Origin of the sequence: Campylobacter concisus, assembly GCF_003049065.1 — a bacterium.
In the GTDB taxonomy this organism is placed as follows: Bacteria; Campylobacterota; Campylobacteria; order Campylobacterales; family Campylobacteraceae; genus Campylobacter_A; species Campylobacter_A concisus_BE.
The window spans coordinates 1-56,454 of the sequence record NZ_PISC01000002.1; the positions used below are offsets into that span (position 1 = coordinate 1).

Annotated in this window: 61 protein-coding genes and 1 pseudogene (1 of these 62 only partly in view); 13 read left to right on the forward strand and 49 right to left on the reverse strand. The window is 41.0% G+C overall.

What is annotated here, in order from left to right; genetic code table 11:
- The 11 genes from CVS81_RS01690 to CVS81_RS10105 all read right to left on the reverse strand — a co-directional run.
- Positions 1-1,245 (reverse strand): cache domain-containing protein (locus CVS81_RS01690; RefSeq protein ID WP_199907136.1); only part of this gene is annotated, 1,245 nt, incomplete at its 3' end.
- A 113-nt stretch (positions 1,246-1,358) separates the two neighbouring features.
- On the reverse strand, positions 1,359-1,928 hold the full coding sequence (locus CVS81_RS01695) for a ComF family protein (RefSeq protein WP_087581017.1): 570 nt from the start codon (positions 1,926-1,928) through the stop codon (positions 1,359-1,361).
- Positions 1,928-2,485, reverse strand: coding sequence for a YajG family lipoprotein (locus CVS81_RS01700; protein ID WP_103580763.1), 558 nt, complete (start codon positions 2,483-2,485; stop codon positions 1,928-1,930). The genes CVS81_RS01695 and CVS81_RS01700 overlap by 1 nt, the downstream gene beginning before the upstream one ends.
- Positions 2,486-2,495: 10 nt before the next feature.
- Positions 2,496-3,218, reverse strand: a complete 723-nt coding sequence (locus tag CVS81_RS01705; protein WP_107964889.1) for a hypothetical protein — start codon at positions 3,216-3,218, stop codon at positions 2,496-2,498.
- Positions 3,212-3,442 carry a 2-hydroxymuconate tautomerase family protein gene (locus tag CVS81_RS01710; RefSeq protein WP_107964890.1) on the reverse strand — a complete coding sequence of 77 codons (231 nt, stop codon included), beginning with the start codon at positions 3,440-3,442 and terminating at the stop codon, positions 3,212-3,214. Before CVS81_RS01710 ends, CVS81_RS01705 begins: the two co-directional genes overlap by 7 nt.
- Before the next feature lie 37 nt (positions 3,443-3,479).
- Positions 3,480-3,608, reverse strand: coding sequence for a hypothetical protein (locus tag CVS81_RS10095; RefSeq protein WP_265094464.1), 129 nt, complete (start codon positions 3,606-3,608; stop codon positions 3,480-3,482).
- A gap of 49 nt (positions 3,609-3,657) precedes the next feature.
- On the reverse strand, positions 3,658-5,448 hold the full coding sequence (lepA, locus tag CVS81_RS01715; RefSeq protein ID WP_107964891.1) for a translation elongation factor 4: 1,791 nt from the start codon (positions 5,446-5,448) through the stop codon (positions 3,658-3,660).
- Positions 5,449-5,537: 89 nt separating this feature from the next.
- Positions 5,538-5,927, reverse strand: a complete 390-nt coding sequence (locus tag CVS81_RS01720; protein WP_107964892.1) for a transporter — start codon at positions 5,925-5,927, stop codon at positions 5,538-5,540.
- A 26-nt stretch (positions 5,928-5,953) separates the two neighbouring features.
- On the reverse strand, positions 5,954-6,874 hold the full coding sequence (locus tag CVS81_RS01725; protein ID WP_107964893.1) for a cation diffusion facilitator family transporter: 921 nt from the start codon (positions 6,872-6,874) through the stop codon (positions 5,954-5,956).
- Complete coding sequence (locus tag CVS81_RS10100; protein ID WP_265094465.1) at positions 6,852-7,271, reverse strand: ABC transporter six-transmembrane domain-containing protein; 420 nt, start codon at positions 7,269-7,271, stop codon at positions 6,852-6,854. The genes CVS81_RS01725 and CVS81_RS10100 overlap by 23 nt, the downstream gene beginning before the upstream one ends.
- Before the next feature lie 2 nt (positions 7,272-7,273).
- Entirely contained in the window at positions 7,274-7,735 is a 462-nt protein-coding gene (locus CVS81_RS10105) for an ABC transporter six-transmembrane domain-containing protein (protein ID WP_265094466.1), read from the reverse strand.
- A 153-nt stretch (positions 7,736-7,888) separates the two neighbouring features.
- Here CVS81_RS10105 and CVS81_RS01735 point away from each other — a divergent pair, with 153 nt between their 5' ends.
- From CVS81_RS01735 to CVS81_RS01745, 3 genes are all read left to right on the forward strand, one after another.
- The gene (locus CVS81_RS01735; RefSeq protein WP_107964894.1) at positions 7,889-8,263 is read left to right on the forward strand and encodes a cupin domain-containing protein; all 375 of its coding nucleotides are present in this window, start codon (positions 7,889-7,891) and stop codon (positions 8,261-8,263) included.
- A 236-nt stretch (positions 8,264-8,499) separates the two neighbouring features.
- Positions 8,500-8,898, forward strand: a complete 399-nt coding sequence (locus tag CVS81_RS01740; RefSeq protein WP_107964895.1) for an NAD(P)-dependent oxidoreductase — start codon at positions 8,500-8,502, stop codon at positions 8,896-8,898.
- Between the two features lie 100 nt (positions 8,899-8,998).
- Entirely contained in the window at positions 8,999-9,412 is a 414-nt protein-coding gene (locus tag CVS81_RS01745; protein WP_107964896.1) for an Rrf2 family transcriptional regulator, read from the forward strand.
- Between the two features lie 47 nt (positions 9,413-9,459).
- Here the strand turns inward: CVS81_RS01745 and CVS81_RS01750 are convergent, their stop codons facing one another.
- The 15 genes and pseudogenes from CVS81_RS01750 to CVS81_RS09820 all read right to left on the reverse strand — a co-directional run.
- Positions 9,460-10,485, reverse strand: a complete 1,026-nt coding sequence (locus CVS81_RS01750; protein WP_107856076.1) for an aspartate-semialdehyde dehydrogenase — start codon at positions 10,483-10,485, stop codon at positions 9,460-9,462.
- Positions 10,486-10,555: 70 nt separating this feature from the next.
- Entirely contained in the window at positions 10,556-11,710 is a 1,155-nt protein-coding gene (locus tag CVS81_RS01755) for a sigma-54-dependent transcriptional regulator (RefSeq protein WP_107964897.1), read from the reverse strand.
- Positions 11,711-11,722: 12 nt separating this feature from the next.
- Positions 11,723-12,115, reverse strand: coding sequence for a hypothetical protein (locus CVS81_RS01760; RefSeq protein WP_103575248.1), 393 nt, complete (start codon positions 12,113-12,115; stop codon positions 11,723-11,725).
- Positions 12,091-12,591 (reverse strand): LPP20 family lipoprotein, encoded by a 501-nt coding sequence (locus CVS81_RS01765; RefSeq protein WP_107964898.1) that lies wholly within the window; start codon positions 12,589-12,591, stop codon positions 12,091-12,093. Before CVS81_RS01765 ends, CVS81_RS01760 begins: the two co-directional genes overlap by 25 nt.
- A 44-nt stretch (positions 12,592-12,635) precedes the next feature.
- Complete coding sequence (gene gyrA, locus CVS81_RS01770) at positions 12,636-15,257, reverse strand: DNA gyrase subunit A (protein WP_107964899.1); 2,622 nt, start codon at positions 15,255-15,257, stop codon at positions 12,636-12,638.
- A gap of 88 nt (positions 15,258-15,345) precedes the next feature.
- Positions 15,346-16,170 carry a CheR family methyltransferase gene (locus CVS81_RS01775; RefSeq protein WP_107964900.1) on the reverse strand — a complete coding sequence of 275 codons (825 nt, stop codon included), beginning with the start codon at positions 16,168-16,170 and terminating at the stop codon, positions 15,346-15,348.
- On the reverse strand, positions 16,160-16,726 hold the full coding sequence (locus CVS81_RS01780) for a CheB methylesterase domain-containing protein (protein WP_107964901.1): 567 nt from the start codon (positions 16,724-16,726) through the stop codon (positions 16,160-16,162). The genes CVS81_RS01775 and CVS81_RS01780 overlap by 11 nt, the downstream gene beginning before the upstream one ends.
- A 34-nt stretch (positions 16,727-16,760) precedes the next feature.
- Entirely contained in the window at positions 16,761-18,461 is a 1,701-nt protein-coding gene (locus tag CVS81_RS01785) for a methyl-accepting chemotaxis protein (RefSeq protein ID WP_107964902.1), read from the reverse strand.
- 67 nt (positions 18,462-18,528) lie between these two features.
- Positions 18,529-18,795 (reverse strand): FlhB-like flagellar biosynthesis protein, encoded by a 267-nt coding sequence (locus tag CVS81_RS01790; RefSeq protein ID WP_223227339.1) that lies wholly within the window; start codon positions 18,793-18,795, stop codon positions 18,529-18,531.
- Positions 18,792-20,447: a flagellar hook-length control protein FliK gene (locus tag CVS81_RS01795; protein WP_107964903.1), complete on the reverse strand. Its 1,656-nt coding sequence runs from the start codon at positions 20,445-20,447 to the stop codon at positions 18,792-18,794. Before CVS81_RS01795 ends, CVS81_RS01790 begins: the two co-directional genes overlap by 4 nt.
- A 3-nt stretch (positions 20,448-20,450) precedes the next feature.
- Entirely contained in the window at positions 20,451-21,695 is a 1,245-nt protein-coding gene (locus tag CVS81_RS01800) for an MFS transporter (protein WP_107964904.1), read from the reverse strand.
- Complete coding sequence (locus CVS81_RS01805) at positions 21,685-22,239, reverse strand: hypothetical protein (protein WP_234399504.1); 555 nt, start codon at positions 22,237-22,239, stop codon at positions 21,685-21,687. Before CVS81_RS01805 ends, CVS81_RS01800 begins: the two co-directional genes overlap by 11 nt.
- Entirely contained in the window at positions 22,187-22,468 is a 282-nt protein-coding gene (locus tag CVS81_RS01810) for an AtpZ/AtpI family protein (protein WP_012001455.1), read from the reverse strand. The genes CVS81_RS01805 and CVS81_RS01810 overlap by 53 nt, the downstream gene beginning before the upstream one ends.
- On the reverse strand, positions 22,468-23,751 hold the full coding sequence (gene hemL / locus CVS81_RS01815; protein ID WP_107964906.1) for a glutamate-1-semialdehyde 2,1-aminomutase: 1,284 nt from the start codon (positions 23,749-23,751) through the stop codon (positions 22,468-22,470). Before hemL ends, CVS81_RS01810 begins: the two co-directional genes overlap by 1 nt.
- A 275-nt stretch (positions 23,752-24,026) precedes the next feature.
- Positions 24,027-24,362: pseudogene (locus tag CVS81_RS09820) on the reverse strand (c-type cytochrome); the annotation flags it as partial.
- An 83-nt stretch (positions 24,363-24,445) separates the two neighbouring features.
- On the opposite strand from CVS81_RS09820, the gene folD reads away from it, so the two are divergent.
- The 3 genes from folD to CVS81_RS01835 are packed head-to-tail and all read left to right on the forward strand — an operon-like array spanning position 24,446 to position 26,857.
- Entirely contained in the window at positions 24,446-25,297 is an 852-nt protein-coding gene (gene folD / locus CVS81_RS01825) for a bifunctional methylenetetrahydrofolate dehydrogenase/methenyltetrahydrofolate cyclohydrolase FolD (protein WP_107964908.1), read from the forward strand.
- 11 nt (positions 25,298-25,308) lie between these two features.
- The gene (lepB, locus tag CVS81_RS01830) at positions 25,309-26,214 is read left to right on the forward strand and encodes a signal peptidase I (protein ID WP_107964909.1); all 906 of its coding nucleotides are present in this window, start codon (positions 25,309-25,311) and stop codon (positions 26,212-26,214) included.
- Positions 26,201-26,857: a site-2 protease family protein gene (locus CVS81_RS01835; protein ID WP_107964910.1), complete on the forward strand. Its 657-nt coding sequence runs from the start codon at positions 26,201-26,203 to the stop codon at positions 26,855-26,857. The genes lepB and CVS81_RS01835 overlap by 14 nt, the downstream gene beginning before the upstream one ends.
- An 18-nt stretch (positions 26,858-26,875) precedes the next feature.
- Here CVS81_RS01835 and CVS81_RS01840 read toward each other — a convergent pair whose 3' ends face one another.
- Complete coding sequence (locus tag CVS81_RS01840; protein WP_107964911.1) at positions 26,876-28,261, reverse strand: DUF4139 domain-containing protein; 1,386 nt, start codon at positions 28,259-28,261, stop codon at positions 26,876-26,878.
- A 109-nt stretch (positions 28,262-28,370) separates the two neighbouring features.
- Between CVS81_RS01840 and rpiB the strand changes: the two genes are divergently transcribed.
- The 6 genes from rpiB to ychF are packed head-to-tail and all read left to right on the forward strand — an operon-like array spanning position 28,371 to position 32,854.
- Complete coding sequence (gene rpiB / locus CVS81_RS01845) at positions 28,371-28,814, forward strand: ribose 5-phosphate isomerase B (RefSeq protein ID WP_021086444.1); 444 nt, start codon at positions 28,371-28,373, stop codon at positions 28,812-28,814.
- The gene (locus CVS81_RS01850; RefSeq protein ID WP_002939538.1) at positions 28,811-29,143 is read left to right on the forward strand and encodes a hypothetical protein; all 333 of its coding nucleotides are present in this window, start codon (positions 28,811-28,813) and stop codon (positions 29,141-29,143) included. The genes rpiB and CVS81_RS01850 overlap by 4 nt, the downstream gene beginning before the upstream one ends.
- 20 nt (positions 29,144-29,163) lie before the next feature.
- Entirely contained in the window at positions 29,164-29,712 is a 549-nt protein-coding gene (gene apt, locus CVS81_RS01855) for an adenine phosphoribosyltransferase (protein WP_107964912.1), read from the forward strand.
- A gap of 1 nt (position 29,713) precedes the next feature.
- Positions 29,714-30,319, forward strand: coding sequence for a DedA family protein (locus tag CVS81_RS01860; RefSeq protein ID WP_107964913.1), 606 nt, complete (start codon positions 29,714-29,716; stop codon positions 30,317-30,319).
- Complete coding sequence (locus CVS81_RS01865) at positions 30,300-31,751, forward strand: leucyl aminopeptidase (RefSeq protein WP_107964914.1); 1,452 nt, start codon at positions 30,300-30,302, stop codon at positions 31,749-31,751. The genes CVS81_RS01860 and CVS81_RS01865 overlap by 20 nt, the downstream gene beginning before the upstream one ends.
- A complete protein-coding gene (gene ychF / locus CVS81_RS01870) occupies positions 31,751-32,854 on the forward strand; it encodes a redox-regulated ATPase YchF (RefSeq protein WP_107964915.1) in 1,104 nt (367 codons plus the stop codon). Before CVS81_RS01865 ends, ychF begins: the two co-directional genes overlap by 1 nt.
- A 336-nt stretch (positions 32,855-33,190) precedes the next feature.
- On the opposite strand, the gene CVS81_RS01875 is transcribed toward ychF, so the two are convergent.
- Positions 33,191-33,433 carry a phosphatidylserine decarboxylase gene (locus CVS81_RS01875; RefSeq protein ID WP_413784304.1) on the reverse strand — a complete coding sequence of 81 codons (243 nt, stop codon included), beginning with the start codon at positions 33,431-33,433 and terminating at the stop codon, positions 33,191-33,193.
- Positions 33,434-33,685: 252 nt separating this feature from the next.
- Positions 33,686-34,957, reverse strand: coding sequence for an anthranilate synthase component I family protein (locus tag CVS81_RS01880; RefSeq protein WP_107964916.1), 1,272 nt, complete (start codon positions 34,955-34,957; stop codon positions 33,686-33,688).
- Between the two features lie 144 nt (positions 34,958-35,101).
- On the opposite strand from CVS81_RS01880, the gene CVS81_RS01885 reads away from it, so the two are divergent.
- A complete protein-coding gene (locus tag CVS81_RS01885; protein WP_021083601.1) occupies positions 35,102-35,842 on the forward strand; it encodes a sulfite exporter TauE/SafE family protein in 741 nt (246 codons plus the stop codon).
- 27 nt (positions 35,843-35,869) lie between these two features.
- Here CVS81_RS01885 and CVS81_RS01890 read toward each other — a convergent pair whose 3' ends face one another.
- The 20 genes from CVS81_RS01890 to CVS81_RS01985 all read right to left on the reverse strand — a co-directional run.
- The gene (locus CVS81_RS01890; protein ID WP_107964917.1) at positions 35,870-37,330 is read right to left on the reverse strand and encodes a class I SAM-dependent methyltransferase; all 1,461 of its coding nucleotides are present in this window, start codon (positions 37,328-37,330) and stop codon (positions 35,870-35,872) included.
- The gene (serC, locus tag CVS81_RS01895; RefSeq protein WP_103581985.1) at positions 37,330-38,409 is read right to left on the reverse strand and encodes a phosphoserine transaminase; all 1,080 of its coding nucleotides are present in this window, start codon (positions 38,407-38,409) and stop codon (positions 37,330-37,332) included. The genes CVS81_RS01890 and serC overlap by 1 nt, the downstream gene beginning before the upstream one ends.
- A 2-nt stretch (positions 38,410-38,411) precedes the next feature.
- The gene (gene xseA / locus CVS81_RS01900; protein ID WP_107964918.1) at positions 38,412-39,578 is read right to left on the reverse strand and encodes an exodeoxyribonuclease VII large subunit; all 1,167 of its coding nucleotides are present in this window, start codon (positions 39,576-39,578) and stop codon (positions 38,412-38,414) included.
- A complete protein-coding gene (gene ubiE, locus CVS81_RS01905; protein WP_107964919.1) occupies positions 39,571-40,293 on the reverse strand; it encodes a bifunctional demethylmenaquinone methyltransferase/2-methoxy-6-polyprenyl-1,4-benzoquinol methylase UbiE in 723 nt (240 codons plus the stop codon). The genes xseA and ubiE overlap by 8 nt, the downstream gene beginning before the upstream one ends.
- A gap of 13 nt (positions 40,294-40,306) precedes the next feature.
- A complete protein-coding gene (locus CVS81_RS01910; protein ID WP_234399505.1) occupies positions 40,307-41,713 on the reverse strand; it encodes a CHAD domain-containing protein in 1,407 nt (468 codons plus the stop codon).
- A gap of 138 nt (positions 41,714-41,851) precedes the next feature.
- A complete protein-coding gene (locus CVS81_RS01915; protein ID WP_009294652.1) occupies positions 41,852-42,262 on the reverse strand; it encodes a Fur family transcriptional regulator in 411 nt (136 codons plus the stop codon).
- Positions 42,263-42,333: 71 nt separating this feature from the next.
- Positions 42,334-44,160 (reverse strand): 1-deoxy-D-xylulose-5-phosphate synthase, encoded by a 1,827-nt coding sequence (dxs, locus tag CVS81_RS01920; RefSeq protein ID WP_107964920.1) that lies wholly within the window; start codon positions 44,158-44,160, stop codon positions 42,334-42,336.
- A complete protein-coding gene (fliH, locus tag CVS81_RS01925; RefSeq protein ID WP_107964921.1) occupies positions 44,153-45,025 on the reverse strand; it encodes a flagellar assembly protein FliH in 873 nt (290 codons plus the stop codon). The genes dxs and fliH overlap by 8 nt, the downstream gene beginning before the upstream one ends.
- Positions 45,022-46,053: a flagellar motor switch protein FliG gene (gene fliG / locus CVS81_RS01930; protein WP_012001435.1), complete on the reverse strand. Its 1,032-nt coding sequence runs from the start codon at positions 46,051-46,053 to the stop codon at positions 45,022-45,024. The genes fliH and fliG overlap by 4 nt, the downstream gene beginning before the upstream one ends.
- Positions 46,053-47,750, reverse strand: a complete 1,698-nt coding sequence (gene fliF / locus CVS81_RS01935) for a flagellar basal-body MS-ring/collar protein FliF (RefSeq protein WP_103597392.1) — start codon at positions 47,748-47,750, stop codon at positions 46,053-46,055. Before fliF ends, fliG begins: the two co-directional genes overlap by 1 nt.
- A gap of 4 nt (positions 47,751-47,754) precedes the next feature.
- Complete coding sequence (gene hisC, locus CVS81_RS01940; protein WP_107964922.1) at positions 47,755-48,852, reverse strand: histidinol-phosphate transaminase; 1,098 nt, start codon at positions 48,850-48,852, stop codon at positions 47,755-47,757.
- Positions 48,852-49,931 (reverse strand): prephenate dehydratase, encoded by a 1,080-nt coding sequence (gene pheA / locus CVS81_RS01945; protein ID WP_107964923.1) that lies wholly within the window; start codon positions 49,929-49,931, stop codon positions 48,852-48,854. Before pheA ends, hisC begins: the two co-directional genes overlap by 1 nt.
- Positions 49,915-51,138: a diaminopimelate decarboxylase gene (lysA, locus tag CVS81_RS01950; protein ID WP_107964924.1), complete on the reverse strand. Its 1,224-nt coding sequence runs from the start codon at positions 51,136-51,138 to the stop codon at positions 49,915-49,917. The genes pheA and lysA overlap by 17 nt, the downstream gene beginning before the upstream one ends.
- Before the next feature lie 55 nt (positions 51,139-51,193).
- On the reverse strand, positions 51,194-52,258 hold the full coding sequence (locus CVS81_RS01955; protein ID WP_107964925.1) for an LptF/LptG family permease: 1,065 nt from the start codon (positions 52,256-52,258) through the stop codon (positions 51,194-51,196).
- Positions 52,255-52,803 (reverse strand): aminoacyl-tRNA hydrolase, encoded by a 549-nt coding sequence (gene pth / locus CVS81_RS01960; RefSeq protein WP_107964926.1) that lies wholly within the window; start codon positions 52,801-52,803, stop codon positions 52,255-52,257. Before pth ends, CVS81_RS01955 begins: the two co-directional genes overlap by 4 nt.
- 11 nt (positions 52,804-52,814) lie before the next feature.
- Positions 52,815-53,351 carry a 50S ribosomal protein L25/general stress protein Ctc gene (locus CVS81_RS01965; protein WP_002939542.1) on the reverse strand — a complete coding sequence of 179 codons (537 nt, stop codon included), beginning with the start codon at positions 53,349-53,351 and terminating at the stop codon, positions 52,815-52,817.
- Between the two features lie 67 nt (positions 53,352-53,418).
- The gene (locus CVS81_RS01970) at positions 53,419-54,579 is read right to left on the reverse strand and encodes a type IV pilus twitching motility protein PilT (RefSeq protein WP_021087845.1); all 1,161 of its coding nucleotides are present in this window, start codon (positions 54,577-54,579) and stop codon (positions 53,419-53,421) included.
- Positions 54,579-55,571 carry a transaldolase gene (locus CVS81_RS01975; protein ID WP_107964927.1) on the reverse strand — a complete coding sequence of 331 codons (993 nt, stop codon included), beginning with the start codon at positions 55,569-55,571 and terminating at the stop codon, positions 54,579-54,581. Before CVS81_RS01975 ends, CVS81_RS01970 begins: the two co-directional genes overlap by 1 nt.
- Positions 55,572-55,575: 4 nt before the next feature.
- Positions 55,576-56,202: a phosphoserine phosphatase SerB gene (serB, locus tag CVS81_RS01980; protein ID WP_107964928.1), complete on the reverse strand. Its 627-nt coding sequence runs from the start codon at positions 56,200-56,202 to the stop codon at positions 55,576-55,578.
- An 8-nt stretch (positions 56,203-56,210) separates the two neighbouring features.
- Positions 56,211-56,454, reverse strand: partial view of a chemotaxis protein CheW gene (locus CVS81_RS01985; RefSeq protein ID WP_021087872.1) — the 3' portion only. 254 nt of this gene lie beyond the right edge of the window; 244 of the gene's 498 nt are visible here — the last part of the coding sequence; its start codon lies off the right edge, out of view — the gene reads right to left on this strand; its stop codon occupies positions 56,211-56,213.

Consider the following 56,454-nt stretch of genomic DNA (forward strand, 5'->3'; position numbering starts at 1 on the left):
AAGTTGTAGATCTTTAAATGTGCTTTTTAGTTGATTTAGAGCTGGGTTATTAGTATCTGCTTCTAAGCTTGCTTCATAGTTGCCATCTTTTATCTCATTTACAAAGGTGTTGGCTTTTTGGATGAAGGTGTTCTCTTTTTCTTTAGATGTTTGGATCTTTTGGATGTTTTCATTTATAAGAGAAGACATAACGCCAAATTCATCTTTAGAAACGATATTTGACTTAACTGGCTCTTTGATCTCGTAATTTAGAAATTTAAAGAACGAAATAAGCGAATCAGATATCTTTGAGAGTGGCTTAAGCGATCTGCTAACGATAAATATAAGAAGCGCTACGATGACTACTATAAATATAACTGAAGAGATGACTTGTGAGACAAGTGTTTTGCTAAGGCTTCCGTCATAATCGCTCCAAGAGTTTGCAGAACATACAAGCCAGTTTGCTTGATCGTAAAGCTCGCAAGCAAGAAGCCTCTCTGTGCCTCTAAGATTATAAGTAAATGTTTTATCTCCATTTTTCTTATACTCGTTTGAGTAGTCGTCAATTATCTTCATAGCTTCACTAGCATCAGATAAAACAAGATCCTTATGAACAAAATGAATTATCTTTTTATGCTCAAGATCCATCAAAGCTATCGCGCTACTTGGAGTTGGTTTTATCTTATTAAGCTCATTATCAAGCTTATCTATGCCCATATCCACGCCAAAGACACCAACAACCTTGCCATCAACAACTATCTTTTTAGCGATAGTTAAATTTAAGCCACCAGCTGAGCTTGTGTATGGAGCTGAAAAGATAATGCCCTCTTTTGCGATAGCGTCCTTGTACCAGCCTTTAACCCTCGCATCATAGTTTTTTCTCTGATCAAAAACCATAAATTTACGCTCTTTGCCATCAAGCACAGCGTTATAAACAGCACCATCAGTTGCATAGCCAAAGTAAAACTCAGAAAAATCAGTAACCTGCGCTGCGTTCATCAGCACTTTTTCTAAAGCCTCTTTGTCATCTAAAATTTGCGGATGCGCCTCGATGTAACTAGAAAAATTTTGAACGGCTGCAAGCTTATCTTCAAAAAATGCATTCATATAAAACTGCAAAATTTTTGAAGCTGAAGTCTTAGACTCCTTTGCTAGATCATAAATCCTCTCCTTGGTATTTGTGTAATTCACCGTTGAAAACACGCCAAGCGAGACAACTAAAAGCACCACGATAATGAGTGCTATCTTGTTTGCTGCTTTTTTCATAAACAAAATCCCTTTGTGTAAATTTTATGTTTATATCGGCAAAAATTTTTTATGGTTAATAGCTATTTACAATTATTTAGGTGTGAAATTTCAAGTAAAATTTCACATAAATTTTAGTTTCTAGCATCTGCTAAAACAAGCGCAAAAAGCACATCAACGCCTGCTTTTTGAAGCGTATCTCTAGCTTCTAGTATCGTTGTGCCAGTCGTTACTATATCATCAACCAAGATAACTGGCGCGGTGATCTTTTTTAAAATTTTAAAATTTCTTGGATTGTTTTGTCTAAATTTAAGATCCTTGCCGCTGTAACTGACACTGCTTGTCGCATGCAGGGCGTGAAAGATCGGTTTAAGGTTTTTAGCACGAAGTTCATTTGCCAAAATAGCCGTGTGCGAGTAGCCATGATGCACTCTATCATCTATCGGCAGGGCGTAAATTTGCTCTGGGAAGCTAAAGCTTTTAGCAAATTTCTTAAATGCAAATTTGGCTAAATTTTTATAGATAAAAAGTCCGTGCATTTGGTGCTTTGAGTGGATGAGCTCTTTGATCTCAGAGTAGCCGTAGAAGCTATAAATTTTAAAGCCCTCTAGCTCTCTTACCAAAGGGCTTGGCTCGCTTAAAATTTGCGAGCAGGTTTTACAAAATGTCTTTAGCGTAAAGCTCTTGCAAAACGCACAAAACATTAGCTATTTAAGATAGCGATCGCAGAGCGCTTAACGGCGTCATTAATGATGTCTGTTAAGAATGGCTTAAATGCTCCGCCAGTGCGAACTAGCTCAAATTTGGTTTGGTTGTTTGAGATATTTTTGATGATGCTTTGATCGCCTTTTTGGATTTTAAGAGTGATCTTTATCTTGCCCCTTGTGTTGTCGCTGCCATATCCGCTCATATTTGCTTCAAATTCGTTTATGAAAACTTCAACAACGACACCACCCATGCCATTTACATTTGCGCCACGTGCTGCAAGCTCTCTTTTAAGGGAGTCGCTAAAGTAAGTCGCAAGATCGTTTTGAAGCACGACATACTCTTTTACAGTGCCTCTACCATCGGTTATAGTGGCAATAGTACTTTTGTTTTTGCGACTATCATGCACCGCGCTTATATAGACTTCAAGACCGTTAGCTTGCTGACTTGCAGCAGTTTTGTAAGGATCAAACGCAACTACTGTCTGAGTAGGCGCACAACCGCTCAAAAATAGGACAAAAAGTCCAAAGATAGCTAGAAATTTAAATTTACTCATATTTTTCCTTTCAAAGTTTAGTGATCTCATCAGCCACTTTTATGGCAGCTTGCTTAACTAAAAGCGCGATAAAGAAGTCAAACTGACCGCTTCTTGATGCCTCAAGCTCCTCCACGTGGTGTCTAGTCGAGATAGGAATTCGTTTTTTGAAATTTATATCTGAAAGCACAAGCTCGCCGTATAGATGTCCATTTAAAATTTCTGAGCTTCTTGAGTAAGTGCCTCTAAGCTCGTCAAATCTAAAATCAAGCCTATATGTATAAGGCGATGTTTGCGTATCCACGACCACGATGCCACGCGAATTTAGCTCACGTTTTAAAAACATATAAAAGAGCACTTCAAGGCGTGGGTTTGAGTTAAAGACTACGCCGCTACCATCTTCTCTTGTGTAATAAATCGACCTTGCGCTGCTTCTAGCATCCACGATCCTATGAAAATATACCTTTTTTAGCCCAACATTTATGTCGATCATATTTTTTTCTAAGCAGCAGTTTATCGCCACGTCGCTTCTATACTTGACGCCATTTATAAAGACGCCATCGCCCCTGCCTTTGCAAGCACTGCAGTCAGCTGGGATCCTCATAACCTCTTCAAAATAGGTCTTATCTTCGCTACTTATGCTTGCACTTTGCACGCCGTCTATGCCCTCGCACGATAGACAAAGGCTAGCTTTTGCCACGCAGCCAGTTAGAAAGACGGCTGCAAAAACTGCTAATAATGTCGCTCTTAGCATTTCACTTCCTTTTGCTCCTTTTGTTTTTTGCGGATATTTTTCACGCTCTCGCCTGCGATGCCGTAGTTGTTCGTATCGATCTCATCGATAATGACAACGGTATTTTGAGCGCTTCTACCTAAAATTTCGCTTATTAGCTTTGTAACTCCGCTTATCATATTCTCTTTTTGCTCCACGCTTGGGCTATCACCCTCTTTTGTAACGCAAATTTTCACAAACGGCATAGCACTCCTTTTTGTAAATTTAGCACTTAAATTTTAATCAAAACCTATCCACCAAACGAGCTCCCAAATGCGGCAGTATCGCCACCTCAAAAGAAGGCGAGATATTTTGTGATGATTTTGAAAGCTGTGACGTGAAATTTTGGTGCGGATAGAACATATAGTTCATCAAGCCAAAATTTCACTAACTCTTTCAAAAGGGCACAAAAGATAAGCCGCTAGTCTATTTTTAGGACGGATAAAAACGCCTCCTGCGGCAAATTCACCTTGCCAATGGCCTTCATCCTCTTCTTACCCTCTTTTTGCTTTTCAAGCAACTTCCTCTTACGAGTGATGTCGCCGCCGTAGCACTTGGCTGTGACGTTTTTGCCCATTGATTTTACGGTTTCTCGGGCGATTATTTTATTGCCGATGCTAGCTTGTATCGCCACTTCAAAGAGCTGACGCGGCACGATCTCTTTCATCGCCTTTACGAAGTCTCTGCCCTTTGTCTGCGCCTTGCTCTCAGGCACGATGATAGAGAGCGCATCGACCGTCTCGCCGGCCACTTTGACATCAAGCTTCACTAGATCGCCCACGCGGTAGTCGCTAGGCTCGTAGTCAAAGCTCGCGTAGCCTTTGGTGCTTGACTTTAGCTTATCGTAAAAGTCCATCACGATCTCGTTCATCGGTATGTCATACTCTAGTAAAACGCGGTCAGTTGTGATGTAGTCCATCTTTGTTTGTATGCCGCGGCGGTTGTTTAAAAGTGTAATGATATTGCCTAAAAACTCGCTTGGCGTGATGATAGTAGCCTTTACGTATGGCTCAAGGATCGAGTCTATTTTATTTACAGGCGGCAACTGGCTTGGGTTTTGTATCTTTAAATTTAACCCGTCAGTTTGGATGACTTCATAAGTCACAGTTGGCGCTGTGGCGATGAGATCAAGGTCAAACTCACGCTCCAGCCTCTCTTTGACGACCTCCATATGAAGAAGACCTAAAAAGCCAACCCTAAAGCCAAATCCAAGTGCGACCGAGGTCTCTGGTTCGTAGCTAATGGAGCTGTCATTTAGCTTTAGCTTATCTAGCGCGTCACGCAGATCTTCAAATTTATCAGTTTCTATTGGATAAAGTCCCGCAAAAACAAACGGCTTAGCCCTCTCAAAGCCGCCAACTGGCTCTTTTAGCGGGTTTCTAGCCTGCGTCATCGTATCGCCCACCTGCACGTCACTAACGTTTTTAAGCCCCAAAACCACGATGCCAACCTCACCAGCGCTAAGCGTTTTGGTTTTGATCGGTGCTATAGGATTTGGATACATGAGGTCTAGCACGATATGTTTTTTGCCCGTGCCCATGACCAAAATTTCATCATTTTTTGAAATTTCACCATCATAAACACGCACAAGAGCAAGCGCACCAAGGTAGTTGTCAAACCAGCTATCGTAGATTAGCGCCTTTGTAGGCTTGCTTGCGTCGCCATTTGGCGCAGGGATCCTCGTGATGATCGCTTCTAGAAGCTCTTTTATGCCAACGCCTGTTTTTGCGCTCACTTCGATCGCTCCTGAGCAGTCAAGTCCGATGATGTGCTCGATCTCGTCTTTTGCCCTAGCAGGGTCAGCCGCTGGTAGGTCGATCTTGTTGATGACTGGGATGATCTCTAGGTTGTTTTCAAGCGCGATATAGACGTTTGCGATGGTTTGCGCCTCCACGCCCTGGCTAGCATCCACGACAAGCAGCGCACCCTCGCAACTAGCCAAAGAGCGGCTCACCTCGTAGCTAAAATCTACGTGTCCTGGGGTGTCTATCAAATTTAGAACAAAATTTTGCCCATTTAGTGCGTAGTTTAGGCGGACAGACTGGGCTTTGATCGTGATGCCACGCTCTTTTTCGATGTCCATCGTGTCCATGATTTGCGAGCTCATCTCACGGTCGCTTACGGCGCCACACTCCTGAATGAGACGATCAGCAAGCGTGCTTTTGCCGTGGTCGATGTGAGCGATGATGCTAAAGTTTCTAATGTTTTTCATGAAATCCCTAGTTAAATTTTAGGCGATTTTATAAAAAAAATCGTTAAAGTTGAGTAAAAATGAGTTTGTTAGGCTAGCAAGGCTTAAATTTAAAGCTCAAATTTAGCTCTTAAACTTTTACGCAAAGCGCAGAGCACAACGCAAAGTGAATATAAAAAATAAAGATAAGCAAGAAGTGGCAAAAAAGCTAAAAAAGCTGAAGCATAAACTAAAGCACTAAGCCCGTATGTCGCATTTGCCAATGCTGGCACGTAATAAGTCCAAAGCTCTGGCTGTTCGAATGGAGCATCTATGGCATTAAAATATAGAGCAAAATTTAACCCTAGCAACAAAATAAATATATAGCCCTTTTTCATACAAAATAGAGCGCAGATCAAGGCTACTACAAAATTTACTGCGATAAGATGGGTTATATCAATAAAAACACAAAGCAACCCCATAGCCACGACTACTAGATATTCATTTTTTATGAGAAACATTAAATTTAAGCCTTTTGCGTCAAATTTTAGTGATGATGCCCAAAGTGCTCGTCTTTATGCGCGCTTTTTAGCTCGCAGATGAGATCATCTTTATGTCCAAGGCTCTCGCTCTCAAACTGAAGTGTGACATGGCCGATGCCAACGTGAGAAAGCTCATGCTCGATGCGCTTTATCATCTTTGAAATTTCAGCCACGCTTAGCGCATCATCCACCACCACGTGGGCTATGAGCGCGTTTGTGCCAGCATTTATCGCCCAGATATGCAGGTCATGCACGATTTTAACGCCATCTACGCCCTTTATAACGCCTAAAATTTCATCCGTATCAAGCTTAAGCGGCACGGCTTCGATCAGGATATTAAAGCTATCTTTTAGCAAGCTAGCGCCGCTTTTTATGATGAGTAGCGAGACAAAGATACTTGCGATACTATCGGCCTGCGTGAAGTTAAATTTCATCACAAGAAGCGCCGCAATGATGGCGCCAACTGAGCCAAGCGTATCGCCAAGCACGTGCAAATAAGCACCTTTCATGTTTAAATTCTCTTTTGTATCAGCACTTTTATGCATATAAATAGCCACGACCAAATTTACCACAAGCCCCAAAATACTAACAAAAAGCATCGTTTCAGCCTCTATCTCTGGCTCGTTAAAAAGCCTGATGATAGCTTCAACTACGACAAAAATGGCGAGTGCGATAAGAGCGATGGCGTTTATGAAAGCAGCGATGATCTCGACCCTTTTGTAGCCAAAGGTCTTTTGTAAATTTGCCCTTTTTTCTGAAATTTTAAACGCCATTAGTGACAAAAATAGCGCGGCAGCGTCTGAGAACATGTGAAATGCGTCGCTAATAAGCGCAAGCGAGTTTGAAACGAAGCCAAAAACGGCCTCAACTATCATAAACGTGAAAATTAGAAAAAATGAATTTCTAAGAACACTCTTGTTGTGCATCATTATCCTTCTTTTGGGCGTCGATCCTCTTGCCTATATCTTTTAAATTTGAAAATTCCTCGATTAGCTTTGGCGAGTCGTCAAGGCTGATGACGAAATTCCATATATAGGTCATCACAGAGTAGATGTGGCCGGCATTTGTCTGCTGCGAGCTTAACACTATTATCGCCACCAAAAAGAGCAGCGAAGCGCTAATGCCGATGATAAAATAGCTCATCGCTTCCCTATTTGAGATCGCTATACGAAATTTAGAAACGACATCGTAGTGCCTATTTAGCGTGCTTTTATTAAAAACACCTATAACTTTTGCCTCTTTTTCTAAGCGGTCATTTAAGCGAAGATAAAGATCGTCATTTTTCTTGATATATCTTGGCAAAAATATAAGAAAAAAGGTCATCACTACAAAGCACGCCACAGCGACCTTTGGCCGGGCAAAATGAGCATAAACGCTGAGCCGATGATCGAAATGACCGATGTAAAAAACATAGGAAAATGCGTCTCAAAGAAATTTACAAACTCTCGCGAGAGCGCTACTCTGGCGATGATGGCAGAGTCGTCTTTGGCATTTTGTTTTTCATTCATGATAACATTTACAGCAAGCTTTGCATAGATATTTGCAAAGACTTGCGTATCCACGCGGCGTCTAATGGCTCCTACAAGCCACGCTACGAGCACAAAAAGTGCGTAAATGAGGGCATTTAACGTATTTCCTTGTATGATTGCGTTGATCGCAAAGCCTGCAAATATCGGATAAGCTAGAAAAAGTCCGTTCTCTGCTAGCACAAAAGCAAAGGTTAAAATGAGCTTTTTGTTATGCTCGGCCGCTATTCCTTTTAGCGTTTTAAATGCGTTATTTTGCAAATTTACTCCTAAAAATTTTGCGAATTTTAGCTCAAATTTATAAATTTTGAAAAATTTTTTGTTGTAACTCTTGACATTACAACAAAAATTTACTATACTTCGCTCATCTGTTGTAAATAAAAAGATTACAACACAAAAAACAAGGAGAACAAAATGAAAAATTATCAGGTTGCAAAGATCACAAACGAGCCAAGAGTTGAGCTAAAAGAGGCTTTAAATTTAACTGGCTGTGAGGTATCTATAAACGAGCTTCCAGCAAACACAAGCGTGCCATTTGTCCATGCGCACAAGCAAAACGAGGAGCTTTACATCATCACTGAGGGCGATGGCGAACTTTTTATCGACGGTGAAGTGATAAAAGTAAGCAAAGGCGACGCGGTGCGCATAGATCCAGAGGGTAAGAGGTGCTTTAGGGCTGGCAAAAACGGCATCAAAATGATCTGCATCCAAACAAAACGCGGTAGCCTAGAGCAATACACAATGAGCGACGGCGTGATAGTTGATGACGTAAAGCCAAGCTGGCTGTAAATTTAAAAAGCAAAATTTAAATAGCAATCTTAGGCACAAACGGCAAAAGCGGCGTAAATTTATCTAAAAATGGCTTTAAAACTCGGCGATCGTTAGAAACAAAGAGTAAAACGACGACGTAAAAGTCATCTATAAAAGATATTTTTGAGCCTACAAAAGCTGATATAACAGGCTTTGGTGCGGTTATCAGCGCATTTGCCGTTTGGTCGTTATAAACCTTCTTTTCTCACAAAAAAGTGGTCGCTCACCTAGTAAATTTACTAGAAGGCACCAATACAAGGCTCATCGTAGCTCTTGGCGCTGGCACGTTATTTGTTGATAGCAAAGGCACTATGGTCATGGATACGCCAGACTTCCCAGCGGCATATATGGGCGTGGCAAAGGCTACGGCGGAGTCTTATTTTGAGCTAAAAGGTAGCGCAAATGTGCTTTGGACATACGTAAGTCCAGCAGGCGACTACGACGCAAACGGCGCTCGCACTGGCAAATACGTGCTTGGCGGAGATGATCTCATACTAAACTCAAAAAATGAGAGCTACATAAGCTACGCAGGCCTTGCGCTTGCGATCATTGACGAGCTAAAAAACAAGAAATTTATCCAAAAGCGCTTTACCGCCGTCAGCGAGAGAGCGTGAGTTTATAAATTTGAGAGCTGCAAAGGCTCGTAAGTCAAATTTAGCTGGCTGTCTTTGGTAGAAAATTTAAGTATAATCACGAAAAAATTTAAGGGAGCTTATGCAAGTTGGCATTAAATTTTCAACTGCGATACACGCACTTTTGTGTGCTAAATTTTTTGAAAACGAGAAGGTTACAAGCGAATTTATAGCAGGTAGCATAAATACAAACCCAGTTATCGTTAGGCGTCTGCTTGGCACTCTAAAGGCTGCAGGGCTCGTAAATGTCGCAGCTGGAGTTGGCGGGGTGAACCTTGCAAAAGAGCCAAAAGATATAAATTTGCTTGAAATTTTTAACGCAGTAAATGATAAAGAAAAACTTTTTAAAATTCACTCTGACTCACCAAAAGCCTGCCCAGTTGGCGGTAGGATAGAAAAGCTTTTGTCTGGGCACTTTTTAAGAGCACAAACTGCCCTAGAAAACGAGCTAAAAAGCGTTACTTTGCAAGATTTATTAGACGAGCTTGCAAGATAAATTTAGGCTAGAGCTTGATCCTTTCTAGCCTAAAATAAATTTACAAACTACTCCTGCATCGCTATCCATTTTTGTGCGATCCTAACGGCATTTGTCGCAGCTCCCACGCGGATCTGATCGGCACTGCACCAAAGGTGAAGCACATTTGATCTAAAGTTATCAACCCTGATCCTGCCAACGTAAGTCTCGTTTGTATCGCTTGAGATAGTAGGCATCGGATACTCTTTTTTAGCTGGATTATCAACTACGACGACGCTTGGAGCTTTGCTTAAAACCTCTCTTGCCGCATCTGCGCTCACGTCTTTGTCAAAGTGGATGGTGATCGCCTCAGAGTGGCTTCTAAGCACTGGCACACGCACGCAAGTAGCGCTCACTTCGATATCTTTGTGAAGAATTTTTTGCGTTTCATTGACCATTTTCATCTCTTCTTTTGTGTAGTCGTTGTCCAAAAAGACGTCGATGTGTGGGATCACGTTTAGCGCTAGGCGGTGCGCAAAGACCTTTGGCTCGCACTCATCAAGCTTAAATTCAAAAAACTTTTGCATCTGAACGACAAGCTCTTCCATGCCCTCTTTGCCAGCGCCACTTGCTGCTTGATAGGTAGAAACATCAACCCTGTTGATGCCAAAAGCGTCGTTTAGGGGCTTTAAAATTTGCACCATTTGGATGGTTGAGCAGTTTGGATTTGCGATGATGCCGCGGTTTTTCCATTGCGCTATATCGCTTGGGTTACACTCTGGAACGACTAGTGGGATATCTTTATCCATCCTAAAATGGCTGGTATTGTCGATAACTACCGCGCCGCTGTCGGCTGCAAATTTGGCAAATTTCTCTGAAACTGAGCCACCTGCGCTAAAAAATGCGATATCGATCTCGTGCTCGCTAAAAACTTTCTCGGTTAGCTCTTTTACTTTGTAGTGTTTGCCCTTAAATTCGATCTCCATGCCAACGCTCTTTGCGCTTGCAAGTGGTAAAAGCTCACCAACTGGGAAATCAACCTCCTCCATAACTCTAAAAAGCTCTTCGCCGACCGCTCCAGTAGCACCAACGACCGCTACGTTAAATTTTCTCATCTGCTCTCCTTGGTTTCTTTTAATTTTCTTAATTTGCATAATTTTACTAGCCAAAAACTTAAATTTTTACCTATTTTTTACTTCTTGCTTGCAAAAATAGATCTTTTGGCAAAATTTCATCGCCCTCGCTTAGTATCGCTGCACGCTGCACGACTGAGATGAGCTCTCTTATGTTGCCTGGGTAGTCGTAGCCCAAAAGCTCCTCTTTGGCTGCTTTTGAGAAATTTTTAGCCTCAAAGCCATACTCTTTGCAGCATTTGTCCAAAGCATCCTGCGCGATAGGCAAAATTTCATCCTTTCGCTCGCGAAGTGGCGGGATGAAAAGCGGGATCGTGTTTAGGCGGTAGAAAAGGTCCTCTCTAAACTTGCCCTCTTTCATAGCAAGCTCTAAATTTGCATTTGTAGCGCAGATGATGCGAACGTCTATCTTTTCGCTCTTTGTAGCGCCAAGCCTTGTTATCTCGCGCTCTTGTAAGGCACGAAGCAATTTTGGCTGTAAATTTATAGGCATCTCGCCGATCTCATCTAAAAATAGCGTTCCGCCATTTGCCAGCTCAAACTGCCCTTTTTTTGTGGTCGCTGCGTCAGTAAAAGCGCCTTTTTCAAAGCCAAAAAGCTCACTTTCTATCAAATTTTCAGGGATCGCAGCCATATTTAAAGCGACAAACGCAGCATCTTTTCTAGGTGAGTTTGCGTGGATAAATTTAGCAAAGACCTCCTTGCCAACGCCGCTTTCGCCACTAAGCATGACTGAGGCGTCAGTTCTTGCAGCTTTTAGCGCGATATTTAGCGTGGCTTCTAGCGCTTTTGAACTGGCTAAAAAGCCGTTATTTTCACTTTTGGTTTCAACTTTTTTTATGCTTTTTGGAGTTTTTTGTTTTAGCGCCTCTACCCTTTTTATCGCTTCATATAGCGTTGAGACGTCAAATGGCTTGGTTAAAAAGTCCTTCACGCCGAGCCTAACGCTTTCGATCGCCTTGTTAAGTGTGGCGTTTCCAGTCATTATGATGACGTCAAATTTGCCGTTTAGCTCCTTAATGAACTCAAGTCCGTCCATCTTTGGCATGTTTATGTCGGTGATGATTAGATCAGTGTCGTCGCTTAGCTTTTTTAGAGCCTCAACTGCGCTCTTGTAACTCTTGATGTTTAGCTCTTCATACTCGCCAAGTGCGATCTCAAGCGACTTTCGCATATTGATGTCATCTTCTACTATGACGATATTCATTTGATCTCTTTTTTATTGAAGTGTGCCGATGATAGCGGATTTTGGCTTAAATTCCACCATAAATCTAACTGGCAAAATTTTCAAATTTGAAGCGTTTGTGACCTGTGAGTTTTTGACATTTAGCTCATTTTTTATCATCACTTTTTTTAAAGCAAAGCAGTCAAAAATTTCATCTTTGTGTAAATTTAAAAAGCCAAGAGTTGTGGTATTTTCATCTTTAAAAGCATCTATCTGACAAAGAAATTTTGGTTTTGGATTGGGTGTTAGGGTCATCGCCTTTGAAAATGAAATTTCCTCAAAGGCAACTATTTGATTTTTCGTATCGACCTTTGCCCAGAAGATAAACTCCTCCAGGCAAAAGGCAAAATTTAAAAGTATCGTTAGTAAGAAAAGACTTCTCGCCACTTGTCTTCGTCTATCTTAAGCTCCATATTTACCTTATAAAGCCCGTCTTTGAAATTTTCATTCACGATCCTTGCATTTTTGACAAGACCTTGAACCTTTGAAGTGATAGATGAGTCATTTAGCATCGCATCTCTTACGGTGTCTTCAGCGTTGATCTTTACGCCATAAAGCTTGCCAGCAAGCTGCGAATAAGCATCAGCCATCGCTGCTCTTTTTGCAAGAGTGACTGACTGAGCGTATGAGAGCGAATTTAGCGGAGCTATGCCCTCGCCTGTGGCTCTAAAAGTGGTCTCTCTTGGAGCGCTATCATATATCATCTTCTCTTTTTTCATCACCTCTCTAAGATCGTCTTTATCGACCTTTTGGATGACTACGTTGCGGTTTGATGTGCTAGTTGGCTCGCCCATAAAGCCGTTAAATGAGCAGCCGCTAAAAATAGCGATCATCAAAGCAAAAGATAAAATTTTAACCTTCATAAACAACCTTTTTTATGCTTTTATTTAAAATTTAATAGCAAAATTTATTCCAAAAGCCCCATATCTTCGCTTGGTGCTTCATCCTCATCTTCGCCATCATCTGCTTTAGGGCATCTTGCGATACTTACAACATCGTCGCCATCGACATTTACGACGATAACGCCGCTTGTGTTACGTCCTGCTTTGCGGATGCTTTGCATATCAACTCTTATCATCTTGCCGCTTGATGTTAGAGCCATTAGATCTTGCTCTTCATCAACCATCACAACGCCTACTAGATCGCCTGTTCTGCTTGTTAGCTTCATGCAGATAACGCCTTTGCCGCCGCGGTTTGTCAAGCGGTACTCATCAGCTGTTGTGCGCTTACCGATACCTTTTTGAGATATGCTTAAAATTTCTTGATCATTGCTTTCAATGACTGCTGCGCCTACGACCTCATCGCCTGACTCTTTAAATTTGATACCAGTTACGCCGCGTGCAGTTCTTCCCATTTGGCGAACCTTGCTGATCTTAAATTTAAGGCACATGCCTTTTTTAGTAACGACAAATAACATTGTCTCATCGCCTGAGTTTGCGTCCTCTTCGGCATTTACATTATCTTCGTCGATCTCATTTTGAAGCTCTTCAACTTCAAGCACCTCTGTCTCTACGCTTAGCTCGTTTTCAGGATCGGTGACTGGCATATCATCATATGTTTGAGCGATGAGCGCAGTTACTAGCTCGTCGTTCTCATCAAGACTGATCGCTCTTACGCCAACTGAGCGGATGTTTTTAAACTCGCTTAAATTTGTGCGTTTTACGATGCCGTTTTTAGTGAAGAATGCTAGCGATTTGCTCTCGTCAAAGTCGGTCGTTGGGATGATCGCTTTGATCTTCTCATCAGGCTGCAACTGGATCAAATTTACAACTGCTTTGCCTTTTGCTGTGCGGCTTCCCTCTGGGATCTTATAGACTTTTAGCCAATAAAGCTGTCCGCGATCAGTCACAAACATAAGTGTGTCGTGAGTATTTGAAGTAAAGAAGCTCTCTATAAAGTCATCATCGTATGTCGTGACCGCTACTTTGCCCTTGCCACCGCGTTTTTGCTTCTCATACTGCTTGCTTGGCACACGCTTGATGTAGCCGCGGTGAGTTATGGTTACGACCATATTTTCATTTGGTATGAGGTCCTCAATGTCGATATCATCGTAGTCATCAACGATCTCAGTAACTCTTGGTACTTTAAATTTATTTTTGATCTCAAGAAGCTCTTCTTTGATCAAATTTTCAAGCAATGTCTCGCTCTTTAAAATTTCATCAAGTCTTGCGATCTCAGTCATAAGCTCGGCTAGCTCGGCCTCTAGTTTTTCTCTCTCTAGGCCTGTAAGCTTGCTTAGACGCATATCAAGGATAGCGTTTGCTTGAAGCTCTGAGAGGTTAAATTTACTCATCAAGCCTTCTCTAGCAACGGCTGTATCGGCACTATTTCTAATAAGCTCAATAACCTCGTCGATGTTATCAAGAGCGATCTTTAGACCCTCTAAGATGTGGGCTCTTGCGCGCGCTTTTTCAAGCTCAAATATCGTCCTTCTAATAATAACAGTTTTTCTGTGATTTAAAAATAGCTTAAGTAGCTCGATAAGGTTAAATACCTTTGGCTCTTTGTTATTAATAGCAAGCATAATAACGCCAAAAGTGCTCTCCATCGTGGTTGATTTAAAGAGATTATTTAGCACGATGTCGCTCATAGCGTCGCGTTTTAGCTCGATAACTACACGGATGCCGTCCTTGTCAGACTCATCTCTAACCTCACTGATGCCCTCTATCTGCTTATCTTTTACAAGCTCAGCGATCTGCTCGATAAGTCTAGCTTTGTTTGTTTGATATGGTAGCTCGTCGATAACGATGACATCTTTGTTTGGCTTTTTTTCTATGTGAGTTTTAGCTCTTAGTTTGACCCTGCCACGACCTGTGCGGTAGGCCTCTATGATGCCCTTTTTACCAAAGATGATACCGCCAGTTGGGAAGTCTGGACCTTTGATAAATTCCATAACCTCTTCAAGTGTCGCCTCTTTGTTTTCAAGAAGTAGCAAAAGACCGTCTATTAGCTCATCAAGGCTATGTGGCGGGATATTTGTCGCCATACCGACCGCAATACCGCTTGAGCCGTTTAATAATAAATTTGGCACACGGCTAGGCAAAACATCTGGCTCAACCTCTCTATCGTCGTAGTTTGGTACAAAATCAACCGTATCTTTGTCGATATCTTTTAAAAGCTCTTCAGTAAGCATGGTCATTCTAGCTTCGGTATAACGCATCGCAGCTGCGCTGTCGCCATCAATCGAGCCAAAGTTTCCTTGTCCATCAACGACTGGATAACGCATAGAAAATTTCTGAGCCATACGAACAAGTGCGTCATAAACCGCTATGTCGCCGTGTGGGTGGTACTTACCGATGACTTCACCGACGATACGAGCTGACTTCATATAGGCACTTCTGCTGCCAACGCCGAGGTTATCCATAGCGTATAAAATTCTTCTATGAACTGGCTTTAGTCCGTCTCTAGCATCAGGCAAAGCACGTCCGACGATGACGCTCATAGAGTAGTCAAGATAGCTATTTTTTATAGAATCTTCGATATCAACTGAAGCGATATCTTGAGTTAATTCAAGTAGATTGTCTTTCATTTTTATCCTTAAATTTAGCTTGTGGGATTTTAGCTAAAAATTGATAAAAACTTTCTAAGGGCAAAGCGGCCTGGGTTAAATTTAACCCTTAAGCACGCTCGTAATATGTAGCTCCGTTTGAAAAACGTTTTGTATAAAGTGGTGTGTATGGCACAAGATCAGCGTGTCCTGCGTAGAGCCTGCCCTCTGGTTTAAGTAGCTTGTGCAGCCTTTCTACACACTTTAGCCTAAATGTATCGTCAAAATATATCATCATATTTCGAGATAAAACGATGTCAAATTTACCAAGATTGAACATCGCATCGTCAAAAACGTTTAAAATTTTAAACTCACACCTTGGCAAAATTTCTTTTTTGATGAAAAATTTGTCATCTTTTTTTGTAAAAAATCTCTCTTTTTGAAACTCACTTAGTCTGTGCAAGCTCCTCTCGCCGTAGCATCCAACGCTACAAGCTTGTATGGCTTCTGAGTTTATGTCGATGCCAGTTAGCTGGATATCACTTTGTTTAAGGCCAAATTCATAAGCAAGCATAGCAAGCGAATAGGCCTCATCGCCAGTTGAGCAAGGCGCACATAAAATTCTAGCCTCTCCAAGCTCTTTTGCGTAGTAGATCACGTCTTTTAGCTGTGCTAGCTCTCTATAAAAATATGTCTCATTTACGGTGACTAAATTTAAAAGATCTTGCCTAAGAAGCGTGTCAAATCTTATCATCGAAACTAGATCTTTAAAGCTTTTTATCTGGCGATTTTTAGCAAATATACTAACTCTTTGCAGCGTGATGTCCCTCTTTGGCTCTAGATCGACCCCGCAAAGCGTCTTTATAGTGCTCATAAATTCGTTAAATCCATCCATGTCGCTTGGTGCTTTTGCCTCTAAAACTTCGCTTTGTTTATCCACTTTGTTAAAAAGCATTTAAAAACTCCTCAAGCTCTTTTCTTATCATCATTAAATTTAACGATTTTAAATTTTGATTTAGCTCCTTAGCACGCTTTGGCATGCCATAAACTATCGCGCTCTCTTCGTTTTCAGCTATGCATTTTGCGCCTGCTTTATAGAGCTTATCAAGCCCAGCTGCACCATCATCGCCGATGCCAGTTAGCAAGATCGCAAGTAAATTTACATTTTTGGCGATCTGCGTGCCTGAGTTAAAAAGCACATCAACATTTGGCGTGTATATCGTTTTTATCTCGGGTTGTGGCTTTGCGCTAACTGGCAAAGTCGCTGAAATTTCAAAATTTTGATCACAGATATAGACGATATTTTCTCTTAAATTTGTCTTTTCGCTTAGAATTTCAACATTTATGTTGCACTCCCTGCCCATTTGCGTGACAAATGAGTTTATAAACATCTTGTTCATATGCTGAGCGATGATGACCATCGCACCATTTAAATTTATATCTTTTAATAGTTTTTTTATATGACCTGGACCTCCTGTTGAAGCCCCTATTAAGACCAGTTTTTGAGCCACTAATTGCCTTTAAATTTAAAATTTACCACACAAATCAAGTTCTAAATTCGCCAAGTTTTGCATTTAGCGTATCTGTCATCTTGTTTAGATGCTCAGCAGCTGAAGCTATCTCTTCTACGCTTCTTGTGCTTTGAGATGAAATTTGACTTATGCCCTCCATGCTTTTTACTATATCGTCAATATCCTTGCCAGTCTTTATATAGTCCTCGATAGTTTTATCAGATAGTCCTATGGCTGATCTCATGATATCACTCATATCTCGTATGGTGTTTTGCGCGTTGTTTGCTACGCCTGTTAGCTCGCTTATTTGCTTAGAGTTGATGCTCATTTGCTCGCTGCTTTCATTTATCGCTTGAACGATGACATTGATAGTTGCGTTTATCTCTGTTAGGCTCTTTTGAGTGCGCTCAGCTAGCTTTCTAACCTCATCAGCAACGACTGCAAAGCCACGTCCGTGTTCTCCTGCACGTGCTGCTTCAATGGCTGCGTTAAGAGCTAGTAAATTTGTCTGATCAGCAATGTCATTTATAACCACGAGGACTGATTTTACCTGCTCAGCGTCACGGCTAAGCTGCTCGATCTTGCCAGCCATTTGGTTCTCAATATCTGATGTCTGAGCGATCTCTGAAGATAAATTTGAGATGGTATTTAAGGTCTCATCAACGTAGGTTAGCGCCTTTTGAAGATCATCTTTGCCACCTTTTGCAACTTCGATTGAATCTTTCATATATGATTGTATCTCAGCGCAATCCTTCCCAGCGCCCTCAACTATCTTGCTTGAGTTTTCTACCCCGCGACCAGTTTGGACGGAGGTTGAGCTAAGCTCGTTTGCTATTGAGCTGTTTTCATTTGAGATATCTTTTGCCTCGGCGATTAAAACCCTTACTTTTTCTATAAATTTATTTATAGCCTCGCTGGCTTTAGCTATCTCATCTTTGCCAACGACTTCTAGTTTTCTTGTTAGATCGCCATCGCCACTTGAGAGATTTGTAGCCCGCATGATTAGCTCATTTAGCGGTTTTGTGATAGAAAATTTAGAGTAAAGCATAGCAACTATTAGTGAGATGATTAAAACCACGACAGCTATAACAATGAAATTTGTAGTGTTTGCATTGGCATCATTTTGCATAGTGGCTGAAATTTTATCTATCTCTTTATACATGCCCTCAAGATCAACAACAGACATCAAAAGCACATCCTCATGAAATAAATTTAGCTTTTGTCCACGTGCTATCTTTCTTATAGTATTGCCATCCTTTGACTTCGCAACAAAATTTACAAAGTCTCCATTACTATTTTGCTTAGCCTTTTCGATAAGCTCTTTTACATATTTATAGCCATTTGCGTCAGTTGCGTCAAGCCTATTTTGTCCATTAAATTCAGGTATACCAGGGTTTGCAATAACCACGCCATCTATTGTTGAGAGACTAAAGTAACCAAGCTTGCCATCGCCAAATCTAGCCCTTGAGAGATAGTCGATAATATCTTCTTTTTGATCTTCTATGGTCTCGTTTGCGTCGTCATAGACCTCTTGAATTTTTAGCAAAATGCTTGAGACGATATCCATCTCTTCACTTAAAGCTGCCCTTTTGTCGGCTAAAACCGTTTCAGTTAGCTGTTTGGTAGAAAATTCTATCGCTTTGTTTTGCTCGTAAATGTTTAGAAAGACTAAGATGGCTCCAAGCACCAGTAGGGACGAGACGATCATCATCGTCACTTTTGATGAAATTTTCATAACACCTCCTTTTTTAATGTTTAAATTTCCTTAATTTTGAGATTATAGCACTATTAAAGTGCAATATTTACTTTTTATTTGTGATCTTATATAAAAAGCTAAATATCTCAGCCACCGCTTTATATAAATTTGGCGGTATCTCTTGATCAACCTCGACCTTGCTTAAAATTTCAATGAGATCAGGATCCTCTTTGATCGGTATGTCATGCTCTTTTGCTAGGCTTATTATCTTATTTGCTATCTCGCCAGCACCGCTTGCAAGCACCTTTGGAGCGTTATCTTGCGATCTGTTATAGCCAAGAGCGACGGCTTTTTTCTTATTTACTTGCATCAAATTTTCTTATCAAAGCCCACATCAAGGCCGCCAAAATTTTTAAATCTATCGTTTAGCTTCACCTTTGGCAAGGTTTTGATGTTAAAATTTGAAACGATTAGTCCAAGCTTTGAGATAGCCTGTTTTAGCTCGCTTGAATTTCCTAAGATAAGCTCTTTAAACTCATTTGTCTGCGTTGCCACCGATAGATCGATATAGCGTTTATCCACAAGTCCAACCATCACATTTATCTGGCCAAATTTTTTAAAATTTAGATCGATCTGGGCATAAAATTTATCCTTTTTGCCCTGTTTAAACGCGACATTTCCGCCCTCCACGCCGTCCCAGATATAAGGCATATAAGTTTGTATGCCTCCTTGCAAGCTTGAGACCATCTGGTGCATCTCGATTTGTGAGATCATCTTGTTTGCAGCATTTACGCTCTGGGCGTTTTGGCTCTTTTCACTGATATTTAAAAGAGTGCTTTTTACATCTTGATTTAGCACCTTTGAAATTTCACTGCCGCTCTTTGTCGTGATGTTATTTATGTCGCTTGTGGCTAGTTTTAGCTGCTTTAAAAGCGCCTTACTCTCAAATAGATCGCTTTTAGCTGTACTTGCTTCACTATCAGCCAAGCTTAGGCTGTGAGCTAGGCGTCTTGCCGCACTTTGGAGCTTATCTTGCAAGCTACCCTCTTTTGAGACGTCGCTAAGCTCATTAAACGCCTTTACAAGCCCCGCTTCATCGCCTATGTTATTTAGCATTTTTAGATCATTTTTTAGATTTTCAAGGATAGTTTTTAGCTCTTTGTGATTTGAGCTAAAAGCCGCACTTTGATTTAGCTTTTCGCTTGCTAAATTTGCTACCTTCTCGCTTAAATTTGAGATGAAATTCTCCATCTTGACTATCTGGCTTTTAACCGCGTCTGCGCTTTGCTCTTTTGAGAAGTTTTTATCTAGAAATTTAGCCACATTATCAAGCTTATCCACATCTTTTAAAAGCGTTTTTATGCTTGAGTTATCAAGGATGTTTTTAGCATCACCGCTCGCTTTTTCAAGCATCGAAGTAAGCTTCATAAACGAGTTTTGATTGTCCAAGCTCTCATCATTTAGAGTTAAAATTTGACTAAGAAAATTTTGATTTGAGAGATTTTTTATATCGCTTAGTAGCTTTTGTATCGAGCTTGGCAGCTTCTCTGGAGTAAGTGCATCTTTTAAATTTGCTTCAAGCATGACGCCTGAGTTTTTGATCTGATCATTTAGCGAGCCAGCTTTGAGACCTGCTATTGGTTTTAGAAATTCTTTTAGTTTTAGTGCAAGGCTCTTTATCTCAGGGCTTTCATTTTGCGCAGCTTCTACCTCTAGGCTTTTTGCAAGGTCTGAGAGCTCGCTAGCTAAATTTGGAGCGATCTTAGTATCTTTTGCCTGAGATAAAATTTGCTCAGCTTTACTAAGGCTTGAAGCGCTTTTTAAATCATCAAGCACCCTTGCAACTAGCTTGCCAACGTTATCAAGGGCGTTTGAGACGGTCTGCTCGCTTGGCGTCCCAGCTGGCTGAGCTGGCTGATTTTTAAAAAGCGAACCCTCGTTTTTACGGACAGGCGCGTTTTGGGCGGCGTTTTGCCCAGTTTGAACCGAGGTGTTTGAGATATTTAGAGAATTTGCTACGTCCATTTTCTACTTTTTATTTTCTCTATCGGCAAAATTGCCATTTTGCTTAATAGTAGCTATACCAGCCGTCCTTGCGACAAGCCTGTCGTTGTAGTCTTTTCTCATGTGCTGCGGTATGGTCTTTTGCGTTAGCGCAAATAAAATGAGCCCAACATAAAGCACCAAATAGACATAGATAAAGCCAAATGCACCAAAAATTTTCATCGCGTAGCTCATAAGAAGTGGCGAGAAAAGCGAGGCAAAAGAGTAGCTAAAAAGCAGCGCGCGTGCCACTTGGACGCTCTTTGTCTTGTCTGTGATCTCGTCATTTGCTCTAGCAAGCGAAAGTCCGTATGTGCAAAAAATGCCGCCGCCAAAGAAAAACGAAAGTATGTATTGAACGATCAAATTTGAGCCATTTAGCAAAAATAAAACCGCACTGATTAAAGATACAACGCTACAAAGCAAGAGCGCTGGGCGTCTGCCATATTTATCTGAAAAGCCTCCGATAAACGTTTGAGCCAAAAAGCCCCCAGCCATCGCTATAGTCATAAAAAATGACGCCTCTTTTGCGCTATATCCTTGAAGCAAGACAAAGAGGCTTGCCATAGAAAAAAAGCCATTTATCGCAAGTCCTGCAACGAGCGCTCCCACGAGTGCTAGCGGGACAATACCAAAAATTTTTGGGATGTTTATGGGTTGGCGCTGCGGGATTTGAGGCTGGTTGATGCGGATTAAATTTAAAGGTATGCTTGAGAGCATGATAAAAGCTGCGCTGATGATAAAAATTTCAAATGCGCTAAGATCAAGTGCTAAGATCAAAATTCCAAGTCCAAAGCTCGTGTAGAAAACGCACTCGTAAAAGGCGATGACGCGCGATCTTATCTTGTTTGGGATTTTAGCGTTTAGCCAGCTTTCTATAACCATCAAAAGTGCGTAGTAGCAATATCCCAAAAAGGCTCGCAAAATCGCCCAAAAGATCAAATTTTCACTTATGGCGTGAAGCATGGCTGAGACTGCAAAGATAGCTGAAAAGATAGCAAAAGCTCTGATATGGCCGGTGGTTGAGATGACCCTGTGCGCTGTGATCGTGCTAATTAACGCTCCTATGAAAAATCCAGTGTTAATTAGTCCAATCGCAAGCTCGCCTACGCCATTTTGCTTAAGAAGCGCACTACAAGATGCGATGACTAGGCCATTGCCTATAAAAAGTAGGCTCATGCCTAAAAATAGCGGCCCCATCGAGCGAATGATCCTAAAGCTACTTGCCATCTGCGTCCTTTCTTAAATCATTTTGCATTATCCCAAAGATAAAAGCTCCAATGGGCATCGGAGCAAGCCCCACCAAAAAGCCAGGCACATTTAGTAAATTTTCATTTTTTAAAAATATAAATCCAAAAAAAAGCATCGCATACGCAACCAAGCGATAAGGCATAAATGCCGCTACAAAGCTTTTATCTTTAAATGAAAATTTCTGTTTTTTTAGCCTTGCTTTTTCATCTTTTAGGCTAAACTCTTTTGCCTCATTTTGGGGCAAAATTTCATCATCCTCTTCGTCCTCTTCTTCTATCTTGGCTAAAATTTCCTCTCTTGCATTTTCTAGCCTTGAGTTTATGCGATTTTTATAGGCAAAAAAGCTAGCCGTTAGGATGATAAGCGAGGCAAAAAATGAAATTTGCGAGCTTATAAAAAATTGATTTGATATAAATTTGCCAACCACGCTAAGGGCTAGCCAAAGCGCAAAGTAGCAAATAAAAAGCCTGCTAATCGTCCTCGTCATCATCGTCTTTTGTGTAGCCTTTATATCTAGTCTCATCCTTTAGCTCATCTAGGCTTTTAACCTGCGCTTTATAGGCTTTATAGACATTTAAAATGGCAGCTGCGATGCCAATAGCAAAGCCTATCCAAAGTGCTGGCGTGAAATTTGTAGCCTTTTTTACAAGATATCCTAGCCCAGTGCCAAGCAAGATCGCAACTACGATTGAAACGCCAAGGCTTAGCTGCTCAGCCCCTGCAACGATATCTTTTATCTTAAATTTTGCCATTAAGCTTTTATCTCCAAAAATGCCTCTTTAGCTGCATTTACCGCTAGATCGATATCCGCTTCACTCATCGCATCGCAGATAAATCCAGTCTCAAACTGGCTAGGTGCAAGATAAATTCCACGCTTAAGCATCGCTTGGTGAAATTTAGCAAAGAGTTTTGTGTCGCTCTTTAGCGCATCGTCGTAGTTTTTTACGGCATGCTCTGTAAAAAAGTAGCCAAACATAGAGCCACGAACATCGGTTTGTATAGCGATGCCAGCGCTTTTTGCTGCCTCTTTAAAGCCCTCCATTAGTTTTTTAGCTAGTTTTTCAAGTCTAGCGTATAAATTTGCGTCACTATTTATCTTTGAAATTGCCGCTATACCAGCGCTCATCGCCACTGGGTTGCCACTTAGCGTACCTGCTTGATAGACAGCGCCTTCTGGACTTAAGCAGTCCATGATTTCAGCTTTGCCACCAAATGCAGCAACGTTCATACCTCCGCCTATAACCTTGCCAAATGTGACAAGATCAGCATCTACTTCGTGAAATGGATATGAGCCGAGGCGAGAAGCCCTAAAGCCGCTCATAACCTCATCAAGAATGAGCACAGCGCCAAATTTATCGCAAAGCTCTCTAAGCTCACGTAAAAATTTCTTATCAGCTGGCACAAGCCCCATATTTCCAGCAATTGGCTCGATTATGACGACGCCTATTTTGTCTTTATTGTTCTCAAAAATGGCCTTTACGCTCTGGATGTCGTTATAAACTGCTAGGTATGTGTTTTTCACAACATCTTGTGGCACGCCGCCGCTTGAAGCGTTGCCGTATGTCGTAGCGCCACTTCCTGCTTTAATAAGAAGTGCGTCGCTATGTCCGTGATAGCAGCCTTCAAATTTGATAAGTCCGTCTTTTTTAGCATATCCTCTAGCCACTCTGATAGCACTCATGGTAGCCTCAGTGCCAGAGCTAACGAAGCGAATTTTATCTATTTGTTTAAACTCGTCACATATTAGCTTTGCTAGAGCGGTCTCTTTTGGTGATGGAGCGCCGTAAGAAACGCCTTGTTTTACAGCAGAGATGATCGCTTCTTCTATATCTTTGTCGCAGTGACCAAAGATGAGCGGACCCCAGCTTTGGATGAAGTCAAGGTACTTTTTACCCTCGACATCGTATAGATAAGCCCCCTTGGCATGATCTATCATCACAGGCTCGCCTCCAACGCTGCCAAATGCACGAACAGGTGAATTTACGCCGCCTGGGATATATTTTTTAGCTTCGCTAAATGCCTCTTTATTTGTCATTTTTTATCCTTTTGATTTTGTGTTTTTAAATTTGTCTTTTGATTATCTTTTTGATTTATTGCTGGTTTTACTGGCGGTTTTGGTGCCTGCGTAGTGGCTGGCTTTGCGGGCTCAGCTGGTTTTACTGGGGCCTTTTGTGCCTGAGTAGTGGCTGGCTCTACTGCTTTTGCGCTTGAGGCGGCTTTAGCGGGTTCAGGCTGTTTTTGCGTAGCAGCAGGCGTGGCAGGCTTGGTTAAATTTTGTGTTTTGGCCGATTTTGTGGGAGTTTTCATCTTATTTGTGATGTACTCATAAAGTATAGTCGTCTCCTCGTCTGTCAAAAAGTAGCTTGGCATGACGCCTTTTGGCTTTGTAAGAGCTGCTTTAAAGCTCTCAAAGTCTATATCATTTATCTTTGGCGCTCTAAGCTCATCATCGACCGTTTTGTTTGCTTTTTTGTCAAAGTGCTTGTATTTAGAGATTAGGCTGCCCTCGCCCTTTGCGCCGTGACATTTATCACAGCCTATGCCACGTGGATTTAGGTAGAGCATCTTGGCGTACTCGGTCTTTGTGATAAAATCAGCTCCAAAAATCGCCACGCAAAAAAGCAAAATCAAAAAAACAGACCTCATAAACCTCTCTTTTAAAAATTTAATTTATTTTTAGGTATGATACCACCCTTGTGATTAAAAAAGCTTTTAAGTAAGGATCGAATATGAAAATTTTAGACGGAAAAGCCGTATCTTTAAAGGTCAAAGAAAGCGTAAAAATAAGAGCTGATGAGCTAAAGAAATTTGGTGTCGAGCCAACCTTAGCCGTCGTCTTAGTCGGTGAAGATAAGGCATCTCAAACATACGTTAGAGCAAAAGAGAAAGCCTGCAACGAATACGGCATAAAAAGCGTGGCTCACCGTCTAAGCGAAAATACAACCCAAAACGAGCTTCTAGCACTTATAAACGTGCTAAATTTAGACGATAGTATCCATGGCATCTTGGTTCAATTGCCACTGCCAAAGCACATCGACACAAACGTCGTGCTCGCAGCGATCGATCCACGAAAAGACGTAGATGGCTTTCACGCTGTAAATGTTGGCAAACTTGTTAGCGGACTTGAAGGCTTCGTGCCTTGTACCCCGCTTGGCGTGATGGAAATTTTAAAAGAGTATGGCATAGAAGTGGCTGGGCTAAATGCAGTGGTGATCGGAAGAAGCAACATCGTTGGCAAACCTATGGCAAATTTACTTCTAAACGCCTCTGCAACGGTTACTGTGACGCACAGCAAGACTAAAAATTTAAAAGAAATTTGCAAAAATGCCGACCTCATCGTTGCAGCCATTGGCAAGCCATTTTTCTTAAAGGCTGACATGGTAAAAGATGGCGCAGTAGTCGTTGATGTAGGTATAAACAGACTTGATGATGGCAGGCTTGTGGGCGATGTGGATTTTGACGAGGTCGCACCAAAATGCTCATATATCACGCCTGTTCCTGGCGGCGTTGGCCCGATGACCATAGCCATGCTTTTAAACAACACAATCCTTGCTGCACAAGCAAAGATAGCTAAAAATTAAAGAGTGAGATAATGAAGAGAGCTTTTACTAAATTTTATGACTTTTGCTCGAGCTGGACAGGCACGGTCATCATCGTGCTTTTTGTTATATTTTTCATAGCTCAAGCCTTTGTGATCCCATCTGGTTCGATGAAAAACACGCTTTTAGTTTGGGATTTTTTATTTGCTAAAAAATATGTTTATGGTGTACCCACGCCAACCATACCTTTTGTTAATCTAAAAGTTTTTCCAGACATAAACAACAATGGTCATATTATCACTGGACAAGGTCCAGCAAGAGGCGATATTGTTGTTTTTTTATATCCCAAAGACAAAAAAACTCACTATGTAAAGCGCTGCTTTGCAACTGGCGAAGATGAGGTAGTTTTTACTGGAAAAACATTTTATCTACGCCCAAAAGAAGGAGATAGCTTTATAAAGGCAAACTGCCGAGAGAATTTAAACGGCAAAAAGAGCAAATTTGGCTACTCATGCAGCGATGTCGTAGATCTTGACGGCAAGCTCTTTATAAAAGAGCCATATAAATTTAGTGGCATCCACTATGATGAGAAGGAAAATTTATTTGAGCATATGGCTTTTAGTCTAAATATTGATAAATCAAGCGTTTTTATGAAGCCAGCGCTCATTAGCTCGCTATCTCAAAATCCAAATTTTAAATTTAATGCATTTTACGTAAAAGTGCCAAAAGATGAGTACTTTATGATAGGCGACAACCGCGACCACTCACAAGATAGCCGTTTTTGGGGAAGCGTGGCATATAAATACATAGTTGGACAACCATGGTTCATATACATGAGCTTTGATAGTAATTTTCAAATACGCTGGGAGCGTGTCGGACGCTTTGTAGATACTATAGAAAACGATGAGTTTTTCACAAAACAAGCTCTAAAAGAGGGAGAAGTTGATGGACTTCACTAATTTTGACCCCATAAAAGTCGCCACTATCGTCATCTCTTTAATAATCGCCATCGTCGGTCACGAGATCGCTCACGGATATGTCGCTTATAAATTTGGCGACAACACCGCAAAAAATCTTGGCAGACTTAGCATAAATCCTATAAAACACATCGATCTTGTTGGCACTATCATCGTGCCACTGGTGCTTTATCTAAGCACTGGTATGATGTTTGGCTGGGCAAAACCAGTGCCTGTAAATACCTACACAGTCGTGCGAAATGGCGGCTACAAGGCAGCTATCTACGTAAGTCTAGCTGGCATTTGCTACAACGTCATCTTAGGCATCTTGTCGCTTTTTGTGCTAAAGGCTTTATTAAATATAGAAATCTTTGAAATTTTACTTCAGTTTTTATTTACGCTTGCGCTTTTAAATTTGATGTTAGCCATCTTTAATCTCTATCCGATCCCGCCACTTGATGGTTTTCACGCAGTCCAGTACGCGCTTAGAAATTTTGGCTTTCACGCACTAGCTGAAAAGCTTGAGGGCATCTCAAGATATGGCTTTGTCATCCTTATCGTCATCCTCGTCTCGCCTTTAAAAGATACTATCTTTTATCCGACAAGATACGTTTTAGATATCGCAAGTGCATTTATAAATGGCTAAATTTAGAGCAAATTTGCTCTAAATTTTTGACTTTGTGATCTTATAAGAGTACTCTTTTTTAAATTCCTCTTTTGGTGCAAGGCTAAATTTAAGCTCCACCTTGCCATCCTTGCTGATATCTTTTTTATCAAAGCCCTTTATCTCGACCTTTACCGCCTCGTCGGCAGATACTGGCACGCGATCGACCAAGGTGACATCGACACTTTTACTTGAGTTATTTTTGACGCTTATCTCATAGCCCTCTTCGCTTATGCGGTCTTTGCCAAGAAGCGAGCTCTTTTTAAATTTATTTAATCGCTCTTTTTTAAGCTCGATTAGCTCGTTTTGTCCCAAAAATAGCTGAGTGGGCTCATCTTTAGCTTTCATCTCAAACTCGCTTGGACTGCCAACACTAACACCATTAACATAAAACTGCGTTTTGGCTGGCGTTAGATCATCATTTAGCTTAAAGCTAGCTACGTTATATGCCTTTAGCGAGCCGTAAAAATCAGCAAAAACGCTAAAATTTGCATCCATTTTTTGCGTATCATAAGTTATATATTTGCTCTCGCCTTTTGCTAAATTTATCCCATCTATCTTCCAAATTTTGGCAAACTCATTCTCATCTCTTTGCACACGCATATCAGCGACCTCAGCGGCGACTTTAGCAGCTCTTAGCATATTTTTTGAAGCGCCGTAACCATCAGCTTCAGCCTCGCTCTCCTCGTACCAAGGGTAAAATTTGCTTGGAACAAGCGCTTTTTGATATCTGGTCGGATAGATGGCGAGCTTTAAATTTTTAACATCGCTGGCAAATGGGTTGGTGAGTAAAATTTCTTGTTTTATCAAGATATTTTTGTTTTTTGTGTCTGCATAAATTTCATTTAGCGTCTTTGGGGCCTCATCATCCATGTATGAAAGCGTCGCCTCTTTTGGGTCGCAAGCAAATTTCATATCAAGCTGCAAAAATCCAGCCATCTCGCTCTTTGGCTCATTTTCTTTAAGCGCTTCAAGCTCACTTTTAGCAGCTGAAATTTTCTCGATATTATCTAGGCTAAATTTATAAAACTCATCAGCTCTTTTTGTCACATCGTTACTTTTGTTTTCTTCTACCAAAGCTTGCTCTATAAATCTACCTCTTGCATCTAGCGCCTCAATCTTGCTACTTAAATTTGCGACTTCTTGCTTCCATTTTATGTAACTTGGGCTATTTTCTTCGCTGATCTTTTTTAGATAAGCATTCGCGTCACAATCCCCATTTATAGTGATGTTCTCACTCTGCACACCCTCTGGCACAAAGGCGCTAAAAGAGCTATTTGCGTCACTAAATTTTTGAGTGATGATGGTTTGATCTGTGTAGATCTCTATCAAATTTTCATTTGCAAAGGCTAGCGTAGAAGCCACTAAAAAGAGTGCTTTTTTCATATTTTCTCCTTTAAATTTTTGGTAAATTATAGCTTCATTTTGGCTGAGAGTAAAATTTTATTTTAATGCAACTTTGACTATAATCAACAAAAAATTTAACGGACTTTTCATGAAGATAGACAAAGTTTTCTTAGCTAGCGATCACGCTGGTTTTGAGCTAAAAAACGAGCTTAAAGAGGCTATTAAAGGGCTTGGATACGAAGTAGTTGATCTTGGCACAAACGATAAAAATAGCGTTGATTACCCTGATTATGCGCATTTGCTAGCGAGCAAGCTTGAGCCTAACTGCTACGGCGTGCTAGTTTGTGGCACAGGCATAGGCATATCAATAGCTGCAAATAGGCACGAAAACGTAAGGTGCGCCCTTTGTCACGACGAATTTACCGCTAGACTTGCAAGAGAGCACAACGACGCAAACGTAATCGCTTTTGGCGCAAGGGTTATTGGCGCAGGCGTGGCTATCTCGGCGGTTGAAGCCTTTTTAAAGACTGAGTTTGCAGGCGGCAGACACGAAAGAAGAGTCAAAAAAATAGAGCTTGAGGCAGGCAAATGATAGGCGAGTGGATCGTTTTTACCGCTCTTGTTTGTGCTGCGATCTACCTAACCGTCATGGTTTTTTACTTCAAAACGCTTCTAAAAAAAGAGCGTGCGACAAAAGATTTTATGAAAAATAACCTCCAAGATACCGAGGTCGTCATAAGAAAATTTCAGATCCAGCTCCAACGAAGTCTAGGCAACATCGACATCTTGACAGACGAGCTAAACAAAACTAAAAACGACGTAACATCACTTCGCACAAGAAATTCCCAGTACCGCTTAGAAAACGACAAGCTAAGACAGCGTATTCGTGAGCTTGAAGGCAAGATCGAAGCGCTACTATAAGATCAAATTTAAGGAAATTTATGAAAGTTTTAGATCAAAAAGGCAAAGAATTTTTACTAAACTCTATTCGCTGCATAAACGACTTTCCAAAGCCTGGCATAGTCTTTCGTGACATTACGACACTACTAAACAACAAAGAGGCGTTTAACTTTTTGATAGACCATTTGGTAGCTAGATACGAGGACGCAAAGATTGATTACATCGCTGGCATCGAGTCACGTGGCTTCATCTTTGGTGCGGCGCTTGCAGCAAGACTAAGGCTGCCTTTTGTGCCTATTCGCAAGCCAAAAAAACTGCCTTTTATCACACTTTCTCAAAAGTATAGCCTAGAATACGGCGTCGATGAAGTGCAAATTCACATCGATGCTTTTGGAGAAAAAGCGGGCGCTAGAGTGCTTTTGATGGACGATCTCATAGCCACTGGAGGCACTGCAAAAGCTTCAGTTGAGCTTATCAATCAAACTAACGCAACCTGCGTAGAAGCGTGCTTTCTCATAGATCTAGTCGATCTAAAAGGTAGCGAAAAGCTAAAGTCGCTTACTAAAATTTACAGCGTTTTAGAGGTTTAGAATGGAAGAGTTTTTTATAGAACTGCTTAAAGAGTACGGCTACATCATACTTTTTGTCTGGTGTATCATGGAGGGCGAGATGGCCTTAATAATGGCTGGAATTCTCGCTCACACCACGCACATGCACATCGCGCTTGCTATCTTTGTGGCTGGACTTGGAGGCTTTGTGGGTGATCAAATTTACTTCTACCTTGGCCGTTACAATAAAAAATACATCGCAAAAAGGCTTCACACGCAGCGGAGAAAATTTGCAGTGGCGCACATAATGCTGAAAAAATATGGCTGGCCGATCATCTTTTTGCAACGCTATATGTATGGCTTTCGTGTCATCATACCGCTTTGCATAGGACTTACTGGCTATGACGCTAAAAAATACGCCTTTATAAATTTAATCAGCGCTTGGTGCTGGGCGGCGATCACCACCATACCTGCTTGGATACTTGGCGAGCATATATTAGTGCTGCTTCAAAAAGCAAAAGAGCACTGGTATGTCGCTATCCCAATGGTTGCCATATTTATGGGGCTTTTGATCTACACATTTAAGCGCATCGAAAATAAAATTTTAAACGAAAGGAGAGACAGAAGACATGCAGTTTCAAATAGTTGATAAAAAATTAAAAGATATAAAAGCTGATATTGAACTAATTTTCGTAGTAGATAAGGAGTTAAAACATAAATTTATAGGCGATAAAGAGGCTATTAAATTTAACAATTACAAGGGCGATAACGTCCTCATCCTAAGCGAAGCAAAAAGGGCTTACGTGCCACTTTCTAAGCTTGATCTTGATGAGCTTAGGGTTGCAGCCGCGAAAGCTTATAACGCACTAAAGTCACTAAACATCAAGAGCATAAAGCTAGCTTCTTACGTAGCGGAGTGCCAAAAACTAAGCTTTGAAGCACTAGCTGAGGGCTTTTTGCTTGGGAGCTATGAATTTAACAAATATAAAGAGAAAAAAGAGAAATACACCCTAAAAGAGGTCATCTTTTCAACTGAAGAATTTGCTGGCAAAAAGGTCGATCTAAAGGCAGCAAACGAGGGCTTTAAAGAGGCAGAGATAATAGCAAGTGCTACAAATTTCACAAAAGATATCGTAAATGAAATCCCAGAAATTTACACACCGCAAAAGATGGCCGAGGATGCGCAAAATTTAGCCAAAAACATCGCAAGCATAAAGTGCGAGGTCTATGACGAGAAATTTCTAGCAAAAGAGAATATGAACGCATTTTTAGCGGTAAATCGCGCAAGCGTGCATAAACCAAGGCTCATCCACCTAACCTATAAGCCTAAAAAGTCTAAAAAACGCATCATCTTTGTTGGCAAAGGGCTAACATACGATAGTGGCGGACTTAGCTTGAAGCCGGCTGATTATATGCTCACTATGAAGTCAGACAAAAGCGGTGCAGCAGCAGCACTTGGCATCATAAAAGGCGCAGCAGAGCTAAATTTACCATTTGAAATTCACGCCATTTTAGGCGCCACTGAAAATATGATCGGCGGCAACGCTTATAAGCCAGACGACGTGCTTATTTCAAGAAGTGGCGTTAGCATAGAGGTTAGAAACACCGACGCGGAGGGACGTTTGGTGCTGGCTGACTGCCTAAGCTACGCGCAAGACTTTAAGCCAGACATCCTAATCGACATGGCAACCCTAACTGGCGCTTGCGTCGTGGGACTTGGCGAATACACGACAGGCATCATGGGCAACAGCGAGAGCCTAAAAAGCGAGTTTAAAAACAAGATAAAAGATAGCGGCGAGCTAGCGACTACGCTTGATTTTAACCCTTATCTTAGCGAGCTTATCAAAAGCCAGATCGCAGACGTTAGCAACTGCGCCTCAAGCAGATATGGCGGCGCGATCACAGCTGGCATGTTTTTAGCCAAATTTATCAAAGATGAGTATAAAGATAAGTGGCTACACCTTGATATCGCAGGTCCAGCATACCGCGAAAAGGCTTGGGGATATAACCAAGCAGGTGCGAGTGGAGCAGGAGTTAGGATGAATTTATACTTTTTACAAGCACTTAGCAAGGAGAATTGATGGGACTTTCAGTTGGAATAGTAGGCCTGCCAAATGTGGGCAAATCAACGACATTTAATGCACTTACAAAGGCGCAAAACGCCGAGAGTGCGAACTATCCGTTTTGCACTATCGAGCCAAACAAAGCCATCGTGCCAGTGCCTGATAAGCGCCTAAATGAGCTTGCAAAGATAGTTAGTCCTAATAAAATTCAATATTCAACCATCGAATTCGTAGATATCGCAGGCCTTGTAAAAGGGGCTAGCTCTGGCGAGGGTCTTGGCAATAAATTTTTATCAAACATCAGAGAGACAGAGCTTATTTTGCATATCGTTCGCTGCTTTGAGGATGAGAACATCACTCACGTCGAGGGTAGCGTCGATCCAGTAAGAGACATCGAGATCATCCAAACCGAGCTGATACTAGCTGACATCGAGCAGCTAAACAAAAAGATAGAAAAGCTCACAAGAGAGGCAAAAGCAAATGCAAAAGGTGCTAAAGAGGCGCTTGAGATAGCAAATTTGCTTTTGGCTCACCTAAACGATGGCAAAAGTGCGAGCAGCTTTGAGCAAAGAGATAGCGAGGCATTTTTGGCGCTTAACAAAGAGCTAAGACTTCTAAGCGCAAAAGAGGTAGTTTATGGCGCAAATGTCGATGAAGAGGGACTTAGCGAAGATAATAAATTTGTAAAAGCGCTAAAAGAGTATGCTAAGGCCTCAGACCACGAGGTGATCAAGCTTTGCGCCAAGGTCGAAGAGGAGCTAATAGGCCTAAGCGATGAGGAGGCTCACGAGTTTTTGGCATCTCTTGGCACGAGTGAGAGCGGCCTTGAAAAGATCATCAAAACGTCTTTTGCGAAGCTAAATTTGATAAGCTATTTCACCGCTGGCGTCGTTGAAGTAAGGGCTTGGACGATCACAAATGGCTGGAAAGCGCCAAAAGCAGCAAGTGTCATCCACAATGACTTTGAGAGGGGCTTTATCAGAGCTGAAGTGATAAGCTATGATGACTACATCGCACATGGCGGCGAAAATGGAGCCAAAGAGGCTGGCAAGATGAGACTTGAAGGCAAAGAGTACATCGTGCAAGATGGCGACGTGATGCACTTTAGGTTTAATGTCTAAATTTAGCCCTTTTTGGGCTAAATAGCTAAAATTTTTTATAACAATATTTAAGCCTTGGGTTGCAAGGCAAATTTAAATTTTTTATAACAAGTTTAAAAAATACGATAAGTCATAATCTTATATCTTATTAATATATTTAAATGATATAAAAGCTATCGACTTAGTAAAACAAATACCAGCTTACAGATGAGCCTATCAAATCTTAATCCTAGAGAAATTTTGGTAGATAAAATAATGTGCTCATCATCTTTTACAAGCCTTCATACATATAATATTTTGAAGACTATAACTCATATTATAATGGATATATAAAATTTTACTTATATGCTTAACGTATTATTTTATAAGCCTGATCGCTTCAGCAAATTTTAGCTCTTTGTTTTCAAAGAGCTTAAATTTGGTCGCATCTTTTTCGCTAAGTATGACGATGGTTGAGCCAAGCTCGAAATTTCCAAGACGCTCGCCCTTTTTGATGTGTAAATTTTCATACTCATAAATTTGCGTAAAATTTGCCACCACATTTGTTTGGATGCGCTCATCAAAACAAAATTTCATCTTGCTAGCGTTTAGCGCACCCACAAAAATAGGGTCGTTAGATAGGATAAATTTATCTTGACATTAGTTGCTCTTTTAAAAAATATAGCCAAACAACGCAAATTTACTCTTGCAGGTTGATTTGCCACCTTGCAAATTTAATAAATTTTATCTCGCTTTATTTTGCAAATTCTTTTTATTATCCCTATACGCCATAAAACACGCACATATAAAAACAAAAATCGTTATGACTAGGATCAAATTTTGTCCTGACATAAAAGCTCCTGATTTGCAAGTCTAAACCTCTTTTGCACTGTTTTTAAAGACATTTACCACGCTGGCTCGTTTGTGGCAAATTTCAGCATACTCTTTCTCGCTCTTTGAGTCATAGACTATGCCAGCTCCAGCTCCGACAAAGACGTCGCTAAAGCCGTTTTTGGCTGGCACAAAGATAGCTGAGCGGATGAGGATCGCAACCTGAGCGTCGCCATTAAAATGCAAAAATCCAATGCCCCCGCCATAGATATTTCGCTCAAAAATTTCAAGCTCATTAATTATCTGCATCGCTCTGATCTTTGGCGCACCGCTTAGCGTGCCAGCTGGGAAGATGCTAGCTAGCACGTCAAAAAGGTTAAGCTCCATAGCACACTTGCCATAGACGTCGCTAACGATATGCATCACTTTTTCAAATTTCTGGATATGCATCGCATTTTTCACGACCACGCTCTTTGGCTCTGAGACCCTGCCGATGTCATTTCTGGCAAGATCGATTAGCATCTTATGTTCAGCCAGCTCCTTTTCGTCGCTTAGTAGCTCATTTTCAAGCGCCACATCAGCGTTTGCATCGCCGCCTCTTGGTCTTGTGCCAGCGATCGGTGCTACAAAAATTTGCTCGCTTTTCATCTCAAAAACAAGCTCAGGCGACGAGCCGACCACATCGCCATAAGGCGTAGGAAAATGAAACATATATGGGCTAGGATTTGCGTTAGCTAGCTTTTTGTAAAAGTCTAGACTACTCATATTTGTCGAAATTTCAAGCAGCTCCCCAAGCACCACCTGAAAGACGTCGCCGCTTCTTATGTATTCTTTTGCTACTTCAACCATATCTTCAAAGTGTTTCTTTTCGCTACTAAGATCAGTTTTTATACTAAATTCGCACTCTTTTTCAGTGCCATTGCCTGCCTTTAAATTTAGCAAAAAGTCATAATATCTCTCTTTATCTCCATAAAAAGTGTAAATTTTACTCATCTTATCAAAGTGCAGATATGCTTTTGCGTCGGCGTAGATAAATTTTGGAAATTCATACTTTTTAGCCTTCTCTTCACCGATATACTCAAAGTATCTCACGCCGTCATATGCAAAAACGCCAAAAAGCCCGGCAAAAGGTGCGAGCGATCTGTTACGATTAGTATCAAAGTAGCTTCTAAGTCCGTAAAAGTCCATATCCTTTTCATCAATATATTCGCAGTCTATGCCGATTATCGTTTGCGTCTTGTCTTCAGCAAGGTAGCTATTTTTAAATTTCTCTCTGATCGCTTCATAATAAAAAAGTGGTTGTTCTAAGAGCATCTTTTTCCTTTTAAATTTTTATTGATTATAAAAAATTTTCGCTTTTACTTTTTAGAATTTTGGCTAAATTTTTAAATTTACCCCTTTTTTACTATTTTTTTAAGAGCCCCTTGGCTAAAATTCGCACCAGTCGAGGGAGAAAAAATGCTTTTTGTAGAACTATTTATAATCGGTATCGGCGTTGGTTACATCGCCGGGTTTTTTGGCATCGGTGGCGGCACGGTCGTCGTTCCTATAATGGTCGCCTTTGGTTACGACGTGAAAACAGCCATTGGCATAAGCGTCATGCAGATGATCTTTAGTGCGACATTTGGCTCGTATCTAAACTACAAGGCTGGGCTTTTAAAGCTAAATCGCGGCGTCTTTTTGGGGCTTGGAGGCTTGGTTGGAGCCAGCTTTAGTGGCATCATCGTATCGCACGCGCCAGCACTTTTGCTTGAGTCTATGCTACTTGCGACATTTGTCTTTTCGCTTATAAAACTATACTTTTCACCAAATAGTGACGGCTCAAATGCGAATAATTCGCTCTTTTTGCTATTTTTAGTTGGCGTTTTTGTTGGCGTTTTTGCCATTAGCATCGGCATCGGCGGAGGCGTCTTTATCGCTCCTATCTTGGTTGGCTTTTTGCGTTATGAGCTGAAAAAAGCCGTTTCTATGGGCGTATTTTTCGTTATGTTTGCAGCCATTGCCGGCTTCATCTCACTCTCACTAAATGGTCACATCTCATACGCTGAGGGCACATTTTTAGGTCTTGGCTCGCTAATAGGCGCATACTTTGGCACCAAAAAGACGCAAAATACCGACAAAAAAACACTTAAAAAATGGTTTTTACTCTTTTACATAGCGATGATATGTTTGATATTAAAAGATATGTTTTTTGAGTAAGAGCATGGCTAAATTGCCACGCTCTTTTTAAATTTCTTCAAAAAAGTAAGCTTCACTTAGTTTAAAAGCAAGCTCTTTTAGCTCATCTTCGCTTAAATTTACGCCCTTTGCGATCTCTTTAAGGCTGGCTTTGCCGTCAAATTTCAATGCAGCTCTGATCTCTTCAACGCTTAAGTTTAGCTTGCCATTTAGCTCATTTGCTAAAGATATGACTGGCGAGCTAGCCTCCAAAAAATACCCAAGATAGGCTGCAGCTCTAGGTTTTAGCCTAGTTTTTTTAGGCTCATAAGCAAGTGCAGCAAGCTTTGAAGATGAAATTTTAGTGTTTTGATCATTTAAAATTTCAAGTAGCCCCATAAATGCTTCGCCCTCGCTCTCGCCAAGTGCAGCCTTTACTTCACTTAAATTTAGACTTTGCGGATAGGCTTTGCTTAAAATTTCTTGCGTTTTTGTCCTTGGCTGCTCGCTAAAATATACAAAATAAACCCTATCAAGCTCGCTCTCTCCAAGCACCGCGTCAAAGTCATCAGCGCCACCAAGCCTTTCTTTGTGCGCGATGAGGCTCTTTCTAAAGGATCTATTAAACAAAAAGTCATTTAGCTGCTCTTTTTTGATGCGAGTGTTGTAGCTTTGCTCGATGTGCGCGTCAAAGCGGTAGATCCCAGTCGAGCTTGCAAAGATATCGTTTAGCGAGGCGTCTATGACGTAGCAAAGTCCGTGTTTATCGATGTGCTTGGCAAATTTATGAAAGTATGTTGGCTCGTTGCTAGCCTCCAAGAAATCGTGCAAAATGTAATAATCACTCCCCTTTGCGATGATGCCTTGTAAGAAATTTAGCTGCGTTAAAAGTAGCTTCATGCTATCTTTATAGACAACGTCGCTTTGGTTTTGCAGGCTAAATTTCAAATAATCCTGCAAGAAATTTAGCTCCTCTTTGACGTGAGGTAGCGACTCTTTATCGCCCCTATTTGCGCTCGCAAAGAGCATGAAGTCCCTTAAGATATCAAGGCTCTTCCAACCTGGGTAGGTGTTATAAGAGACGTAGGCGATGCCATCTTTGCTAAGTAGCGCCTTTATCGTTGCAAGTAGCGCGTCTCTTACGTTTGGGCTCACCCAGCTATAAACGCCGTGAGCGATGATGTAGTCAAACTCGCCAAGCTCTTTGATATCGTGCTCATTCATGTGCAAAAAGTCACGCTCAAGAAGGGTAAAATTTTCTAATTTCATCTTCTTTGCGATCTTGTTGCCCTCTTCTACTTGGTGGCTTGAGATGTCGATGCCAACTACCTTTGCCTCTTTGTGAGAAGCTGCAAATGGCAAGATATTGCCACCGTATGACGAGCCAAGCTCTAGCACTCTGGCATCTTTTAAATTTGCCGCCTTTAAGCCCAGAAATTTAGCAACCGCCTCTATCCTAACAGGCGAGCAGTCGCTAAATGCAGCTGAGAAATAAGGAATTTCGTCGTAAGCTTTTTTTGCCTTGTTCATCAGCCGTGCTTTCTGGCAAATTCTCTCATGAACTCGCCAAGTTTCTCAACGTCGCTTTGGCTAACGGCGTTGTAAATAGAGGCTCTTATGCCGCCAAGATGTCTGTGACCTTTTAGCCCTAGCATGCCCTCTTTTAGCGCTTCTTCGACGAAAACCGGCTCAAGCGCATGATCTTTTGGTATCGTAAAGCTCACGTTCATATCTGACCTACTTGATTTTTTAGCGTGCCCCACGTAAAAGCCATTTGAGCTGTCTATGATGCTATAAAGCGTGCTTGCTTTTTTGGCGTTTATCTTCTCAACCTCAGCAAGTCCGCCAAGATCTAGCAGGTGCTGCATGGTTAAATTTAAAAGATAAATTCCAAAAGTTGGCGGTGTGTTGTAAAGTGAGTTTGCCTCTACGTGCGTTTTGTAGCGCAAAAACATAGGGACGTTTTGGCTGCTCACGCGATCAACTAGGTCTTTTCTTAAAATGACGATAGTCACGCCGCTTGGGCCTGCATTTTTCTGAGCGCCGCCGTAAAGCAAACCGATACTGCTAAAATCAAGCGGTCTAGCGAAAAAGTCGCTCGAAGCATCGACAACAAGGGGCGATTTGGTCTTTGGCATAGCCTTATACTGCGTGCCATAAATCGTGTTGTTTGAGCAGATGTAGGCATAGTCGGCGTCATCGCTAAATTTAAACTCAGGGATGTAAGAGAAATTTTCATCCTCGCTGCTTGCTACGACATCCACATTTACGCCAAGTACTTTTGCCTCTTTGATCGCTTTGTTTGTCCAAACACCGGTGTTTGCATATTCAGCCCTGCCACCTTGATATAAATTCATCGGTATCATGCTAAATTGCAAGTGTGCGCCGCCTTGCAAAAATAAAATTTCATACTCATCGCCGATGCCGTAAAGCTTTCTTATCTTCTCCATCGCGCCAAAATGGATCTCCTCAAAGGTCTTGCTTCTGTGGCTGATCTCCATGATCGAGTAGCCCTCGCCTCTGTAGTCAGTAAATTCGGCCTTTGCGTGCTCTAAAACGTCTAATGGTATCGCGCTTGGGCCTGCGCTAAAGTTGATTTTTCTACTCATTTTTACTCCTTGATAATTGCTTTTTTATGTGTATTTTGCGAGATAAGCTCGATCTCATCATTCAAATTTAAATCCCTAAGATCGGCTCTCTTGCCATCTTTTCTAACCTCGATAAGCCCTTTTGTGCTCTCAAAAAAGAGCTCTCTCATCTCATAAGCCTTCTCAAGCGAGCCAAGAGCTGAGCCAAGAAGCAAGAGCTTTCTTTGCACGGCGTTTGTTAGGGCGTTTTGCTTGTTTGCCACCTCGCTAAATTTTAGCTCGATCCTAGCTTTTAGAGCGTTTGATGAAAATTTAGAAAGTAGTAAATTTAATAAATTTTGCTTCTTTGTGATCTTTAAATTTAATGCGCTATCAAGATCGTCGCTGAGCCTATCAAGATACTGGAAAAACGCCTCTTCATCAGGCAAAAGATCAAGCATGGCTGCACTTGGCGTAAGCGATCTGCGGTCTGCCACAAAGTCACTTATAACGTAGTCGATCTCGTGTCCGATAGCGCTTATGACTGGCGTTTTTGTAGCGTAAATTTCACGCGCTAGGCCCTCGTCGTTAAAGCACCAAAGATCCTCTTTGCTGCCACCTCCACGAGCCAAAACGATCACATCGACGCCGTATTTATCGGCTCTGCGTAAGGCTTTTATAAGCGAGCTTGGAGCACTTTCGCCCTGAGTTAGCGCGTCAAATATATAAATTTCACTTAGCCTCCAGCGGCTTCTTACCACCTTTAGCATATCTTGAAGTGCAGCTGAAGTGGCGCTTGTGACAAGGGCTATTTTCTTAGGTAAATTTGGTATCTCTTTTTTTGCGCCGATGTCAAAAAGCCCCTCGTTTTCGAGCTTTTCTTTAAGCTGCCTAAACGCAAGCTCAAGCTCGCCCTCACCATCAGGCAGCATCGCACTAGCTACTAGCTGATACGACCCACTTGGCGAATAAATGGTCACTTTGCCATAAATTTTGACCTTCAAACCCTCTTTTGGCAAGAATTTCACCTTTTGGTTATTCATGCGGTACATCACAGCTGAGATGCTTGACTTTTCGTCCTTTAGCGTGAAGTACCAGTGCCCAGAGGCATGCTTAGTAAGGCGCGAAATTTCCCCACTTACCTCGACGTAGTCAAGTGTCGCTTCAAGCAGCGCCTTTGCTTTTTCGTTTAGCTCAGATACGCTAAGCATCGATCTCTTTGACCTTTTTAGCGATAAATAGCGTCGAGATGTCCATGCTAAAGCCCTTGCAAAGCTCTATCTCAAAGCCAGCATCAACTAGCTCATCACAAAAGCTCTTTGCGTCCAAGAAATTTTCGATCGAGCTTGGCAGATACTCGTACGCCTCTTTGTTTTTTGAGATAAAGCCGCCGATACTTGGCAAAATCTTACTTAGGTAAAAATCTCTTAGCGCAGTTATAAAGCCCTTTTTTTGGCGCTTTGTAAACTCTAACACGACGACGTAGCCGCCATCAGCCAAGACCCTGTTAAACTCCCTAAGCGCAGCCTTTCGCTCGACCACATTTCTGATGCCGTAGCTTATGCTTAAAATTTGAGCCTCACCGCTTGCAAGCGTAGTGTTGTCAGCGTAGGCTTCTATAAATTTAAAATTTGGAAATTTCGCCCTCGCCTCTTTTAGCATGCCGCTTGATGGGTCGATGCCAGTTAGGCTTTTCACCTCTACGCCAAATTCTTTTGAAATTTCGCTCCAAAGCCCCATCATATCGCCAGTGCCGCAAGCCACATCCACGATATTTATGCTTTTATTTTTAAAAATTTCTAGCATATATCTGCAGGCAAATTTCCTCCAGCTCACATCCACGCCAAGGCTTAGCACCCTGTTTGCCACGTCATACGTAGGAGCGATCTGGTTAAACATATCAACTATTTTTTCTTGTTTTTGCATAAATTTTAGACCTTTATATGTAGTAAATTTTTAAATTTCGCGAGATCTTGCGAGTTGCTTTTATAAATTTAAGCCGCTTTTTTAATATCTCTTCTCTGGTTTTGTAAATTTGTTTGTAGATTTTACTCTCTAGCTTTTCTTTGCCAGCAGCCTCTGGCAAGCGCTCTAAGATGCCAAGCCAGACATCATAGTCTTGAAGCGCACCAAAGATCTCTTGCATATCTTTTAGCCGCTCTTCATATTTTTTAAGCCCGTCAAAATAAAAAATCTCACTCAAAAACTCGTAAGTATATCTCACCTTTTTAAGCTCGATCCTGATCTTGTGAAAGCTCTCATTTGGGCAGTCTTGATCTAGGCTTTTTAGCCTTTTTTGAGCCAAAACTAGAAGCGTTCTTAGCTTAAACGAGCCAAGGCGCGAAAGACTAACGTCAAAGAGCTTTGATCTATAAAACTCGCCCTCGTTTAAAAATATCTCCCACTCTTTTAAAAATGCGTAGTTTTCCTCATCGCCTAGGTAGCTTTTAACGTTTTCATACTCTAAATTTAGAGCCTTTTGCACAAAGTAAATTAGCTCATTTGCATGCTTTTGCTCGCTTAAAAAGCCTAAAAATATGTCCAGGTCTCGTTTTTTGTTGGTTGAGTTTGCCAAAATTTTAAAATTCTCTCCAAAAAAGAGCGTCACTTTCTCATCAAAAACGCCGTTAAAAATTTTAAGTAGCGACCTAACTTTTCTTAAATTTACTCGCAGACTATGTAAAATTTCTTCATCGTGATCTTGCAGATATTCGCTCTTTAGTCTCTTTATCTCTTTAAAGATGCTTAAAAACAAAGCCCTTAGCGCCTCACCGCTTTTTAAATTTGCAGCAAAATTTGGCGAAATTTCTTTATTTTTAAAGACAGAGTAAGCCCTTTTGTAGTCGATTTGTTCATTTTCGTTTGCGTGAATGGCAAGAAATTTGTTTTTATATCTTTTATCGCAGGTGACATCGGCCTTACAAAACTGCTCCAAAAATGGTGGTAGTTTAAAATATACAGCCTCGTTTTCATTACTAAATTCGATCTCAAATGTGCAAAGTCCATTTAAGCTATCTTTAAAAACGTCGATGTTACAAGGGTTATTATTTAGCCGAAAAATGTATCTATCTTTTGTGATTACCCGCCCGATGCGGTTTTTTAGAGCCTTTTTAAACTCCGCCTTTTCGCAAAATTCCTCATTTTCTTCTCTTATAAGATCTTTGCCAACCTTGATCGTTTTTATAAATTTACCCTCTTCGCTTCTGAAGCGGATCTCTTCATTTTGCGTGATCTTGGTGTAAAACTGAGAAATTTCAAGGTGCTTAAAAACTAGTCCAGCCTCTTTTAGAAAATCTAGAATTTGAGAATTTTTGAGTAAAAATTTACGCTCTATCTCCAAACCCACATTTTTCTCCGAAATTTTTTGCTTATTTTAGCGAGTTAGTGCTTAAAATAATGAGAAAAAGCTAATTTCAGGCTTGTTTGAAGTGTTTTATGAAGAAAAATAAAAATTTATGTTGCATAATGCAACATAAATTTTGCCTTATCGGCAGTGTTTACAGCTTTTTACGCTAGCAACGATATTTAGGCGCTCGATGATGTTACCGATCTTTTTTTCAAGCGCTTCTTGGTATTTGCCAAGCTCTGAGTCATCATAGCTCATATCCTCGACGCTACCGCAGTTTTCGCAAACCACGTGGATGTGCGGATGCTCGTAGATGTCGTATCTCGCCTTTTGATTGACGATATTTACTTCAACCACCAACCCCTCGTCTTTTAGAGTGTTTAGGTTTTTATAAACAGTTGCGAGCGAAACTGATGGATTTTCTTTCAAAATTTCATCATAAAGCTCATCGATCGTTGGATGTGTGTGACGATCAAGAATTCTCAAAACGCTAAGACGCTGCGGCGTTACTTTAAGCCCAGACTGTTTTAGCAACGATACATATTGCATAATTTTCCCCTATACAAATTTTTGCTTTATGCTAGCAAAAGTAATATTAAACGTTTCTTTATTAAATGATATTAATTATTTTCTAGTAATTTTTGGGTAATTTGCTCAGCGCTTATGCCAAGGCTCTTTTCAACCTCAGCTGTCGAGCCATGCTGAATAAATTTATCATCATACTCAAAGCTAACAACGCTTACATTTGATATGCCATTTTCTTGCAAAAAGGCACTTACGATCTCGCCAACGCCGCCTTTTTTGGCGCTATCACTAAAGATGTACCACTTTTTGGTGCGTTTTGCTAGCTCACATAAAAGCTCTCTATCAAGTGGCTTTACAAAGACTAGATCAACAAGGATAGCTTCAAGCTTGCCAGCTAGTAAATTTCTAACCAAATTTGCCCTGCCAACGCCGTTGCCATAGCCTAAAAATGCGGTCTCACTCTTTGCGTCAGCCAAAATTTCACCCTTGGCAAATTCAAGCGGTTTAGCTTTAAACTCATCTCTTAAGATAAACGCCCCACGCGGATATCTAAACGCGCTAACACCTTTGTAAGAGTAGGCAAATTCCATAACATTTTTCATACTCTCTTCGCACCTTGGAGCAAAAAGAACCATGTTTGGCACAGCGTTTAAAAAGCTAATATCAAAAGCGCCCTGATGCGTTTCGCCGTCTTCGCCCACGATGCCTGCTCTATCCATCGCAAATGTGATGTTTAAATTTAGTATAGAAGCGTCGTGAATGACCTGATCGTATGCCCTTTGCATAAAGGTCGAGTATATCGCGACAAATGGCTTAAAGCCCTCTTTTGCCATGGCTGACATCGAGGTGACTGCGTGTTGCTCGGCTATCGCCACGTCCCAAAAGCGGTCTGGAAACTCATGTATGAGCGCGTCCATGCCAGTGCCTGTTGGCATCGCAGCCGTTACGCCAACGATGTCACTGTGCTCTCTTGCCATCTTTAAAAGCTGCTCGCTAAAGATCGCCGTGGCTGACTTGTTTGACTGTCTTTTTATAAATTCGCCACTTTTTAGATCAAACGGCCCAACTCCGTGCCAATTTTCATAATAGCCCTCGGCAAATTCATACCCTTTACCCTTTAGCGTCTGCACATGCACGATGACTGGTTTTTTCATGTTTTTGGCAGTTTCAAATGTGCTAAGAAGCGCTGAAAGGTCGTGGCCATCGACTGGGCCTATATACTCAAGTCCAAGCTCTTCAAAAAACATACCAGGAGTGATGAGCCTGATGCCCTCCTCCATGCGTCTAGCCATGTAGGCTGCAGAGTCTGGCATATAGCTTAAAAAGCGCTCGACCCTGCCTTTAAATTTTTGATAAAACTGCCCAGCCATCATCTGGCTTAGATACTTGCTAAGAGCGCCTATTGGCTTACTTATGCTCATTTCGTTGTCATTTAGGATGATGACGCAAGGATATTTTCTGTCCCCAAGCTCATTTAGCGCCTCGTATGCCATGCCACCACTTAGCGAGCCGTCGCCTATGACAGCTACTGGCAAGCGCTCTTCATTTTTTAGTTTGATCGCCTTTGCAGCGCCAACTGCAAGCGAAATAGACGTTGAGCTATGGCCTGCTACAAAGTAGTCAAATTTGCTCTCGCTTGGCTTTGTGTAGCCGCTGATACCATTAAATTTTCTAAGCGTATCAAAGCTATCCCAGCGCCCAGTTAGTAGCTTATGCGCGTAGCTTTGATGGCTCACGTCAAAGATAAATGGATCTTTTGTAACGTCAAAAATTTTATGCATCGCAACGATGATCTCGACTGCACCGATGTTTGAGCTAAGATGGCCGCCATTTTTACTAACGGTGGATAGAATTTTATCTCTGATGTCGTGGCAAAGCGCGTTTAGCTCATCGACATTTAGGCTTTTAAGATCTTTATTCATTATTTACCAGCATTTTTAGCTTCTCAAGCCTTGTTTGCATAGTCGCATCGATATTTCCGCCCTCGCTTATTATCACCACGCCGCCCTTGCTTATGGCATCATCAGCGCTTACTTTTACGCGTTCGTTTTTACTAAACTGCTCTTTTAGATAGTCGCTATCTTCAGGATTTACGCGAATTTCTATGTTTTTTACGTCGCTTAACTCTTTAATGAGCGAGCCAGCTAAATGGTGAGCGATCTGGCTAGAAGCCGTTGAGACCTCTTTTTCCATCACCTCTTTGGCGATCTTTATCGCAGTTTGTCCAAGCTCTTCTTCGCTCTTTTTCAAAAACTCATCAAATTTAGCGTACTGCTCATCTAGCTTTGCAGCTGAAGCGCTAAATTTAGCCTCAAGCTCCTTTATCTTTGCCTCGTTTGCAGCGTTTGTTTGAGCGATGCCTTCGTTTTTGCCATCCTCTTTTGCACGGGCGATCTCAGCTTCAAGTCGCTTTGCAAATTCACTCTCTTGATTTTCTATTTGCATTTGAAGCTTGATGATATTGCTGCTTAGCTCATCTGTCTTTTTAAGTAGCTCCTCGACAAAGCTAGAGTCAAATCCAGGCTGGTGGGCTTGGCTGTTTTGAGGCTGAGGTGCAAAGTGATTTTGCATGTTTGATTGCATTTGATGAACTGGCTGGTTTTGCGGCGTGAAATTTTCACCACCTTGCTCTAAATTTTGCTCATTTAGCTCTTCACTAAGGTTGTTCTCTTCTATCAAAACAGGTGCGCTATCTTGGGCTCTTTCATTGCTCCCAAGTACCTTAAATCTATAATTTTCTATAAAGTGAGCCGGCGAGGTCTCACTTGTTATCACGCTACTTTTCATTCTATCATCTCATCTGCTTCACCAACTTGGAAGACACCTTGATCAGCTAGACCTTGGACGACCTCAACGATGCGTCTTTGTGCCTCTTCAACATCTTTTACACGAACAGCGCCAAGGTATTGCATCTCCTCTTTAAAGGCTTCGGCTGCACGCTGAGACATATTTGATAAAAATTTATCTTTAATGCCATCGCTTGAACCCTTAAATGCAACCATAAGGTCCTTTTTATCGACATTTTTGAGAATTTCTCTAATCGCAGTTGCGTTAAGATTGATAATATCTTCAAAGGTAAACATAAGCTCTTTGATCGTTGTAGCAAGCTTGTCGTCGCTTTGCTCGATGCGCTCGATCGTGCTTTTGCTAGCTTTTTGACCAAGTCTGTTAAGCACTTCTGCCACAGCTCTTGGACCGCCAACCTCGACCTTGTAAGATGTGAGGCTTTCTAGTTTGCCCTCAAGCACGGTTGAGACACGCTTAATGACTGATGGGCTGATCTCGCCAAGATTTGCCATCCTGATCACGACCTCGCTTCTTAGCTCATCTGAGAAGAAGCTTAGCGTCTCGGCAGCGCTTGTTGAGTCCATGTGGGCTAGGATTAGCGCGATAGTTTGAGGGTGCTCTTTTACGATGAAGTCTGCGAGTTGCTGTGGCTTTATCTTATCAAGATAGCCAAAGCTTTTTGAGTTTTCCATACTTTTTGCAAGCTTGTCTAAAATTTTCTGAGCAGCCTCTGGACCAAATGTGCGGTATAAAATTTCTTTTGCATACTCTAAGCCGCCACTTCTCATATATTGATTTGACTGCATTAGAGCGTAAAATTCTTCTAAAATAGCGCCTGCAACTTGCTTGTCTATATTTTTTGCAGTTGCTATGTAGCCTGAAATTTCAGTGATGACATCAACATCCATGTGAGAAAATATAAGAGCTGTCGCCTCTTCGCCAAGTTGAATTAATAAAATAGCGATCTTTTCTGGCATCGAAAGATCGTCATATATCATCTTTTGCTTATCGGTTAGTTTTATAGACATCAAATTTCCTTACGCATGTTAAAGTCACTATCATTTTTAACCATATCTTGGAGTAAATTTGAAATTTCCTCACTTCGCTCGGTGACTACTATCTTCATCTTTTCAAGAAGGACGTCGTATTTTAGCTCGTCTTCGTTAAATTCACCGCTAAGACCAAGCTGCTCCTCGACTTTCTTACGAGCGGCTTTAAATTTCTCAAGCGTATCTTCAGCATCCACCTCGATATCTTCAAGATCGTCCTGGGCTTGCTCCTCTTCTTCTTTCGTCTCTTCAAGCATCTTTTGCATAAATGGCACGATGACTTTTTTATAGAAGATATAAAGTAGCAGCGCTGCAAAGATGTATTTAAGTAGCGGCAAGAAAGGCATCACGTAGTTGTTCATAAAGCCATCCATCTTCTCGCCAGTGCTGACATCTTTGCCAGTTTTAAACTCGAAGTTATCTAAGCTTACCTCATCGCCTCTATTTTGATTATAGCCGATTGATTGCTTGATTAAATTTGTGATTGATTCTCTTTGCTCTTTGGTAAGCGGGGCAAATTCAAGCTCGCCAGTTGGCTTGCCGTCTTTATCCTTTTTGCTTTGATAAAGTCCGTCTATAACGACAGCTGCGCTCACTCTGTTTATGCTAGCAAACTGCCCTTTGACGTTTGTCACTTTCTTTGAAATTTCATAGTTTGTCTGCTGCGAGCTTTTGTTGTACTGCTCTTTTAAAGTGCTGTCATCTAGCCCTTGAACAGGGCCTATATTACTAACCGCACCAGGTACGCCGCCCACTTCATTTGGAGCTGAGCCTTGACGCTTTTCTTCGATGTTGCTCTCGCTTCTTACGACGTTATTTGGGTCATAAACCTCGCTTTTCGTATCTTTTTTATCAAAGTCAAAGTCGATATTTACCTTTGCTACGACCTTATCTGCCCCACCCACGATAGGAGCTAGCACATTTACGATCTTTTGCTCGTAATTATTTTCAAACTCGCGCTTATAGCGGATCTGCTGAGCTATGGCATCACTATCAAACTCGCCATCTTCATCGCCAAGTGCAACGCCATCTTGATTTACAATCTTTACATTTTCTGTGCTTAAATTTGTAACAGAGGCGGCGACTAGGTTTTTAATGCCAAAAATTTGCTTCGCATTTAGACTAACGCCTGGCTTTAGCTCAACCACGATCGAGGCCGTTGGCAGTGCTTGCCTTTCAGTAAAGACACTCTCTTTTGGTATGGCTATTCTTACGGTCGCTTTTTGGATAGACGATAGACTCTCTATCGTTCTAGCTAGCTCGCCCTCAAGCGCTCTTTGAAATTTAACCCTTTGCTCGGCGTCTGTTGCGCCAAATTCTTGCTTGTCAAAAATTTCAAAGCCGATCTTGCTCTCTTTTGGTATGCCAAGTGTTGCAACCGCGATCCTCTCTTTATATACATCGCTAGTTGGCACCAGTATTGTGCCTTCATTTGCTAGTTTATACTTGATGCCATCTTTATTTAGCTGATCGACTATTAAGGCTGAGTCGCTTGGGCTGATATTTTCAAAAAGGACGCTATATCCTGCAAAGCTATCACTTTTGCTTTTGTAAAGCGTTAAAAATACCAAAAAAGCCACAACTAAGACGATCGAGCTGCCTGCGACGATCTTTTGTTTTAGTGAAAGCTTTTGATAAATTTGACTTATTTGATGAAGTAATGCCTTAAAATCCATATCCCTACTTTAAAATTTGCTTTAACTCTTCAAAAACTCTATCGTTTTGCCATGCCTGACCGATGGTGATTCTCACTGCATTTAAGGCATAGCTTTTTAAATCTCGTAAAATTATACCTTTTTTTAGCATCTTTTCGCATATCTGGCTTGATTTTGGCTCATTAAATTTAAATGTGATGAAATTTGTATAGCTTGGGATAAACTCAATGCCATTTTGCCTTGCAAATTCCTCATATCTCTTCATCTGCTCGAAGTTGTTTTGCATAGTTTTTTGCACAAATTCATCATCACCAAGTGCTACGATCGCCGCTCTTAAGCTCGGTGTTGTGATATTAAAAGGGGCTCTTAGCTTTGAAAGAGCGCCTATAATCTCTTCATTTGCCACGCCGTATCCCACGCGCATGCCGCCAAGTGCGTAGGCCTTTGAGAAAGTGCCAAGGTAGATAACATTTTTTAGTTTTGCCACCTCGCTTGGTTTTATCTCTTTTTTAGCGTCTTTAAATTTAGCAAATTCGTTGTAGGCGCAGTCAAGCACCACAAGCGTGTTTTCATCAACTTTTTCTATAAATTTAAAAATTTCTTCAGCGTCTAAGCACTCACCCAAAGGGTTGTTTGGCATGCATAGAAAAATAACTGAAATTTCATCTTTTTTGGCGTTATAAATTTCTAAAAACTCGCCTAGATCATGCCCCGCGCTCTTTGTGCGGTAAATTTTAGCCCCTGTTTGCTTTGCGTAAATTTCATACATAGCAAATGTCACACCAGCCATCAAAACGCCGCTTTGTTTGTTCGCTTTTGCGTGCAGCACGTACTCTATGATCTGGTCGCTTCCAGAGCCGATGATTAAATTTTTGCTAGTTACGCCAAATTTCTTAGCCAGCCCCTCTTTTAGCTCAAAGTAACTATCATCTGGATAGAGATGTGCGTTTTTAGCGACCTCTTTTAGCGCCTCTTCCACGCTTTTGCTCGTGCCAAAAGGGTTTTCATTGCTCGCTAGCTTTATCACATCTTTTGCATCGATGCCAAACTCTCTAACTACAAGCTCGATCGGCTTTCCAGCCTCGTAATTTACTAGATCATCTAAAAAGTCATTAAATTTCATTACTCATCTCCGTTTAAATAGCTTCCAAGCCACGTTATCTCAGCGCCGCTCTCTTTTGCAAGTTCAAAGGCGTTTTGCACCTTCTCATCGTCGATATGCCCTTCAAAGTCAAGGTAAAAAATTGACTTAAATTCGCGCTGCTTTATAGGACGTGACTCAAGTTTTGTGATATTGATATTTTCATTTTTAAAGATAGAAAGCAGATCAGCAAGGCGTCCTGGTCTGTGATCAGTTTTAGCTAGGATCGAAGTTTTCGAGTTTTCAACCTTGGCGTTTTTAAAATCACTTAAGATCAAAAATCTCGTTCTATTTGCCATATTGTCTTCAATAGTCTCATAGACGATTGGCACGTTGTAAATTTTAGCTGCGATTTTTGAGCAAATGGCGGCTGATTCTCTATCCATAGATGCCATATATGCAGCTGCTGCGGTTGATTTGGCTGGGACAAATTCGACCTCATTTAGCAAGTGATCTTCTAAAAATTTACGGCACTGGTTGTAGCCTTGCGGATGCGAGTAAATTCGCTTTATCTCTTTTAAATTTTCATTTATGCTAACAAAGCTGTGATGGATATCTACGTAGAGCTCTGCCACTATCTTTATATCATCAAACTTACTCAAACAATCAAGCGTAGCTCCAACAGCGCCTTCAGTATTGTTTTCGATAGGCACGACGCCGTATTTTGCCTCTTTTTGAGCTAGCTTCGTAAAAACTGCCTCGATCGTAGCAAGTGGCAAATATGCACTCATCGCGCCAAATCTACTTTGCGCCGCTTGATGCGTATAAGTGCCCTCAGGTCCTAGATAGACGATCTTTTGAGGCATCTCTAAATTTCTACTAACAGCAAAAATTTCAAGATAAATAGCCTCGATCGCAGCCTTATTTAAAGCTTTATCTTTACTAAGGCTAGTTAAGCGGTTTATGATAGCTCGCTCGCGCTCAGGACGATATATGGGCGTCCCAGTAGTTTGCTTTAGCTTGCCGATCTGCTCAACAAGCTTCATTCTTTCATTTAGTTTATTTAAGATGAGATCATCGATACTATCGATCTCTTTTCTAAGCTCATTTAGCTCTTGCATCAACGCTCTCCAAAAACTCAATCTCAGGTGCCACGACGTCCTCAAAGCACTCGCGTCTTCTTATCAGCCTATCTTTGCCATCAAGCACACAAACTTCAGCAGCTCTGTTTCTTGTATTGTAGTTTGAGCTCATGCTAAATCCATAAGCTCCAGCCCCTTTAACCACGATGATATCGCCACTTTCACACTCTGGTAGCTTGATATCTTTTGCTAAAAAGTCGCCACTTTCACAAACTGGACCGACCACATCGCAAGCGCCTAAATTTTCATCCTTACCATCGACAAAAATTTTGTGACGCGCGCCATAAAGGCTTGGTCTTATAAGATCATTCATCGCACCATCAGTGATGACAAATCTCTTTTTACCGTTAAATTTCTCATATAAAACACTTGCTACAAAGTAGCCAGCATTGCCCACGATGAAGCGTCCTGGCTCGCAAACGACGGTCACATCTTGACCTTTTAGTGCGCCTAAAATTCCTTGTGCGTAGTCGTATAAATTTATCTCTTTTTCATCGTTATAGATGATGCCAAGTCCGCCGCCAACATCAAAGAATTTGATATCAATCTCAAGCGCTCTTAACTCTCTTAAAAGCTCGCTTACGATCTTTGCAGCGTCTATTATCGGGCTTAGTGAAGTTAGCTGCGAGCCGATGTGAAAATGTATGCCAGTTGGCTCAAGAAACTCTGAAGCTTTGGCGTGGATATACATCTTTTTAGCTGTCTGCGCATTGACGCCAAATTTGTTTTCATTTAGCCCTGTTGAGATATATGGGTGAGTTTTTGCATCAACGCCAGGATTTACCCTGATGCTGATCCTTGCTTTTAAATTTAGTCCTTTTGCTATCTCTTCAAGCCTTAAAAGTTCGGCAAAACTCTCAACATTTATCAGCAAAATTTCATTTTCCAAAGCCTCTTTTAGCTCTTCATCGCTCTTGCCAACGCCGCTAAATATGATCTGATATCTCTTAGCCCCTGCCAAAAGCGCTCTTTTGACCTCGCCGATGCTCACGCAGTCAAATCCTGCTCCAAGATCAGCCAGAAATTTTAAAACGCTTAAATTTGAGTTTGCCTTTACAGCGTAGCAAACCAGAGATTTTCTAGCGTAAAATGCGTTTTTTAGCGCTTCATAGCGCTCTTTAATGTAGTTAAAATCATAAACGTAAAGTGGGGTTTTGTATTTGCTTGCAAGCTCTTTAAAATTCATAAAATAGCCTTTGTTAAAATGGCTTGATTTTACAGAAAAGTTGCCAAAATTTGGCTTAACGATGCGATTTTATGAGATAAATGCCGTATGCAAAAAGCAAAATAACAGGCACTATTATGCCGATCTCTGGCAAGATAACTGAGGTCTGAGCAAATTTACTTAAAATAAATAGAAGTCCCCAAACTACGAGAGTTATCACAACAAAGATAAAAGTTGAAAGTGCAAGGTTAAAAAACCTTCCAGTCACCGGCAAATGATAGTAGAAAATAAGCAATAAAAATGGCGCAAAAAATGGCGCAATGGCGAGGTTGTAAAAGGCAGTTTTTGCACTGTCAAGCCCAATGCCTTCGTTTTTAAATGTCTTTATAAAATTTATCGCGTCAGGTATGTTAAATTTCGAGTTTTCAACGCTTGCAGCACTCTCGATGCTCTTTGGCTTAAAGCCTCTTAGCGCATCTAAATTTTCACTTTTTACCTTACTAAAGCCACTTTCGCCAAGCTCTAAATTTTGAGGCAAAAAGGTCTGATTTACATCTTCTAAAACCCACTCATTGTCTTTAAATTTAGCGTGGTCGGCAAAAGTTGTCGAGAGCAAGTCAGTGCCATTAATGTCAAAAATTCTCACGTCATTTGCCCTTTGCTTGGCCGAGTTTAGCTCTTTTATATAGATAAATTTACCTTCAAATTTCAAAAATGAATCGTTTGTGCTTTTTGAAAAAGCGGTGTTTTTTGCGATACTTTTTTGATAGTCATGCGCATAAGCAAACGGCGTAAAATTTAGTCCAACGTAAAAAATCGTCACAAAAAATGCGATGAGAAATGGTGGTAAAATGAGCTTGTTTTTACTGATGCCAAGAGCATAAAAGCTGATTAGCTCGTTTGATCTGACCATATTTACATGCAAAATTATTAGCGCAAAAATGAGTGAAAGTGGCAAAACGTAACTAATGGCACTTAGCGCAGTAAGGCCAACGTAGAGTAGCTGAAGGTTGGCAGATGGCGGTATATCTTTTAAATTTGTAAGCAGATCAATGCCAACATAAAATAGCTCAAGCGCTAAAAATACGATAAGAAAAGATTTTATATAGACCCAGCCAACGTATCTGGCGTATAGTTTCATTTGATAAGACCTTTTTTTACCGTAAATTTTTGTGAAATTTCATTGATGTCGCTCTTTAGTAGCTCGCAAACTGCATTTTTTGTATAGGTTAAAATTTCATCTAAAGCCTTTTTCTCCTCGTCACTAAACTCACCAAGAACGAAATTTTTTGCATCGCCCTCATGCCCGATACCTACGCGCACTCTTTCGTAGTCATTACCTATTAAATTATCGATCGATTTTATGCCGTTATGTCCGCCGCTACTGCCGCCTTTTTTAAATTTAACCGCGCCAAAACTAAGATCAAGATCGTCGTGGATGACGATTATCCTATCTGGTTTATAAAAGTCTTTTACCGCTTTAACACTTTGACCTGAGAGGTTCATAAAGGTTGTTGGTTTTAGCAAGATAATATCGTTAAATTTAAAAACTTCGCCTTGAAATTTGGCTGAGCTAATATCTTTGAATTTTGAGTCTTTTAAGAGATCTATAAGCATAAAGCCTATGTTGTGTCTAGTATTTTCGTATTTGAGGCCAGGATTTCCCAGCCCCGCTATTAGTGTCACAAAAGCCCTTTTTATTTAGCTTTAATAACTCCAAGTACCGCAACACGGTCAGCGTCAATGATAGTAACGCCTTTAGGAGCTGTGATATCACGAACCAAAATCGTATCATCAATGTCAAGTTTGCTTACATCAACGTCAAATGAATTTGGTAAATTTTCAGCCGTGCATTTTACGCAAAGACGTCTTTTTGACTGGATCAAAACGCCCTTATTTTTAAGACCAATAGGTGTTCCAACTGGCTTAACTGGGATCATATATTTTGATAAAACGCCTGGAAGTGCTACTTTTAGATCTACGTGTTTAAGATCGCTTGTAACAACATCTCTTTGGTAATCAACAATAACGACATTATAAACTTTTCCGCCTACTTTTACATCAAAAGCAAGGCTCTCTTTTTTGCGTGCCTCTTTGATAAAGTCATTGACTTTAAAAGCAGCTGCAACATTCTCTAATCCCTTGCCATAAATGTTGGCGATTAGATAACCATCTCTTCTCAAAGCCTTCGCAGACTTCTTACCGATACTCTCTCTAACGATTCCTTCTAACATCGTTTTCCTTTCATAAAAAATAGGTGCTGATTTTATCTAATGCTTTATAAATTTCACATAAAGCTTATTAAATTTCTTTAAGAGCGATCACTTCTGGTTGATCTTGTTTGCTTTGAGGTTTGCCAAAATTTACACCATTTTCAAAGCTAAAACCTGCTACATTTGAGCTTTTTATCTTAAGCTGCAAATCGCCCCTATTGCTGGCATTGTCAAGCGCTACTTCGGCACTAATTATCTTATTTTCATAAAGCTCAAGCAGGTGCTGATCAAAGGTTTGCATGCCATAAGTATTTTTTGACTCAGCTATGGCAAGATCGATCTCGTCAAATTTCTCTTCAGATATGAGCTCTTTTATGCGGGTATTTTTTCTCATGATCTCGACTGCTGGGCGTCTTGTGCCAAAAAGCGTCTTAACTAGCCTTTGTGAGATGACGCAAGCAAGCACTGAAGAGAACATAAGGCTGACTTTATCTCGCTCGCCTTGCGGGAAGCTATTTACTATTCTATTTACGCTCTCTTTTGCATCAAGCGTGTGAAGTGTCGAAAGCACCAAGTGTCCAGTCTCAGCAGCTCTAATGGCAGTCTCAATCGTCTCAAGATCTCTCATCTCACCCACCAAAATGATGTCGGGATCTTCTCTTAATGAAGCCCTTAGCGCATCTGAGAAATTTAGCGCATCTGCGCCGATAGAGCGCTGGTTGATTATGCTTTTATCGTCGTTAAATACATACTCAATCGGATCTTCGATAGTCACGATGTGCGATCTTTTTGTCTGGTTTATGAAATTTATCATGCTTGCAAGCGTCGTTGTCTTGCCACTTCCAGTTGGGCCAGTCACTAAAATGATGCCACGAGTGGTCTCTGTGCAAATTTTTTCTATCACGCTTGGTAAATTTAGATCTTTTATGGTTGGAATTTTCGTTGGAGTGACACGAAAGACAGCAGATATTCCATTTATCTGCAAAAACATATTTACACGAAAGCAGTACTCGTCATTTAGTTTATAAGAAAAATCTATATCTTTTTTATCCATAAACTCATCAAATTTAGCCCCCAAAAGCTCGTTTGCGATAGCCACTGCGTCACTTGGGTCTAAATTTTCTTCGCTAAGTGGCATGATCTCACCATTAAATCTACCATAAACAAGGCTTGCAGACTTTAGATGAAGGTCGCTGCCGCCTTTATCCACTAAAGAGCACAGATATGAGTCTAGGTCTTGTTTGGTCATTAAAGTGATTTCATAATGTCGTCAAATGCTGCAACAAACTGCTTTAAGCCATCATTTAAAAGCTCTTTATAAGTAGCATTTATATCGATCTCATTATTTTTTATGATATGAAAAAAGCTTGAGATATTCTCTTTGCTAGGGGCATTTTTTGCCTCAGCTTTTTCTTTTATAAATTCTTTTATCGTCTCTATTGGAGCTGTGTTTATAGAGTTTTTATACATTAACTCTCTAACGTAATAATCCCCTCTTAAGCCACCACCTTTTACGCCAGTGCTTGCAAAAAGTGTCCTTACGTTTTCTAAGCCAAAATCCTCAATGATATGATAGATATTTGCAGCGTTCATTATGCCGATCTGCCCTGTTGGTAGGCTTTTTGCAGACATTGTCTCATCAAGCTTTCTGTCAAATCTACTAACAAAAACGCTGATCACACCTTTTGGCATCGTCGTATCCACAAAGCGACTTGCATAAGCTTTGCTACCCTCTTTAAAGGCCTCTAGGCAGTTTTTAGCCTGATCTGGCGAGAAAATGAGCGTCGCATTTACGCTGATACCTCTTGCCATAAGCGCACTCATCGCTTCATAGCCCTCTTTTGTGGCTGGAATTTTTATCATGACATTTGGCATTGAGATAAGGTTGTGAAGCCTGATGCCCTCTTCTATCGTCGCAGCTGTTTCGCCATTTAAATTTGGATCAACCTCGATGCTAACAAAGCCATCATCGCCATTTGCGTAGTTTTTTAGCATTTTACATGCGGCGATCTTGATATCTTGGGTCGCTAAAATTTCATAAAGATCTTTTGGGTGACGCTTGTTACTATTTTGTATGATCTGTTTGTAAGCAGGTGATGCAAAAGCTGTTTTAAAGATAGCTGGGTTGCTTGTAGATCCGTTTATAACGCCTTTTTCTAATAAAGAGTTGAATTCGTTTTGTAAAAAATCTCTCTCTATAAAGTCACACCAAAGAGAAAATTTAGCTTCATTGTCATACATTTTTTCACCTTATAAAATTTAAAATTTCACGCAGATCCTTGACATCCACGCAATGCGTCGCTTCTTTTTTTAAAATTTCTTTCGCACAAAAGGCAATTTTTAGATCACATTTTCTAAACATAGATACGTCATTAGCGCCATCGCCAACGCACATGATCTCACTTTTATCTAAATTTAATAGCCCCTTTAAGCGATCTATCATTTCGCCTTTTGAGCTACCAAACATCATCTCTCCACCAACTTCACCTGTTAAAATTCCATCTTTTTGGTGCAAGATATTTGCGAAATTTGCATCAAATTTAAGTTTTTCTTGCATCTTATCAGTTGCGATGTGAAAACCGCCACTAAAGACCGCGACTTTTACGCCCTTTTGCTTTAGAGCAGCTATAAGCTCGCTAGCCCCTGGCATGATGGGTAAATTTTTACAAATTTCATCTGCTTTTGAAAGTGGCATTCCTTTTAAAAATTTTACTCTTGCTGTAAGACTTTCAAAAAAATCAAGTTCGCCGTTCATCGAACGTTTCGTTATGCTAGCCACCTCATCGCTGGCGTTATTAGCGGCGGCGAGGATATCAATCGTCTCGCCGTCCATTATTGTAGAGTCAAAGTCAAAAACACAAAGTTTTATCAAGCTATGCCCTAAAAATCACGCTTTAAAAGGCTTTCAACCTTTAAAATCGTAAGGATGTTTTGATCGCGTTTGCCGATACCATAGATCATGCCTTTGTCTTTTACTAAAGTCTCTGGCGGCGGATCGATCCTGTTGCGGTCTATTCTGATAGCCTCCGTCAAGCGGTCTATCACGAAGCCTGCGATATTATCCTCATCTTTCATGACGATATATCTTGTATTTGAGCTTTGCTTTGTAACATTTAGTGAAAAA

What these genes read in the sequence shown, in the direction of transcription:
- CVS81_RS01695 (WP_087581017.1), bottom strand. Translation starts at nt 1,928, where the DNA reads ATGTTTTGTGCGTTTTGCAAGAGCTTTACGCTAAAGACATTTTGTAAA.
- CVS81_RS01700 (WP_103580763.1), bottom strand. Translation starts at nt 2,485, where the DNA reads ATGAGTAAATTTAAATTTCTAGCTATCTTTGGACTTTTTGTCCTATTT.
- CVS81_RS01705 (WP_107964889.1), bottom strand. Translation starts at nt 3,218, where the DNA reads ATGCTAAGAGCGACATTATTAGCAGTTTTTGCAGCCGTCTTTCTAACT.
- CVS81_RS01710 (WP_107964890.1), bottom strand. Translation starts at nt 3,442, where the DNA reads ATGCCGTTTGTGAAAATTTGCGTTACAAAAGAGGGTGATAGCCCAAGC.
- CVS81_RS10095 (WP_265094464.1), bottom strand. Translation starts at nt 3,608, where the DNA reads ATGAACTATATGTTCTATCCGCACCAAAATTTCACGTCACAGCTTTCA.
- lepA (WP_107964891.1), bottom strand. Translation starts at nt 5,448, where the DNA reads ATGAAAAACATTAGAAACTTTAGCATCATCGCTCACATCGACCACGGC.
- CVS81_RS01720 (WP_107964892.1), bottom strand. Translation starts at nt 5,927, where the DNA reads ATGTTTCTCATAAAAAATGAATATCTAGTAGTCGTGGCTATGGGGTTG.
- CVS81_RS01725 (WP_107964893.1), bottom strand. Translation starts at nt 6,874, where the DNA reads ATGCACAACAAGAGTGTTCTTAGAAATTCATTTTTTCTAATTTTCACG.
- CVS81_RS10100 (WP_265094465.1), bottom strand. Translation starts at nt 7,271, where the DNA reads ATGACCTTTTTTCTTATATTTTTGCCAAGATATATCAAGAAAAATGAC.
- CVS81_RS01735 (WP_107964894.1), top strand. Translation starts at nt 7,889, where the DNA reads ATGAAAAATTATCAGGTTGCAAAGATCACAAACGAGCCAAGAGTTGAG.
- CVS81_RS01745 (WP_107964896.1), top strand. Translation starts at nt 8,999, where the DNA reads ATGCAAGTTGGCATTAAATTTTCAACTGCGATACACGCACTTTTGTGT.
- CVS81_RS01750 (WP_107856076.1), bottom strand. Translation starts at nt 10,485, where the DNA reads ATGAGAAAATTTAACGTAGCGGTCGTTGGTGCTACTGGAGCGGTCGGC.
- CVS81_RS01755 (WP_107964897.1), bottom strand. Translation starts at nt 11,710, where the DNA reads ATGAATATCGTCATAGTAGAAGATGACATCAATATGCGAAAGTCGCTT.
- CVS81_RS01765 (WP_107964898.1), bottom strand. Translation starts at nt 12,591, where the DNA reads ATGAAGGTTAAAATTTTATCTTTTGCTTTGATGATCGCTATTTTTAGC.
- gyrA (WP_107964899.1), bottom strand. Translation starts at nt 15,257, where the DNA reads ATGAAAGACAATCTACTTGAATTAACTCAAGATATCGCTTCAGTTGAT.
- CVS81_RS01775 (WP_107964900.1), bottom strand. Translation starts at nt 16,170, where the DNA reads ATGCTTTTTAACAAAGTGGATAAACAAAGCGAAGTTTTAGAGGCAAAA.
- CVS81_RS01785 (WP_107964902.1), bottom strand. Translation starts at nt 18,461, where the DNA reads ATGAAAATTTCATCAAAAGTGACGATGATGATCGTCTCGTCCCTACTG.
- CVS81_RS01795 (WP_107964903.1), bottom strand. Translation starts at nt 20,447, where the DNA reads ATGGACGTAGCAAATTCTCTAAATATCTCAAACACCTCGGTTCAAACT.
- CVS81_RS01800 (WP_107964904.1), bottom strand. Translation starts at nt 21,695, where the DNA reads ATGGCAAGTAGCTTTAGGATCATTCGCTCGATGGGGCCGCTATTTTTA.
- CVS81_RS01805 (WP_234399504.1), bottom strand. Translation starts at nt 22,239, where the DNA reads ATGAGACTAGATATAAAGGCTACACAAAAGACGATGATGACGAGGACG.
- CVS81_RS01810 (WP_012001455.1), bottom strand. Translation starts at nt 22,468, where the DNA reads ATGGCAAAATTTAAGATAAAAGATATCGTTGCAGGGGCTGAGCAGCTA.
- hemL (WP_107964906.1), bottom strand. Translation starts at nt 23,751, where the DNA reads ATGACAAATAAAGAGGCATTTAGCGAAGCTAAAAAATATATCCCAGGC.
- folD (WP_107964908.1), top strand. Translation starts at nt 24,446, where the DNA reads ATGAAAATTTTAGACGGAAAAGCCGTATCTTTAAAGGTCAAAGAAAGC.
- lepB (WP_107964909.1), top strand. Translation starts at nt 25,309, where the DNA reads ATGAAGAGAGCTTTTACTAAATTTTATGACTTTTGCTCGAGCTGGACA.
- CVS81_RS01835 (WP_107964910.1), top strand. Translation starts at nt 26,201, where the DNA reads ATGGACTTCACTAATTTTGACCCCATAAAAGTCGCCACTATCGTCATC.
- CVS81_RS01840 (WP_107964911.1), bottom strand. Translation starts at nt 28,261, where the DNA reads ATGAAAAAAGCACTCTTTTTAGTGGCTTCTACGCTAGCCTTTGCAAAT.
- rpiB (WP_021086444.1), top strand. Translation starts at nt 28,371, where the DNA reads ATGAAGATAGACAAAGTTTTCTTAGCTAGCGATCACGCTGGTTTTGAG.
- CVS81_RS01850 (WP_002939538.1), top strand. Translation starts at nt 28,811, where the DNA reads ATGATAGGCGAGTGGATCGTTTTTACCGCTCTTGTTTGTGCTGCGATC.
- apt (WP_107964912.1), top strand. Translation starts at nt 29,164, where the DNA reads ATGAAAGTTTTAGATCAAAAAGGCAAAGAATTTTTACTAAACTCTATT.
- CVS81_RS01860 (WP_107964913.1), top strand. Translation starts at nt 29,714, where the DNA reads ATGGAAGAGTTTTTTATAGAACTGCTTAAAGAGTACGGCTACATCATA.
- CVS81_RS01865 (WP_107964914.1), top strand. Translation starts at nt 30,300, where the DNA reads ATGCAGTTTCAAATAGTTGATAAAAAATTAAAAGATATAAAAGCTGAT.
- ychF (WP_107964915.1), top strand. Translation starts at nt 31,751, where the DNA reads ATGGGACTTTCAGTTGGAATAGTAGGCCTGCCAAATGTGGGCAAATCA.
- CVS81_RS01880 (WP_107964916.1), bottom strand. Translation starts at nt 34,957, where the DNA reads ATGCTCTTAGAACAACCACTTTTTTATTATGAAGCGATCAGAGAGAAA.
- CVS81_RS01885 (WP_021083601.1), top strand. Translation starts at nt 35,102, where the DNA reads ATGCTTTTTGTAGAACTATTTATAATCGGTATCGGCGTTGGTTACATC.
- CVS81_RS01890 (WP_107964917.1), bottom strand. Translation starts at nt 37,330, where the DNA reads ATGAACAAGGCAAAAAAAGCTTACGACGAAATTCCTTATTTCTCAGCT.
- serC (WP_103581985.1), bottom strand. Translation starts at nt 38,409, where the DNA reads ATGAGTAGAAAAATCAACTTTAGCGCAGGCCCAAGCGCGATACCATTA.
- xseA (WP_107964918.1), bottom strand. Translation starts at nt 39,578, where the DNA reads ATGCTTAGCGTATCTGAGCTAAACGAAAAAGCAAAGGCGCTGCTTGAA.
- ubiE (WP_107964919.1), bottom strand. Translation starts at nt 40,293, where the DNA reads ATGCAAAAACAAGAAAAAATAGTTGATATGTTTAACCAGATCGCTCCT.
- CVS81_RS01915 (WP_009294652.1), bottom strand. Translation starts at nt 42,262, where the DNA reads ATGCAATATGTATCGTTGCTAAAACAGTCTGGGCTTAAAGTAACGCCG.
- dxs (WP_107964920.1), bottom strand. Translation starts at nt 44,160, where the DNA reads ATGAATAAAGATCTTAAAAGCCTAAATGTCGATGAGCTAAACGCGCTT.
- fliH (WP_107964921.1), bottom strand. Translation starts at nt 45,025, where the DNA reads ATGAAAAGTAGCGTGATAACAAGTGAGACCTCGCCGGCTCACTTTATA.
- fliG (WP_012001435.1), bottom strand. Translation starts at nt 46,053, where the DNA reads ATGTCTATAAAACTAACCGATAAGCAAAAGATGATATATGACGATCTT.
- fliF (WP_103597392.1), bottom strand. Translation starts at nt 47,750, where the DNA reads ATGGATTTTAAGGCATTACTTCATCAAATAAGTCAAATTTATCAAAAG.
- hisC (WP_107964922.1), bottom strand. Translation starts at nt 48,852, where the DNA reads ATGAAATTTAATGACTTTTTAGATGATCTAGTAAATTACGAGGCTGGA.
- pheA (WP_107964923.1), bottom strand. Translation starts at nt 49,931, where the DNA reads ATGCAAGAGCTAAATGAGCTTAGAAAAGAGATCGATAGTATCGATGAT.
- lysA (WP_107964924.1), bottom strand. Translation starts at nt 51,138, where the DNA reads ATGAATTTTAAAGAGCTTGCAAGCAAATACAAAACCCCACTTTACGTT.
- CVS81_RS01955 (WP_107964925.1), bottom strand. Translation starts at nt 52,258, where the DNA reads ATGAAACTATACGCCAGATACGTTGGCTGGGTCTATATAAAATCTTTT.
- CVS81_RS01965 (WP_002939542.1), bottom strand. Translation starts at nt 53,351, where the DNA reads ATGTTAGAAGGAATCGTTAGAGAGAGTATCGGTAAGAAGTCTGCGAAG.
- CVS81_RS01970 (WP_021087845.1), bottom strand. Translation starts at nt 54,579, where the DNA reads ATGACCAAACAAGACCTAGACTCATATCTGTGCTCTTTAGTGGATAAA.
- CVS81_RS01975 (WP_107964927.1), bottom strand. Translation starts at nt 55,571, where the DNA reads ATGTATGACAATGAAGCTAAATTTTCTCTTTGGTGTGACTTTATAGAG.